The sequence below is a fragment of the Chromobacterium amazonense genome (genome assembly GCF_001855565.1).
Taxonomy (GTDB): domain Bacteria; phylum Pseudomonadota; class Gammaproteobacteria; order Burkholderiales; family Chromobacteriaceae; genus Chromobacterium; species Chromobacterium amazonense.
The window spans coordinates 1-53992 of sequence record NZ_MKCR01000005.1; the positions used below are offsets into that span (position 1 = coordinate 1).

52 protein-coding genes, 12 tRNA genes and 1 riboswitch (1 of these 65 cut by a window edge) are annotated in these 53992 nt (G+C 63.0%); of the genes, 27 read left to right on the forward strand and 37 right to left on the reverse strand.

Going from position 1 to position 53992, the window contains the following annotated elements; genetic code table 11:
* From BI343_RS04140 to BI343_RS04205, 14 genes are all read right to left on the reverse strand, one after another.
* A partial coding sequence (locus tag BI343_RS04140) for a CHASE2 domain-containing protein (protein ID WP_139165640.1) occupies positions 1-773 on the reverse strand: 773 nt, incomplete at its 3' end.
* 9 nt (positions 774-782) lie between these two features.
* Positions 783-2315: a FecR family protein gene (locus BI343_RS04145; protein WP_071108776.1), complete on the reverse strand. Its 1533-nt coding sequence runs from the start codon at positions 2313-2315 to the stop codon at positions 783-785.
* Between the two features lie 150 nt (positions 2316-2465).
* Positions 2466-2542, reverse strand: a tRNA-Asp gene (locus BI343_RS04150).
* 6 nt (positions 2543-2548) lie between these two features.
* A tRNA-Val gene (locus BI343_RS04155) sits at positions 2549-2625 on the reverse strand.
* Positions 2626-2650: 25 nt separating this feature from the next.
* A tRNA-Asp gene (locus BI343_RS04160) sits at positions 2651-2727 on the reverse strand.
* A gap of 6 nt (positions 2728-2733) precedes the next feature.
* Positions 2734-2810 (reverse strand) — tRNA-Val (locus BI343_RS04165).
* A gap of 25 nt (positions 2811-2835) precedes the next feature.
* A tRNA-Asp gene (locus BI343_RS04170) sits at positions 2836-2912 on the reverse strand.
* Between the two features lie 12 nt (positions 2913-2924).
* Positions 2925-3000: transfer RNA gene (locus tag BI343_RS04175), tRNA-Val, on the reverse strand.
* Positions 3001-3026: 26 nt separating this feature from the next.
* Positions 3027-3103, reverse strand: a tRNA-Asp gene (locus BI343_RS04180).
* Positions 3104-3115: 12 nt separating this feature from the next.
* A tRNA-Val gene (locus BI343_RS04185) sits at positions 3116-3191 on the reverse strand.
* A 26-nt stretch (positions 3192-3217) separates the two neighbouring features.
* Positions 3218-3294, reverse strand: a tRNA-Asp gene (locus BI343_RS04190).
* A gap of 11 nt (positions 3295-3305) precedes the next feature.
* Positions 3306-3381 (reverse strand) — tRNA-Val (locus BI343_RS04195).
* A gap of 26 nt (positions 3382-3407) precedes the next feature.
* Positions 3408-3484 (reverse strand) — tRNA-Asp (locus BI343_RS04200).
* Between the two features lie 11 nt (positions 3485-3495).
* Positions 3496-3571 (reverse strand) — tRNA-Val (locus BI343_RS04205).
* A gap of 211 nt (positions 3572-3782) precedes the next feature.
* On the opposite strand from BI343_RS04205, the gene BI343_RS04210 reads away from it, so the two are divergent.
* Together BI343_RS04210 and tilS are read left to right on the forward strand one after the other, a co-directional pair.
* Positions 3783-4748, forward strand: a complete 966-nt coding sequence (locus tag BI343_RS04210) for an acetyl-CoA carboxylase carboxyltransferase subunit alpha (RefSeq protein ID WP_043623221.1) — start codon at positions 3783-3785, stop codon at positions 4746-4748.
* Positions 4720-6057, forward strand: a complete 1338-nt coding sequence (gene tilS / locus BI343_RS04215) for a tRNA lysidine(34) synthetase TilS (RefSeq protein ID WP_071108777.1) — start codon at positions 4720-4722, stop codon at positions 6055-6057. The genes BI343_RS04210 and tilS overlap by 29 nt, the downstream gene beginning before the upstream one ends.
* A 1-nt stretch (position 6058) precedes the next feature.
* On the opposite strand, the gene BI343_RS04220 is transcribed toward tilS, so the two are convergent.
* On the reverse strand, positions 6059-6595 hold the full coding sequence (locus BI343_RS04220) for a cysteine hydrolase family protein (protein WP_071108778.1): 537 nt from the start codon (positions 6593-6595) through the stop codon (positions 6059-6061).
* 112 nt (positions 6596-6707) lie between these two features.
* Between BI343_RS04220 and BI343_RS04225 the strand changes: the two genes are divergently transcribed.
* Positions 6708-7673, forward strand: a complete 966-nt coding sequence (locus BI343_RS04225; RefSeq protein WP_071108779.1) for a GlxA family transcriptional regulator — start codon at positions 6708-6710, stop codon at positions 7671-7673.
* Between the two features lie 62 nt (positions 7674-7735).
* On the forward strand, positions 7736-8362 hold the full coding sequence (locus tag BI343_RS04230; RefSeq protein WP_071108780.1) for a hypothetical protein: 627 nt from the start codon (positions 7736-7738) through the stop codon (positions 8360-8362).
* Between the two features lie 101 nt (positions 8363-8463).
* Here BI343_RS04230 and BI343_RS04235 read toward each other — a convergent pair whose 3' ends face one another.
* The 4 genes from BI343_RS04235 to BI343_RS04250 form a co-directional block, all read right to left on the reverse strand.
* On the reverse strand, positions 8464-10809 hold the full coding sequence (locus BI343_RS04235; RefSeq protein WP_071108781.1) for a TonB-dependent receptor: 2346 nt from the start codon (positions 10807-10809) through the stop codon (positions 8464-8466).
* Positions 10810-11596: 787 nt separating this feature from the next.
* The gene (locus tag BI343_RS04240; protein ID WP_071108782.1) at positions 11597-12304 is read right to left on the reverse strand and encodes a UDP-2,3-diacylglucosamine diphosphatase; all 708 of its coding nucleotides are present in this window, start codon (positions 12302-12304) and stop codon (positions 11597-11599) included.
* A gap of 69 nt (positions 12305-12373) precedes the next feature.
* Complete coding sequence (locus tag BI343_RS04245; RefSeq protein WP_071108783.1) at positions 12374-12865, reverse strand: peptidylprolyl isomerase; 492 nt, start codon at positions 12863-12865, stop codon at positions 12374-12376.
* Between the two features lie 37 nt (positions 12866-12902).
* Complete coding sequence (locus BI343_RS04250; RefSeq protein ID WP_071108784.1) at positions 12903-13460, reverse strand: peptidylprolyl isomerase; 558 nt, start codon at positions 13458-13460, stop codon at positions 12903-12905.
* Between the two features lie 263 nt (positions 13461-13723).
* Between BI343_RS04250 and BI343_RS04255 the strand changes: the two genes are divergently transcribed.
* Positions 13724-15061: an OmpP1/FadL family transporter gene (locus BI343_RS04255; protein WP_071108785.1), complete on the forward strand. Its 1338-nt coding sequence runs from the start codon at positions 13724-13726 to the stop codon at positions 15059-15061.
* 76 nt (positions 15062-15137) lie between these two features.
* Here the strand turns inward: BI343_RS04255 and BI343_RS04260 are convergent, their stop codons facing one another.
* The 3 genes from BI343_RS04260 to BI343_RS04270 all read right to left on the reverse strand — a co-directional run bounded on the left by BI343_RS04260 (position 15138) and on the right by BI343_RS04270 (position 17228).
* On the reverse strand, positions 15138-15692 hold the full coding sequence (locus BI343_RS04260) for a cysteine dioxygenase (RefSeq protein WP_071108786.1): 555 nt from the start codon (positions 15690-15692) through the stop codon (positions 15138-15140).
* A gap of 301 nt (positions 15693-15993) precedes the next feature.
* Entirely contained in the window at positions 15994-16563 is a 570-nt protein-coding gene (locus tag BI343_RS04265) for a cysteine dioxygenase (protein ID WP_071108787.1), read from the reverse strand.
* Between the two features lie 185 nt (positions 16564-16748).
* On the reverse strand, positions 16749-17228 hold the full coding sequence (locus BI343_RS04270) for an Lrp/AsnC family transcriptional regulator (RefSeq protein WP_043628157.1): 480 nt from the start codon (positions 17226-17228) through the stop codon (positions 16749-16751).
* A gap of 127 nt (positions 17229-17355) precedes the next feature.
* Between BI343_RS04270 and phhA the strand changes: the two genes are divergently transcribed.
* A complete protein-coding gene (phhA, locus tag BI343_RS04275; RefSeq protein WP_071108788.1) occupies positions 17356-18249 on the forward strand; it encodes a phenylalanine 4-monooxygenase in 894 nt (297 codons plus the stop codon).
* A gap of 61 nt (positions 18250-18310) precedes the next feature.
* Here the strand turns inward: phhA and pcp are convergent, their stop codons facing one another.
* From pcp to pxpB, 6 genes are all read right to left on the reverse strand, one after another.
* Positions 18311-18943 carry a pyroglutamyl-peptidase I gene (pcp, locus tag BI343_RS04280; protein ID WP_071108789.1) on the reverse strand — a complete coding sequence of 211 codons (633 nt, stop codon included), beginning with the start codon at positions 18941-18943 and terminating at the stop codon, positions 18311-18313.
* Positions 18944-18953: 10 nt separating this feature from the next.
* Complete coding sequence (locus tag BI343_RS04285; protein ID WP_071108790.1) at positions 18954-19910, reverse strand: DUF979 domain-containing protein; 957 nt, start codon at positions 19908-19910, stop codon at positions 18954-18956.
* Entirely contained in the window at positions 19907-20623 is a 717-nt protein-coding gene (locus BI343_RS04290) for a DUF969 domain-containing protein (protein ID WP_071108791.1), read from the reverse strand. Before BI343_RS04290 ends, BI343_RS04285 begins: the two co-directional genes overlap by 4 nt.
* A 63-nt stretch (positions 20624-20686) precedes the next feature.
* A complete protein-coding gene (gene pxpA, locus BI343_RS04295; RefSeq protein WP_071108792.1) occupies positions 20687-21424 on the reverse strand; it encodes a 5-oxoprolinase subunit PxpA in 738 nt (245 codons plus the stop codon).
* The gene (locus BI343_RS04300; protein WP_071108793.1) at positions 21414-22343 is read right to left on the reverse strand and encodes a 5-oxoprolinase subunit C family protein; all 930 of its coding nucleotides are present in this window, start codon (positions 22341-22343) and stop codon (positions 21414-21416) included. Before BI343_RS04300 ends, pxpA begins: the two co-directional genes overlap by 11 nt.
* Positions 22340-23002, reverse strand: coding sequence for a 5-oxoprolinase subunit PxpB (pxpB, locus tag BI343_RS04305; protein ID WP_071108794.1), 663 nt, complete (start codon positions 23000-23002; stop codon positions 22340-22342). The genes BI343_RS04300 and pxpB overlap by 4 nt, the downstream gene beginning before the upstream one ends.
* A 149-nt stretch (positions 23003-23151) precedes the next feature.
* Here pxpB and BI343_RS04310 point away from each other — a divergent pair, with 149 nt between their 5' ends.
* The gene (locus BI343_RS04310; protein ID WP_106077148.1) at positions 23152-23658 is read left to right on the forward strand and encodes a winged helix DNA-binding protein; all 507 of its coding nucleotides are present in this window, start codon (positions 23152-23154) and stop codon (positions 23656-23658) included.
* A gap of 85 nt (positions 23659-23743) precedes the next feature.
* Here the strand turns inward: BI343_RS04310 and BI343_RS04315 are convergent, their stop codons facing one another.
* Positions 23744-24574, reverse strand: coding sequence for a hypothetical protein (locus BI343_RS04315; protein ID WP_071108795.1), 831 nt, complete (start codon positions 24572-24574; stop codon positions 23744-23746).
* A 126-nt stretch (positions 24575-24700) separates the two neighbouring features.
* Here BI343_RS04315 and BI343_RS04320 point away from each other — a divergent pair, with 126 nt between their 5' ends.
* Entirely contained in the window at positions 24701-25462 is a 762-nt protein-coding gene (locus tag BI343_RS04320) for a substrate-binding periplasmic protein (RefSeq protein ID WP_169828977.1), read from the forward strand.
* Between the two features lie 4 nt (positions 25463-25466).
* Here BI343_RS04320 and BI343_RS04325 read toward each other — a convergent pair whose 3' ends face one another.
* Together BI343_RS04325 and BI343_RS04330 are read right to left on the reverse strand one after the other, a co-directional pair.
* On the reverse strand, positions 25467-26645 hold the full coding sequence (locus BI343_RS04325; protein WP_071108797.1) for a DUF1501 domain-containing protein: 1179 nt from the start codon (positions 26643-26645) through the stop codon (positions 25467-25469).
* Between the two features lie 10 nt (positions 26646-26655).
* Entirely contained in the window at positions 26656-28098 is a 1443-nt protein-coding gene (locus BI343_RS04330) for a DUF1800 domain-containing protein (protein WP_244886563.1), read from the reverse strand.
* Positions 28099-28227: 129 nt separating this feature from the next.
* Positions 28228-28322: riboswitch (TPP riboswitch) on the forward strand.
* A gap of 45 nt (positions 28323-28367) precedes the next feature.
* On the opposite strand from BI343_RS04330, the gene BI343_RS04335 reads away from it, so the two are divergent.
* The 4 genes from BI343_RS04335 to BI343_RS04350 are packed head-to-tail and all read left to right on the forward strand — an operon-like array spanning position 28368 to position 32488.
* On the forward strand, positions 28368-29384 hold the full coding sequence (locus BI343_RS04335; RefSeq protein ID WP_071108798.1) for a thiamine ABC transporter substrate-binding protein: 1017 nt from the start codon (positions 28368-28370) through the stop codon (positions 29382-29384).
* Between the two features lie 56 nt (positions 29385-29440).
* Entirely contained in the window at positions 29441-29992 is a 552-nt protein-coding gene (locus BI343_RS04340; protein WP_083340794.1) for a GNAT family N-acetyltransferase, read from the forward strand.
* A complete protein-coding gene (locus tag BI343_RS04345) occupies positions 29953-31554 on the forward strand; it encodes an ABC transporter permease (protein WP_422614099.1) in 1602 nt (533 codons plus the stop codon). The genes BI343_RS04340 and BI343_RS04345 overlap by 40 nt, the downstream gene beginning before the upstream one ends.
* Positions 31529-32488, forward strand: coding sequence for an ABC transporter ATP-binding protein (locus BI343_RS04350; RefSeq protein WP_071108840.1), 960 nt, complete (start codon positions 31529-31531; stop codon positions 32486-32488). Before BI343_RS04345 ends, BI343_RS04350 begins: the two co-directional genes overlap by 26 nt.
* A gap of 36 nt (positions 32489-32524) precedes the next feature.
* Here the strand turns inward: BI343_RS04350 and BI343_RS04355 are convergent, their stop codons facing one another.
* The 3 genes from BI343_RS04355 to BI343_RS04365 all read right to left on the reverse strand — a co-directional run bounded on the left by BI343_RS04355 (position 32525) and on the right by BI343_RS04365 (position 34584).
* Positions 32525-33070 (reverse strand): kinase inhibitor, encoded by a 546-nt coding sequence (locus tag BI343_RS04355; RefSeq protein WP_071108800.1) that lies wholly within the window; start codon positions 33068-33070, stop codon positions 32525-32527.
* Between the two features lie 59 nt (positions 33071-33129).
* Complete coding sequence (locus BI343_RS04360) at positions 33130-33627, reverse strand: GNAT family N-acetyltransferase (RefSeq protein WP_071108801.1); 498 nt, start codon at positions 33625-33627, stop codon at positions 33130-33132.
* 87 nt (positions 33628-33714) lie between these two features.
* Positions 33715-34584: a serine hydrolase gene (locus tag BI343_RS04365; RefSeq protein ID WP_071108802.1), complete on the reverse strand. Its 870-nt coding sequence runs from the start codon at positions 34582-34584 to the stop codon at positions 33715-33717.
* A 278-nt stretch (positions 34585-34862) separates the two neighbouring features.
* Between BI343_RS04365 and uvrB the strand changes: the two genes are divergently transcribed.
* Positions 34863-36875: an excinuclease ABC subunit UvrB gene (gene uvrB, locus BI343_RS04370; protein WP_071108803.1), complete on the forward strand. Its 2013-nt coding sequence runs from the start codon at positions 34863-34865 to the stop codon at positions 36873-36875.
* A gap of 55 nt (positions 36876-36930) precedes the next feature.
* Here the strand turns inward: uvrB and BI343_RS04375 are convergent, their stop codons facing one another.
* On the reverse strand, positions 36931-38493 hold the full coding sequence (locus BI343_RS04375; protein WP_071108804.1) for a hypothetical protein: 1563 nt from the start codon (positions 38491-38493) through the stop codon (positions 36931-36933).
* Positions 38494-38718: 225 nt separating this feature from the next.
* Between BI343_RS04375 and bla the strand changes: the two genes are divergently transcribed.
* Complete coding sequence (bla, locus tag BI343_RS04380; protein ID WP_244886564.1) at positions 38719-39480, forward strand: subclass B2 metallo-beta-lactamase; 762 nt, start codon at positions 38719-38721, stop codon at positions 39478-39480.
* A gap of 33 nt (positions 39481-39513) precedes the next feature.
* Here bla and BI343_RS04385 read toward each other — a convergent pair whose 3' ends face one another.
* Positions 39514-40497: a bile acid:sodium symporter family protein gene (locus BI343_RS04385; protein ID WP_071108805.1), complete on the reverse strand. Its 984-nt coding sequence runs from the start codon at positions 40495-40497 to the stop codon at positions 39514-39516.
* Between the two features lie 96 nt (positions 40498-40593).
* On the opposite strand from BI343_RS04385, the gene BI343_RS04390 reads away from it, so the two are divergent.
* Entirely contained in the window at positions 40594-41520 is a 927-nt protein-coding gene (locus BI343_RS04390) for a LysR family transcriptional regulator (RefSeq protein WP_071108806.1), read from the forward strand.
* A 175-nt stretch (positions 41521-41695) separates the two neighbouring features.
* Here BI343_RS04390 and BI343_RS04395 read toward each other — a convergent pair whose 3' ends face one another.
* Positions 41696-42661 carry an IS5 family transposase gene (locus BI343_RS04395; RefSeq protein WP_083340712.1) on the reverse strand — a complete coding sequence of 322 codons (966 nt, stop codon included), beginning with the start codon at positions 42659-42661 and terminating at the stop codon, positions 41696-41698.
* Positions 42662-42877: 216 nt separating this feature from the next.
* Between BI343_RS04395 and BI343_RS04400 the strand changes: the two genes are divergently transcribed.
* From BI343_RS04400 to fliM, 12 genes are all read left to right on the forward strand, one after another.
* Positions 42878-43363, forward strand: a complete 486-nt coding sequence (locus BI343_RS04400; RefSeq protein ID WP_083340796.1) for a low molecular weight protein-tyrosine-phosphatase — start codon at positions 42878-42880, stop codon at positions 43361-43363.
* A gap of 119 nt (positions 43364-43482) precedes the next feature.
* Positions 43483-44178 carry a chemotaxis protein CheB gene (locus BI343_RS04405; RefSeq protein ID WP_043628535.1) on the forward strand — a complete coding sequence of 232 codons (696 nt, stop codon included), beginning with the start codon at positions 43483-43485 and terminating at the stop codon, positions 44176-44178.
* A gap of 18 nt (positions 44179-44196) precedes the next feature.
* Complete coding sequence (locus BI343_RS04410; RefSeq protein ID WP_071108808.1) at positions 44197-45573, forward strand: sigma-54-dependent transcriptional regulator; 1377 nt, start codon at positions 44197-44199, stop codon at positions 45571-45573.
* Positions 45574-45575: 2 nt separating this feature from the next.
* Positions 45576-45896 (forward strand): flagellar hook-basal body complex protein FliE, encoded by a 321-nt coding sequence (gene fliE, locus BI343_RS04415; protein WP_043628494.1) that lies wholly within the window; start codon positions 45576-45578, stop codon positions 45894-45896.
* 167 nt (positions 45897-46063) lie between these two features.
* The gene (gene fliF / locus BI343_RS04420) at positions 46064-47683 is read left to right on the forward strand and encodes a flagellar basal-body MS-ring/collar protein FliF (protein ID WP_223253517.1); all 1620 of its coding nucleotides are present in this window, start codon (positions 46064-46066) and stop codon (positions 47681-47683) included.
* Positions 47676-48674: a flagellar motor switch protein FliG gene (gene fliG, locus BI343_RS04425; protein WP_071108810.1), complete on the forward strand. Its 999-nt coding sequence runs from the start codon at positions 47676-47678 to the stop codon at positions 48672-48674. Before fliF ends, fliG begins: the two co-directional genes overlap by 8 nt.
* Entirely contained in the window at positions 48655-49527 is an 873-nt protein-coding gene (locus tag BI343_RS04430) for a FliH/SctL family protein (protein ID WP_071108811.1), read from the forward strand. Before fliG ends, BI343_RS04430 begins: the two co-directional genes overlap by 20 nt.
* The gene (gene fliI, locus BI343_RS04435) at positions 49508-50902 is read left to right on the forward strand and encodes a flagellar protein export ATPase FliI (RefSeq protein ID WP_043628500.1); all 1395 of its coding nucleotides are present in this window, start codon (positions 49508-49510) and stop codon (positions 50900-50902) included. The genes BI343_RS04430 and fliI overlap by 20 nt, the downstream gene beginning before the upstream one ends.
* A gap of 9 nt (positions 50903-50911) precedes the next feature.
* A complete protein-coding gene (gene fliJ / locus BI343_RS04440) occupies positions 50912-51364 on the forward strand; it encodes a flagellar export protein FliJ (RefSeq protein ID WP_071108812.1) in 453 nt (150 codons plus the stop codon).
* Between the two features lie 54 nt (positions 51365-51418).
* The gene (locus BI343_RS04445; RefSeq protein ID WP_139165642.1) at positions 51419-52432 is read left to right on the forward strand and encodes a flagellar hook-length control protein FliK; all 1014 of its coding nucleotides are present in this window, start codon (positions 51419-51421) and stop codon (positions 52430-52432) included.
* Positions 52433-52540: 108 nt separating this feature from the next.
* Entirely contained in the window at positions 52541-53062 is a 522-nt protein-coding gene (locus BI343_RS04450; RefSeq protein ID WP_043628505.1) for a flagellar basal body-associated FliL family protein, read from the forward strand.
* Between the two features lie 5 nt (positions 53063-53067).
* Positions 53068-53992 carry the 5' portion of a flagellar motor switch protein FliM gene (fliM, locus tag BI343_RS04455; RefSeq protein WP_043628507.1) on the forward strand. 80 nt of this gene lie beyond the right edge of the window, so the window shows 925 of its 1005 coding nt (coding positions 1-925); the start codon lies at positions 53068-53070; the stop codon falls past the right edge of the window.

The following is a 53992-nucleotide window of genomic DNA, read 5'->3' on the forward strand; positions in this document are numbered from 1 at the left end:
TGCTGATTGCCCAAGCCGTTGGCGGTCACGCCTATCAGCACGATGCTGTCGTCGAACAAGGCGGCCGGCAGCCGGTTGAGCGCGTCGCTGTACGAAATCAGGTGGAAAGGCTGGGCGCCGCTGCTGAATGGCACCATGACCAGATCGCGCCGCAGCCAGGCCTGGCCGGGGCGAGGGGGCTGGGCCGGGGGGATCGCTCCTCGCTGGCCGCTGGCGACGTCGCGAATGGCTGCCGCGAAGCTAGGGTAGCGCGGCGCGCCTAGCCCGGCTCGCAGATAGACGCGGCGGATCGCGCCATCCTCGTCCCGCTCGTAATCGGTATGGCCGAGTCCGGCCATGGCCCCCACGATGACAGGCAGCGGACGGGTTTCCAGCAGTTGGCCGCTGCGCAATTCCGGAAAAACCGGGCCGACCACTTTGCCGTTGCGGCGAATGGCATTGGCCAGATAGCCGTCCGCTTCGGGATGGTCGCGCGAGGGTTCGGCGATGGCGATATCGAAACCGATTGCGCGCGCGCCGCCCAGCTTGTCCAGCAGTTGGGCATGAAAGGCGCGCGGCCAGGGCCAGCGGCCCAGCTCGGACAGGCTCTTTTCGTCTACGGCGATGACGATGAGGTTCTGTTCGGGGCCGTGAAACGGATTGTTTCTTGTCAGAATGTCATACCACCAGAAATCCAGCCGCCCCAATAATTGGCTGGCGATCAGCAGCAGGCCGAGCAGGGCGAGCAGCAGCGGAGCCGCCCTGCTGTAGCGGGATATCTGGAAGGAGCGCATTGTGCGATTTTACGGCAAAAACACGGTGGAATATCGTTCTTTGGCATGATATCCGCCGTCGCCGTCCACCAAGATGGTGACGATGAAATGGCCGCTTGGCAGGCGCAGCAGCGACCAGGCCGGCTCGGAGGCGTTCTGCTGCCATACGATGCGGTCGGGCGCGTCCGGGCGGGCCAATTGCAGCGTATAGCGCACGTTGGCCAGCGGGTAGCGCCGCGATTGCAACTTGCGATCGCCTGGCAGGCCAAGTTTGTACCAGGGGTCGATCCGCACTTCCTGGGTATTGCCGTAGGGGCCGGGCTGCCCCTGTTCATTGAGCGAGGCCATCCGCCAATACCATTTGCCTTTGTCCGGTACATTGAGGGCGAAGGCGCCCTGCTCGATCCTGCCTTGATGCCAGATGTCGGTGAAGGCGGGGTCGCGCGCCACCTGCAGCCAGCCGGGGCGCTCCGGGCTGGCGCTGCTGCCTATCCATAGCGTCAGGGCGCGCTGACTGGTGCGGCTGCCGTCGTTGAAAACTAGAGGCGGCAGTGGGTTGGCTTGCAGCGTGAAGGTGCGGGAGGCGTCGAAACCCTCAATGCCCAGCTCATTGCGCGCGCGCACGGTCAGCAGGTAGCTGCCGTTCTGCGGGAGTTCCGGGTAAAAGCGCGCCGCATCCGTGCTGCGGCTGTACAGCAGCTGCTGGGTTTGCGCATCGGACAGGGTCACTTGATAACCCGCTTCGCCATGCTGTTTATGCCATTCCAGCAGCGGCGGGTTGAACGGGCTGGTGGTGATCATGCCTTCCAGTTGCGGCGGCTGAGGCAGGGCTGCCGATTGCTTGCCGTCGCTGCGTCCGCCAAATCCGGCCGGGATGTCCATGCCATCATCGCCGGCCGCCAGGTTGACCTTGCCGCGCAGGACTTCGGCGGCGGTGTCCTTGTCATTCAGGCTGCGCACGCGGAATTCGGTGCCGCGCACGGTGGTGACCGCGGACGGGGTGTAAATCTGATAGCGATTCGGCATCAGCTGCTTGGGCACGACCGCATTGCTGGCGGAGCCTCGGTCCAGTTGGTTCAGCGACTGGATGGCGCCAGTGGTGGGGTAGAACACCTGTTTGCCCAGCGTCAGCTGGCTGTTGGCGCCGAGTTGCAGCGTCGAACCGTCTGCAAGGCGCAGCTTGAGGGTGGCGTCGGGGCCGGTCGACAGGCGGGTGCCGGCAACGAGATGCAAGCCGGTTGATGCTTTCATTGTTTGCCCATCGGGCCCTTGGATGCTGACGGGGCCGGACAGGGCGTCAATGGTGACGGCGGATTCGTTATGGCGGGTCCAGCTGTATGGCACCCGCAAACGGCTGCCCGGCGTCAGCCGGTAAGGATTGGCGATGCCGTTTTGCTGTTGCAGTTTGGGCACATAGGCCGGGGAAGTCAGGTGTTTGGCTGCAAACGACCATAGCGTATCCCCGGATTGAACGGTGTATTGCCATGTAGGCTCGTCCGCGCCGGCACTGGCCCAGGCTGCGTGGCTGCTCAGGCACAACGCCAGCAGGGCTGTCTTGTTCATGTGAAATCTCTTGATGTAAATTTTTAAAAGTCTAATAGTATTCCCAGCTACTAAGCATTTTGCAACCTCTATATGCCGATGAAGTGAGGCGGGATCGTGCAGGGTGGGGCTGGAAATGCAAAAAGCAGCCCTGAGGCTGCTTTTTGGCGTTGGCGGAGTGGACGGGACTCGAACCCGCGACCCCCGGCGTGACAGGCCGGTATTCTAACCAACTGAACTACCACTCCGTGTTTTGGTGGGCGGTACTGGACTCGAACCAGCGACCCCTGCCGTGTGAAGGCAGTGCTCTACCAACTGAGACTAACCGCCCGAAACTCGGTACTGCTGAATGCTGTTGGCGGAGTGGACGGGACTCGAACCCGCGACCCCCGGCGTGACAGGCCGGTATTCTAACCAACTGAACTACCACTCCGCTGTTTGGTGGGCGGTACTGGACTCGAACCAGCGACCCCTGCCGTGTGAAGGCAGTGCTCTACCAACTGAGACTAACCGCCCGAAACTTGGTACTGCTCAATGCTGTTGGCGGAGTGGACGGGACTCGAACCCGCGACCCCCGGCGTGACAGGCCGGTATTCTAACCAACTGAACTACCACTCCAACCGTAAAGCTTGGTGGGCGTTGACGGAGTCGAACCGCCGACATTCTGCTTGTAAGGCAGACGCTCTACCAACTGAGCTAAACGCCCGATATACGGGTACTGCTTTATAATGTTGGCGGAGTGGACGGGACTCGAACCCGCGACCCCCGGCGTGACAGGCCGGTATTCTAACCAACTGAACTACCACTCCAACCGTAAACCTTGGTGGGCGTTGACGGAGTCGAACCGCCGACATTCTGCTTGTAAGGCAGACGCTCTACCAACTGAGCTAAACGCCCGATATACGGATACTGCTTTATATTGTTGGCGGAGTGGACGGGACTCGAACCCGCGACCCCCGGCGTGACAGGCCGGTATTCTAACCAACTGAACTACCACTCCAACCGTAAAACTGGTGGGCGTTGACGGAGTCGAACCGCCGACATTCTGCTTGTAAGGCAGACGCTCTACCAACTGAGCTAAACGCCCGATATACGGGTACTGCTTTATAATGTTGGCGGAGTGGACGGGACTCGAACCCGCGACCCCCGGCGTGACAGGCCGGTATTCTAACCAACTGAACTACCACTCCAACCGTAAAACTGGTGGGCGTTGACGGAGTCGAACCGCCGACATTCTGCTTGTAAGGCAGACGCTCTACCAACTGAGCTAAACGCCCTGAATTCGTTTCGCTGTGTGCGTTTCAGCGAGGAGGCGAATTAAAGCACAGGGTTTAAGCTTGTGCAAGTAGTCCGCTTGGTTTTTTTTGCCAAAGCCCGTAATTTTGAATATTTGCTCCATTTTTGCATCGTTTTCCTAGTTCTACGGGTGACGGCGAGTTTGCGCCTCATGTATCATGCGGCGATTAGGTTTGACGGATGATGTGAAGAATGAAGCCGACCTTTCTCGATTTTGAGCAGCCGATTGCCGAGCTCGAGAACAAAATAGAAGAGCTGCGGTTCGTGCAGGACGACTCGGTGCTGGATATCTCCGAGGAAATCGCCCGCCTGCAGAAGAAGAGCCTGGAGCTGACCAAGACGCTCTATGCCAAGCTGACCCCGTCGCAGATCGCGATGGTGGCCCGCCATCCGCAGCGACCATATACCCTGGACTATGTGCAGGCCATCTTCACCGACTTTGAAGAGCTGCATGGCGACCGCGCTTTCGCCGACGATGCCGCCATCGTCGGCGGCCTGGCTCGATTCAACGGCCAGTCCGTGATGGTGATCGGCCAGCAAAAGGGCCGCGACACCAAGGAAAAAATCCGCCGCAATTTCGGCATGCCGCATCCGGAAGGCTATCGCAAGGCGCTGCGCCTGATGAAGCTGGCCGAGAAGTTCGGCATTCCGGTGATGACCTTTGTCGATACCGCAGGCGCCTGGCCCGGCATCGGCGCGGAAGAGCGCAGCCAGTCCGAAGCCATTGGCCGCAACCTGTATGAAATGACTCGCCTGCGCGTGCCCATCATCGTTACCGTGATCGGCGAGGGTGGCTCCGGCGGCGCTTTGGCCATCGCCGTGGGCGACCACGTCAATATGCTGCAATACGCCACGTATTCGGTGATCTCTCCGGAAGGCTGCGCGTCCATTTTGTGGAAGACGGCCGAGCGGGCGTCCGACGCCGCCGAGGCGCTGGGCATCACCGCGCCGCGCCTGAAGACTTTGGGCTTGATCGACCGCGTGGTGACCGAGCCGGTGGGCGGCGCGCATCGCGATCACGCGCAGATGATGACCACCCTGAAGCGCGTGCTGCAGGAAGAACTGAAAGAAGTCCAGGGCAAACCGCTGGATGAGCTGCTGAAGCAGCGCTTCGACCGCCTGATGAGCTATGGCCGCTTCAAGGAAGACGCAGCCTAAGCTGGCGGACAGCCTGATCAAACATTGGCCGGACGAATTGTCCGGCCTTTGCGCTTTTGAGCTTGGGCTTTCCGGCGGCTTGGACTCGGTGGCGCTGCTGTCGCTGTTATGCGCGGCGCGCGAACAGCGGCCGGCCTTGGCGCTGTCCGCCGTGCACGTCCACCACGGCCTGAGTCCGAACGCCGATGCCTGGGCCGCGCACTGCCAGGCGCTGTGCCATTCGCTGGGGGTGCCGCTGCGCATCGAGCGCGTGCAGGTCCGCGCCGGCGGCGGCGAGAGCCTGGAGGCCGCGGCGCGCGAGGCGCGCTACGCGGCCTATCGTCGCTCCGCCGCGGATGTCATTGTGCTGGCGCACCATCAGGATGACCAGGCCGAAACCGTATTGCTGCAGCTGCTGCGCGGCGGCGGCGTCAAGGCGCTGGCGGCCATGCCGGCGCTGCGCGAGTTGCCGCCCGGCAAGCGCTTATGGCGGCCCTTGCTGAATTTCACTCGCCGGCAACTGGAAGACCATGTCCGCGACCAAGGCCTGTCCTGGGTGGAAGACGAGAGCAATCTCGACAATCGCTACCGCCGCAATCTGCTGCGCAACCAGATTTTGCCTGCCTTGGCCAAAGCCGTGCCGCATTACCGCAGCCATCTGGCGCGCGCCGCCGCGCTGCAGGCCGATGCGGCGGCCATCCTGGACGAAGTCGCGCGCCAGGATGTGGAACATTGCCGCCATCAGTCGGGTCTGGATCTGGCGAACTGGCAGGCGCTGTCCGAGCCGCGGCAGCGCCAGGCCTTGCTGGCCTGGCTGGACGAGCGGGGTTGGCCTGCGCCTGAGCCGGCCGCCCTGCATGAATTCCAGCGCCAGCTGACGCAGGCCGGGGCCGAGGCGTTGCCGATATTGCGGCTGGCTGGCGGGGTGGCGTTCCGCTTTGGCGGCGCGATCCAGGCCATGGCCGATCTGCAGCCGCCGGCCGCAGGCAGCCCGCTGCCCGACCTGTCCGGCGGCAAGGCGCTGGATTTGCCCGAATGGGGCGGCAGGCTGGAGTGGGCGTGGCGCGCGCAGGGCTTGCCGGACGCCGCGCTGGCGGCTGGCCTGGCGTTGAAGCCGCGTTGCGGCGGCGAAAAATTGCCGTTGGCCGTGGGGCGGCGCGAGGTCAAGGACCTGCTGCGCGAGGCCGGTCTGCCGCCGCCGCTGCGCCAGCGCTGGCCCTTGCTGTACGCTGCGGATGGCCAGCTGCTGGCCTTGCCGGGCATCGCCGTCGCCGGCAACGCCGCGACGGGGCCGGGCTGGTGGCCGCTGTGGCGGCTGTCGCCCGCCTGATTCAGCCGCGAGCGGTTTCGAAAGCCGCCTGTCTGTCTGCCATTTCCACCTTGTCTCCCAGCGCGCTCAGCGCAATCCCATGCACCATCGCGTCTACCGTGGCGCAGCAATCGCGCAGCACTTTTACCCGGTAAGGATCGGCCGCGCGCGACAGCGCGGTGTGAGTGACGCAGTTCTGCGTCATCATGCCGGCGATCAACAGTTCATTCACCTCCAGTTTGCCCAGCAATTCGCCCAAGTTGGTGTTCAGGAAGCTGTCGGCGTGGGATTTGACCACCACCGGCGCATCTGGAGCCGCGGCCAGCACCTGCAGATGAATCCGCACGCCCACGCTGTCTCTGACGAAAAACGGCGAGGCGGGGTCGGCGGCGACGTGCTGGACCAGGATCACCGGAATGTTTTGCGCATGCGCCTGGGCGATGGCGTCCAGCGTATTGGCCAGCGTCTGTTCGGTATTCCACAAGGGGTACTTGCCGCCGGCAAAGTAGTCGTTTTGCAGGTCGATGATCAGCAGGGCGGCGCGGCGCGCGGTTTGCATGGAAGTCTCCTGTTTCGGGTGGGGGTGAGGCCATTATCCCTGACGCATGGCTTGCTGGTGAGTGGCCCGAATGACACAATTCGATCATATCGGGCCATCTTGAGGACACGCGATGAAAACGCGCAGCGTGGCGGTGCTGGCATTCGATGACATCAGTCCCTTTCACTTGTCGGTGCCTTGCATGGTGTTGGGCGAGCTGGCGGGCGGCTTTGAGGTCAAGGTCTGCGCGGTGCGGCCTGGCGTCTTGCGCAGCAGCGCCGGCTTCGCCTTGCTGGTCGAGCATGGTTTGGAGGCGCTGCGCGCGGCCGATGTGGTGATCGTGCCCAGTTGGCCCGATCCGGCGCGGCGGGCCGAGCCGGAATTGCTGCAGGCCTTGCGCGACGCGCATCAAGCCGGCGCGCAGGTGGTGGGCCTGTGCCTGGGCGCCTGCGTGCTGGCCGAGGCCGGTTTGCTGGATGGGCGCCGCGCCGCTACGCATTGGGGCTATGTCCATGACTTTGCCAGCCGCTATCCGGCGGTGCGGCTGGATGCCGACGTCTTGTATGTGGAGGACGGCAGCGTGTTGACTTCGGCCGGCACCGCCGCGGCGATAGATTGCTGTCTGCATATGTTGCGGCAGCGGCAAGGCGTGGAGGAGGCCAATCGCGTGGCGCGGCGCATGGTGGTGGCGCCGCACCGCCAGGGCGGGCAGGCGCAGTTCATCGAGCAGCCCTTGCCGCGCGCCGGTCGCGATGCCCGCTTGGGCGAACTGCTGGACTGGCTGCGGGCGAATCTGCGCGACGCGCACACGCTGGATGGTTTGGCGGCGCGCCTGGCGATGAGCCGCCGCACTTTCTCGCGCCGTTTCCATGCATTGACCGGCGCCACGCTGGGCGAGTGGCTGGCGGGCGAGCGCTTGGCGCTGAGCCAGCGGCTGTTGGAGCGCACCAGCCTGTCGATGGATGAGGTGGCAGAGCAGGCTGGTTTGGGTTCCGCCATCTCATTGCGCAGGCTGTACCGGCAGAAGCTGGGCATGTCGCCGGCGGCCTGGCGGCAAGCGTTCCGGGGAGGGCAGGTCAACGGGCAAGGCGGTGAATAGTGAAAATGCTTATGGAATGATTTTTGCTCCACAAACCCTGTTTTTGTCCTGAGGAGCACGTCATGCAACTGGATAAAGTCTATGCGCAGAGCCATGGAATGGCATCTGGCGCGAAGCCGGCAAGTTTTGCCGGCAACAACGATGGCAATGCGTTTGCCGGCATGCTGAGCCAGGCTGCTCGGCAATTGGCCGGCAGCGCGCCGACGCTGCGTCCGCCGCCGGTTCACGATGGGCCCATGAACGATGAGGACATCAAGTGGATCATGCCCTCGCGCCAGGCGGTGGCCTTGCATGGCGAGTATGTGCGTCAGCTGCTGGATGAAAAGATGAGCCAGGCCGGCTTGCCCTTGTCGCCGCCGTTTCAGGTGGTCAGCACCGAGGGCGGGAAGATCAAGCTGGCAGGCCAGCGGGCGGATCTGGCGCAGATAGAGCAGCTATGCAATGACGACAAGGAACTGGGCAGCGCCATCTGCAACTTGCGGGCGATCGCCTCCTGGGTGCCGGAGATGGACGAGGCGGCAGCCTATGTCAGGGCTTGGCAGCAGGCGCGCAATGATGCCGAGCGTATGGCGGTGTTTCGCTATTACTCGGCGAGAATGACTATTCCGGCCAAGGTGGAGACCTGGCTGGGCGGCAATGCCGTCACCGTGAGCGTCAATGGCGAAGTGATGCCGCAGCAGGTCGCGTGAGCGATGCGCCGGCCGCGAGCCTGCGACGAGCGCGGCAGGGCGGCCTAGCCAGCAAAAAGGCCGGGAGCGATCCCGGCCTTGGCTTTGCTTGCGAATCAGGCTTACAGATCAACCTGCAGGGTGACGGCCGCGCTGCGCGGCGCGCCCAGGTTGTAGCGCACCGTGTCCGCCGCATTGACCTTGGATGAGGTCGGGATGCGGTAGCTGGTGTTGAACATATTGCTGACGTTCAGCTTGAGCGTCGGGTTCTTCAGCACGCCCATATTGCCAAAGCGATAGCCGGCGTCCAGGTCTACCGTGGTGTATTCCGGCACCACCTCGTCGTTGGCCAGCGTGGCGAACTGCTTGCCGGTGTGCTTGACGTCGGTGCGGACATACCAGGCGCCCGGCGCGTATTGCAGCGACAGCGCGGCCATCCAGCGCGGGGTCATCGGGAAGTCGTTGCCTTGCAGCTGCAGCGGCGTCACGGTGCCGTTGTTTTTCCAATCCAGATTGTTCTTGATCTCGCTATGGTTGCTAGTGAAGGAGGCATAAGCGCTCCAGCCTTTCACCGGCACGGTGCCCAGCTCGATCTCGCCGCCCCAGGTATGCACATCGCCCGCATTGATATTGACGGACTTCTGGGTCACGGAATCGTAGGAGTTGGCTTGACGGTTGCGGAAGTCCACATTGAACAGCGAGCCGCTCAGCGTGATGAAGTCGCCTTGCAGGCGGTAGCCGATATCGGTGTTGATCGAAGTTTCCGGCTGCACATCGTTCACCAGCACAACCTGTCCATTCACCAGTTGCACATTGCCGTTGCTGCCGCTGTAGGCGTAGTTCGGCACCGCGCGGTAGTTCTTGGTGACGTTGAAGAACATCTGCTGCTTGGGCGTCAGGAAATAGCGCGCGCCGAAGCTAGGCAGAGTTTCGTTATAGGTTTTGGTGATGTTGTAGTCGTAAGCCGCTGCGCAGGCGGTCTTGCCGGAACAGCCTTCGTTGGCGTGATTGGTGAAATCGCGCTTGATCTGCGGCGTGCGCAAGCCGGCGTTGATGGCTAGGCGATCATCCAGGAAGTTGAAGGTGCCGATGGCGAACAACTGGGTGGCCGTGCTGATGGTTTCCCAATCGCGGTATTGGTACAGGCTGCCGTCCGGGCGAGTGATCAGGCCCGAGTGCATCCACACATCGGCCGGGCTGCCATCGCTATTGGCAATGCTGGCCGCGCCGGTCTGAATGTGCTGCGCCCGTTCGTACCATACGCCGGCCTGCAGCAAATGGTTGCCCCAGCTTTGCTCCATGGTGATGGTAATGCCGGGGCGGCGGGTGCGCGTCATGCTGCTGCCATTGGTGATGATGGTGTCCAGCGTGTCGCCGTCGCCGTTTAGGTCTTTGGATGCCGTATTGGTATGAGTGGTCTTGTCGAGGAAGCCATTTTCCGCCTGGGTCTGTTGGCTGGTGGCGCCGCCATAGCCATACCAGAAATAAGGCTGGAGTTTGATGCGGGTATCCGGGCCGAGTTTCAGCACGGCATCAATCTTGGCGATGACGTTTTCAAACGGGTTCTGCTGCAGTTGATAGTAAGCGGGGGTCGGGCCGGTTTCCTTCTGCGCGGTGCCGTATTGCGGCGGCAGGTGGCCGGGAATGAACCGGGTGGAGTAGTCGGCGTTGTAGCCCATTTGCTGTATTTGCTGCAGCGTCATGGCGCCAAACGCATTGCCTACCTGGCGGTTGTACAGCACGGAGGCATTGATATAGCCGCCGCTGAAATCGTAGCGGATGCCGGTGTCGACGTGGTCGCGCTTCATGCCGCCTGCGCCTTTCCACTTGTCCACTTCGCTGTGCGAATAGCTGGCGAAGGCGCGGGCTTTGCCATCGGCGAACAGGCCGGTGTCGCCGCGCACATAGGTGCGTTGCAGGCTATTGCTGCCCAGGCTCTGGGCGAAGCGCACGCGGCGCTCCTTCTCCGGGTCGCAGGTGACAAAGCTCATATTGCCGCCGCTGGCGCCCATATGCGGCGCGTCGGTATCGCTGGAGCCCTGGGTGACGGATCCTTGGCACAGGTTTTCCAGATCGACGAATTCCTGCGGATAGACCGAATAGCTGCCGGAGTCGTTGACCGGCACGCCGTTGATGGTGACGCCGATCTGGTCCGAGTTGAAGCCGCGGATGGTCAACGCGCCGCCAAACATGCCGGAGTTGTCCTGGCTGGAGGCGTTGACGCCGGGCAGCATATTGATGCCCTGGTAGATGTTGGAGGTGGGGCTTTGCTTCTCCAGCGCGGCCTTGTTGACATCGCTGCGCGTGCGGGTACCTTCCTGTTGTTGCAGCAAGCCCACTCCCAGCTTGTCCCCGGCGCCGGTGATGGTGACGGTTTGCAGCTGGGTCTCCTCGGCGAGCGCCGCCTGGCTGGCCAGCGCGGCGAGCACGGCCAGGGTCAAGGGGCGAATATAGGTCTTCTTATTCATTGAATTTCCTGAAATGTAGAGAAATCAATTTTTCATTGGAATGTATTTTCAGCGCAGCCGAAGTCCTGCCGTGGGGCATGGGTCAATACAGCAAGCACTGCAATGGTTGCTTGAGCGTGGTTTTGGCGCAGGGCTGAGTCCGCCGGTGGCGGCTTGCGATGGGCGAGAAGAATCGTTGCCGGTATTGGCGATTGAACTCGGTTATGGCAAAGCGTCAGCGCGGATTATTTCGCCTTGAAATTATTTTTAAGCGGCAAATCTAGTCTATTGTCATTTCATTTTCAAGAAACAACTATTACAAAAAGAATAAAGAAATATGTCTTTATGTGGAGTGGATCTGCAAAAATAATCAATGAAATAGAGGGTTTCTGACAAAAAAACGGGAATATGTTAATGAAATGTAAGGCTTTATCGGTGGGTTGGTGGAAAAGTATTTTGGAATTTATTTTGCGGAATCATGGTTTGATTGATGAGCCAGGAGGGGCTGCTGGGCGGCTTGAGCAAGCCGTCGGAGGGGGAAGGCTTAGGGGATGTTGACGTTTGGTGAGCGGTCGCGCCGGGATGCGTTTTGCGGCGAATCGAGGCGTTTCGCGCGCCGCATAGTCATTGCCAGCGCGGAACAACGAAGAGTCGGCGCGAAAGGCGCCCGGCCCTGCGGGTTTGGCCGCTTTGGGCCGGAAGCCACGTTGCCCAGCCCTTGCATAGCATGACTATGCTGTGGACTGTGCGCCTTGCTTCCGGCACAAATCGGCTCAAACGCGATCCACTCACCAAACGTCAACAGCCCCTAGAGGGGGAGGGCGCGGATTCCGGCGTCGTCCAGCGCCAGGTAGCCGCTGGTTTCGCCATGCCAGTCCTGGATCACCCAGCGGTTGGACGCACCGTGGCGGTGGTGGGCGGGGCGATGGGTATGGCCGTGGATCAGCGTCGGCCAGGCATGGGCGGCCAGCAGTTCGCGCACAGCGGTCTCGGTGACGTCGGATATGGCGCTCAGCCCGGTCTGCTGCTTGTTCATCTCGCTTTGCTGCCGCGCTTGCCGGGCGATGGCGTGGCGTTCCGCCAGCGGCCTGGCCAGCATGGCCTGCTGCCACTGCGGGTTGCGGCTGACGGCGCGGAATTGCTGGTAAGCGACGTCGTCGGTGCATAGCGCGTCGCCGTGGCACAGCAGAATGCGCTGGCCGTAGGCTTCCATCAGCGTTGGATCGTCCAGCAAGGCGGCGCCGCTGCGTTGCTCGAAGCCGGCGCCCAGCAGGAAGTCGCGGTTGCCGCGCATCACGTACAACGGCGTTTGGGCGGCGAACGCGCGCATCGCGGCCAGCGGCGCTTCCAGATAGGCCGAATCGTCGTCGTCGCCTACCCAGTATTCGAACAGATCGCCCAGGATGTACAGCGCCTCGATCCGGCCGCGCCAGACGGCGAGCGTGTCCAGAAACAGCTGGTTGAGCGCCGGGGTGTCGTCGGCGAGGTGCAGGTCGGAAATGAAATGTATGGCCATGGCTGCTGTGCTATCCGGAACAAGACAAAGCCGGGGCTGGGCCCCGGCTGGATTTTCGATGCGGACGGTTTAGACGATTTCCGCCTTCTGGATCACCACCGGCTCCACCGGCACGTCCTGGTGCATGCCGGTGCGGCCGGTGCGGACGGTCTTGATGCGGTCCACCACGTCCTGGCCGGCCACCACTTGGCCGAACACGGCGTAGCCCCAGCCTTGGGTGCTCTCGGACTTGAAGTCCAGGAAGTCGTTGTCGGACACATTGATGAAGAACTGGGCCGACGCAGAGTGCGGGTCCATGGTGCGGGCCATGGCGACGGTGTAGGTCTTGTTGGACAGGCCGTTGTTGGCCTCGTTTTGGATAGGGTCGCGCGTCGGCTTCTGGTTCATGTCGGCGTCGAAGCCGCCGCCCTGAATCATGAAGCCGTTGATCACGCGGTGAAAGATGGTGCCGTCGTAGTGGCCGGCCTTGACGTATTCCTCGAAGTTGGCCGCGGTCTTCGGCGCCATTTCGTGGTTCAGTTCCAGGGTGATTTCGCCGAGGTTGGTCGTCAGTTTGATCATTGTGCTTTCCTTTGCATTGCAGCCGCGCAAGGCGGGCTTACGGTTTGATGGTGACTTTCTGGATGACGATGGGTTCGAACGGAACGTCATCCATGCCGTTCATGCTGCCGGTGCGGGTCTTGGCGATGCGATTGACCACATCCATGCCCTTGGTGACTTTGCCGAACACGGCGTAGCCGGCGCCTTGCGGCGTCGGCGACTTGTAATTGAGGAAGTCGTTGTTGGCGACATTGATGAAGAACTGCGCGGTAGCGGAGTTCGGGTCTGCCGTGCGCGCCATGGCGATGGTGCCGGCATCGTTCTTCAGGCCGTTGCTCGCCTCATTGGCGATGGGCGCCTTGGTGGGTTTCTGGCTCAGCTTGGTGTCGAAGCCGCCGCCCTGGATCATGAAGCCGTCGATCACGCGGTGGAACACCGTGCCGTTGTAGTGGCCTGCCTTGGCGTAGGCGACGAAGTTGGCCACGGTCTTGGGCGCCTTGGCCGAATCCAGCGTGATTTCAATATTGCCCTTGTTGGTGGCCATTTCGACGACCGGGGCGGCGAAGGCCAGGACGGGCAGGGCGAATGCGGCCAGGCCGCAGATCAGTTTCTTCATGGTCGGAAGACGTGTCGGCAAGAAAGTCGGGCTGTGATTCTAGCACAGCGCGCGCGGCGGGTTGAGGCTGGAGGCGCGAGGCGGGGGGCGGCGCATCGGCTTAACCTTCGTTAAGGAAGATGTGTTTTTTCCTTGCCGCGATAGGGATTCGAGTTTAGACTCCACGCCCAAAAAAGATGCAAGCGCTATCTATTTATCATGCTTGCGCCGCCTTGTCCGGCTCAGCCGGCCAATAAGAAGAACGTTTCAGGAACATGATCTCTATGCAATCTTCCTCGCGCACCGTCCGACTCTTGTCTATTGCCATTGCTTCCTTGTTTGCCGCCAGCCCGGCGGCCCATGCAGCCGGTTTCCAGCTGACCGAGCAGAGCGTCACCGGCATGGGCCGCGCCTACGCCGGCGCCGGCGTGGCCGGCGATGACCTGTCCGCCGTGTTCTACAACCCGGCTGGCATGACCCAGTTGTCCGGCACCCGCGTGCAAGGCGGCCTGACCTATGCGGAAATCGACGCGCCGTTCAGCGGCAGCAATACCAGCGCCAGCCATCTGCCGGGCACGCCTCCTTCCACCGTGACGACTTCTGCCAACGACAACGGCCGAGGCGCGGGCGAAGTGATTCCGAACGGTTACCTGACCCATCAGGTCAACGACCAGCTGTTCCTGGGCCTGGGCGTGACCACGCCGTTTGGCCTGGGCGCAAGCTATAGCGACAACTGGGGCGGCCGCGACAACGGCATCTCCAGCAGCATCATGACGGTGGACATCAATCCGTCGCTGGCTTACAAGCTGAACGACAAGTGGAGCTTCGGCGGCGGCGTGTCCGCGCAATACGCGAAGGCGGACCTGAAGCAGGGCGCCTACCTGCCCGGCGCCAGCGGCGAACTCAAAGCCGACAGCTGGGGCTTCGGCTACAACCTGGGCGTGATGTATTCCTACAGCGCCGATACCCGCGTCGGCCTGTCCTATCGCTCCAAGATCCATCACGACGCCAAGGGCGATTACACCAATGCCGGTTTCCCCGCGCCGCTGGGCGGCCTGCTCAATGGCACGTATTCCGGCTCGGCCGAGGTGACCACGCCGGAATGGCTGATGCTGAGCGGCTACAGCAAGCTGAACAGCAAGTTCGCCGTGGGCGCCACCGCGCGCTGGACGCGCTGGAGCCGCTTCGATCAACTGGTGGTCAAGGGCAGCCCCGTGGTGCCTAAGCTGCCGGGCCTGACGCCCGCGCCGATCGACACCACCACCACCATCGACAACCACTGGAAGAACAGCTGGCTGTTCTCGGTGGGCGGCGACTACTTCTACAGCGACGCGCTGACCCTGCGCGCGGGCCTGGGCTACGAAACCACGCCGGTACCGAACCCGCAGCACCGCAACGTGCTGATCCCGGACGCCGACCGCATGTGGCTGACCCTGGGCGCCGGCTACCGGATCAGCAAGCAGGCCAGCGTGGACGTGAGCTACGCCTATCTGCGCGCGGTGGGCGACACCAAGATCGACAATACTTCGCATAGCCCGTTCGGCACCTCCAGCCGTCTGCAGGGCGATTACTCTTCGATCAGCGGCCACCTGCTGGGCGTACAGATGCAGTACCGCTTCTGATTCGGAATCCAGTAATCAGACAAAAGGGCGCGGCGCAAGCTGTGCCCTTTTTCGTTGGCAAGCTTGGAATCAATCGTCAATGCGCCATGCTCGGCTGGATTCGTTGCGGAGCGTAATGCGGCGTTTCCCGCTCCAGGTTATAGCAGTCCATGCGCCGCATTGGCGGCGAATAAAGGTGCAGGGTGACCAAGTCTTCTTGCTGTTGATTCGATATTTTATGGATGTCTCTTGCTTGGTTAAGCAAGATGGAGCCGGTTTTGAAATCTCTGGTTTCCGTGGAAATCAATTGGCCTTGCGCGGTAGCGGCGTAGCGTTCTTCGGTGGCGGTTCCCTGAATCACCATGATGCCGCAATGACTGCCGTGATGGTTATGAATGGAGCTGGACTGCTGGCGATGCCAGCAGAACAGTAGCAATTCGAAATGCTCATTGCCGTATATCGGGTTGCGGTGGTAATGGCTGCCGCTGAATTTCCAGTAAGGGAGCAGCTCTTCCTGATTGAGCGGTGCATTCTGTAAAAATGCCTGAATTTGTTCCAATCCCAGCTTCTGATTCAGCCGGGCCATGCGGGACAGCCAATAAATCAATCCGCTCGGGTGGCGGGCGTGTTCGAATAGACGCAAGGTTTCCATTCTTCTCTCCTGGAAGGCCGAGCGCTCGGCGCCCGCTATGCTGTCGAGATCGCCGGGTATTTTTTATTGGGCGCCGGCAAGATGAATATCGACAGTTTGCGTGGGTACTTTATGTTTGCTTGCGAGTCGCTCCGGGAATGCCGTCGCAGTGTTTTCGATTGTGGTTTTGGGTGCTGGGTCGAATCCAGAAAACGTCGCATGCAGCGCCGTTTTTATCAGGCCATATTTTAATTGGCCGACATGTTGGCGGCAGGCTGTGAAGGACTGGCCAGCCGGGCGGAGGAAACGCTGGCCAGATTATTTAAATGTGATATTTCACGCAATCCGCGCCATGAAAGACGCGTTGTTGCTGCGGCTCCAAACCGAACAATTCCATTTTCTTCAGCGGCGGCGAGTACAAATGCAGCGTGACCAAGTCTGTGCCGTCCGGATGCAGGTTAGCGACTTGATGAATGTCCAGGTCTCCGTTGATCACAAGGCTACCCGCCGCCATCTCACGTGTTTCGCGCGGGCAGACTTGACCGGATGGATTCTGCACGAACACGGTTTCGGTCGCCACGCCCTCCAGCACCTTGACGCCGCACAGGCTGCCCTTGTGATTGTGGATCTGGCTGCGTTGGCCTGGCCGCCAGCAAAGCAGCAGCAGCTCGAAGTGCTCGTCGATATGGATGCGATTGCGGCGGTACTGGGCGTCGTCGAAGTGGCGGAAGGGGGAGAGGTCCGCAGTGGATAGGCTGAGAGAACGATAGAAGCGGCGCATCTGTTCCAGGTTCAGCGGAGCGTCTGCGATGGCAAGTTGGCTGATGGATGCGGCGAGACTGGCTGCCAGGGCGTCCAGGGAGGAACGCGGAGCGAAGGCGCGGTTTGGCATCTGCTTCTCCTTGCATGACTGAGCGTGGCGCTGCCCGGTGGGCTGTGCCTTTTTATTGGCGATTTTCCGCAATATTAAATCGATCCATTATGCCGATTTATATATAAGGATATTCATGGCGCTGAATCGCGCCATCACGCTGCCAGATATAGACGCTGCAAACCATGGTCGGTTCGGCAAAAGGATCAGGATGGCGGGTAGAGCGGCAGCTTCATCGTTTGCTTGATGGCATTCAGCACGATGGTGGACTTGACGCTGCGCACCAGCGAAAGCTGCATCAGCTTGTTCATCACGAAAGCAGACAGCGATGGCAAGTCCGGCACCACGATGCGCAGCAGGTAGTCGGCCTCGCCGGCGGCGGCGTAGCATTCCAGCACTTCCGGCAGCGCGTGGATGGACTGGGCGAAATCCAGCAGCGCGGCCTCGTTGTGGCGCTCCAGGCTGACATTGGCGAAAGCCATCACCGATAGACCGACATGCTCCGGATTCAGCGCCACCTGATAACCCTGAATGATTCCGTCCTGCTCCATTCGCTGGATGCGGCGGCCGATCTGCGACGCCGACAAGGGGATGGCCTGAGCCAGCTTCTGGTGCGTGGCGCGGGCATCCAGCTGCAGCTGCTGCAAGATCAGCATATCGAAGCGATCTATTTCAATTTTGCGCATTTTGAGCAAATTATGACGTTTAATGCGGTAAGTATGCAAAAAATCAGTTTTCAAGGCAAATTTTGCGGACTTGCCGCATGGCAGCGGGGCTAAACTAGAGTAAACCATCCAATCCGGAGCCCCAGACATGAACGACCGCGCCGACTTTGTGGTGCCCGATATCACCACCCGCAAGAATGTCGGACTGAGCCACGACGCCAACGACTACACCCTGCCGCAGCCGCTGGAGCGTTACACCGCGGAAGACCACGCCACCTGGGCCACGCTGTATCAGCGGCAGAGCAAGCTGTTGCCGGGCCGCGCCTGCGAGGAGTTTCTGCAGGGCTTGCGCGACCTGGAGGTGGACCACGACCGGGTGCCGGATTTTGCGAAGCTGAATGAGAAGCTGATGGCCGCCACCGGCTGGAAGATCGTGGCGGTGCCGGGCCTGATTCCCGATGACGTGTTCTTCGAGCACTTGGCCAACCGCCGCTTCCCGGTCACCTGGTGGCTGCGCGAGCCGCACCAGCTGGACTATCTGCAGGAGCCGGACGTGTTCCACGATCTGTTCGGCCATGTGCCGCTGCTGATCAATCCGGTGTTCGCCGACTATCTGGAGGCTTACGGCAAGGGCGGCATCAAGGCCAAGGAACTGGGCGCCCTGCCCATGCTGGCGCGGCTGTACTGGTACACGGTGGAGTTCGGCCTGATCAATACGCCGGCCGGCATGCGCATTTACGGCGCCGGCATCGTGTCCAGCAAGTCCGAATCGATTTACTGCCTGGACAGCGCCAGCCCCAATCGTGTCGGCTTCGATCTGATGCGCATCATGAACACGCGCTACCGCATCGACACATTCCAGAAGACTTATTTCGTCATCGACAGCTTCAAGCAGCTGTTCGACGCCACCGCGCCGGATTTTTCGCCCTTGTACCAGCAACTGGCGGATGCCAAGCCGTGGGGCGCCGGCGACATCGCGCCGAGCGATGTGGTGATCAACGAGGGCGATCGCCAGGGCTGGGCGGATACCGACGACGTTTGAGCGCGAACGCGCAATACCAAGCCCGCCTGGCTTGCGCAAGGTGGGCTTGGCATTTGGCGGCTCAGTGCGTCGCGCCGCCGGCGATTTTCGCGTCTTCCTGCTGCGTCAGCGCGATCTCCACTGCCAGCCGCAGCGCCTGTACACAGTCTTCCAGCTTCATGCTGGGCTGGCCGGGATGGCGCGCAGCCTGCTCCGGCAAAAAGGGGATATGGATGAAGCCGGCGCGCGGACCCGCGCGGTGCAGCAGGCCGTACATTACATGATTGCAGACGAAGGTGCCGGCGGTTTGCGAGACCGAGGCGGGGATGCCGTTTTCGCGCAGCCCGGCGACGATGGCTTTGATCGGCAGCGTGGAGAAGTACGCCGCCGGCCCGTCGGCCGCGATGGCTTGGTCTATCGGCTGCTGGCCGGCGTTGTCGGCGATGCGCGCGTCGTCGACATTGATCGCCACCCGCTCCACCGTGATGTCGGGGCGGCCGCCGGCCTGGCCGACGGAGATGGCCAGCACGGGCGACAGGGCGTCCAGATGGCGGCGCAGTTCCTCCAGCGCTGCGCCGAATACGCAGGGCAACTGGCGGGCCGCGATGCGGGCGCCGGCAATCTCTTGGCCATTGAGGCGGCGCACCGCCTCCCACGACGGGTTGACATTTTCGCCGCCAAACGGCTCGAAGCCTGTCAGCAATACCGTTTTCATATCCGTCTCCTTAGCGGAACATCAGCCAGTTCAGCAGCACGGCGTTGACGGCCAGCAGCGCCAGCGCGGTGGGTACCTGGGCTTTGATCACCGCATGCTTGTCTTCCAGTTCCAGCAGCGCCGCCGGCACGATGTTGAAATTGGCCGCCATCGGCGTCATCAGCGTGCCGCAGTAGCCCGAGAACATGCCGATGGCGGCCATGACTGCCGCGTCGCCGTGATGGCCGCTGACCAGAAACGGAATGCCTATGCCGGCGGTCATCACCGGGAAGGCGGCGAAGGCGTTGCCCATGATCATGGTGAACAGCGCCATGCCCAACACATAGGCCAGCACCGCCACCCAGCGCAGATCCAACGGCAAATAGCTGGTGGCGACATGGGACACCGCCTTGCCCACGCCGGCATCGGCGAACAGCAGGCCGAGCAGGGCCAGCAGCTGCGGCAGCAGCACCGCCCACCCCATGCAGTCCAGCAGGCGGCGCGTCTCGCGCACGCCTTGCGCCGGGGTCTCGCGCGCCAGCCAGCAGGCGGCAGCGAGCGCCGCCAGGCAGGCGATGCCCAGCGCCAGCAGGGTGGTGTTTTTGGGATCAAACAAGGGCATGCCGGCGATTTTGACGTCCTTGGCCGCCACGCTCAGCAGCACGGTCAGCAGCGGCACCAGCAGCGAAGGCAGGAAGGCCTTGCCGCCCAGTCGCTTTACGCTTTGCCGCAGCCGGTCTGCGGCCAGCGGCGCATGTTGGCCGCCCGCCAGGCGGCCGCAGCCGGCGATGGCCACCATGGCCAGCACCATGGCGCCGGACAGCTCGGCCGGCAGCAGATCACCGGCCAAAAACAGGGCACCGAACAGTCCCCAGAACGCCGCGCTGCTGTAGCGGCGCGGATGTTGTCGATCGGTCAGCGTGAAGCCTGCGACGGCCAGCAGTATCGCGCCGACCATCCAGTACAGGTATTCGATGTGCAGAATCATGCGTTTTCTCCCTTCAGCTTGGCGGCGGGCAGGCCGTGGCGCAGCAGATTGCGTTCCAGCCTCATGAGGCGCGCGCTATGGATCAGGAAGGCGAACAGCGCGGTGGGAATGCCCCACAGCGCGATGTGCAGCGGCTCGGTGGGAATGCCGTTCTCCTGCAGGAAAGTGTGCATCAGGATCACCGCGCCGAAGGCGACGAAAATGTCCTCGCCGAAGAACAGGCCCACGTTATCGGTGGCGGCGCTCATAGCGCGCAGCTTTTCCCTTTGCGCCGGCGTCGGCTCGCCGTGGCGCTGCTCCCAGGCACCCTCGGTCATCGGCGCCAGGATGGGGCGCACCATTTGCGGGTGGCCGCCCAGGCCGGTCAGGCCCAGCGCGGCCGAGATTTCGCGCACCAGCAGGTACACCACCAACAGGCGGCCGACCGTGGCGTTGCGGATTTTGCGCACCAGCTCGCGCGCCTGTTCGCGCAGGCCATGCCGTTCCATCAGCCCCACCACCGGCAGCACCAAGAGCACGATCATGGTCAGATTGCGCGTTTTCATGAAGCCGTGGCCAAACTCGGCCAGCAGCGGCAGCGGCTGGATGCCGGCGGCCAGCCCGGTGACGATGCCGGCGGCGCATACCACCAGCAGCGGGTTGAAGCGCAGCACGAAGCCGATGACGACCACTGCTATGCCTAGCAGCGGCCACAAATTGACAGCCTGATCCATGGTTTCTCCTTTGTTTTAAGGGGGTGCCGCGCGGTCTTGCCGCCGCGCTGGCGTGAAATGCGTTTAGCTGGCGCTAATGCTTATGCCGGCCTGTTCCAGATGCCGGCGCAGCAGCCGCGCGAACGGCACGGCATGGCTGCCGTCGCCGTGCAGGCAGATGGTGTCTATGCGCAGGGATACGGCTTCGCCGCTGACGGCCACGATGCGTTGCCGCCGCACCATGTCCTCCACTTGCTTGAGCATCGCCGCGTCGCTGTCCAGCAGCGCGCCAGGCTGGCCGCGGGGCACCAGGCTGCCGTCTGCGCGGTAGCCGCGGTCGGCGAAGCCTTCCTGCCATACGGCCAGGCCTTCGGCGCGGCAGGCTTCGACGAACAGGCTGCCAGCCAAGCCCATGACGCGCAGCTCCGGGTTGAAGTCGCGGATGGCGCGCGACAGCGTTTGCGCCAGCTCCGGCTCGCGCGCGGCCTGGTTGTACAGCGCGCCGTGCGGTTTGATGTGGGCGAGTTCGCCGCCTTCGGCTTTGACGATGGCGTCCAGCGCGCCCAACTGGTACAGCAGGCCGGCGCGCAGGGTGGCCATGGGCAGCCGCATCTCGCTGCGGCCGAAGTTGTCGCGGTCCGGAAAGCTGGGATGGGCGCCGATGGCCACGCCTTTTTCCAGCGCCATCCTGACGGTGGCCTGCATGGTATCGGCATCGCCGGCGTGCCAGCCGCAGGCGATATTGGCGGAGCTGACGCAGTCGAGAAGCGCGGCGTCGTTGCCGCAGCCTTCGCCCAGATCGGCGTTCAGGTCAATTTTCATTGAGCAGTCTCTCGATCTTGTCCAGGTAGCGTTGCAATTGCTGGTCGGCCAAGCGGGCCTCTTCCAGGCTCGCTTCGACGAAATGCAGCTGGCTGCCCAGCCGGGCCTGGCCAAGCTGCCACAGGTCGGCCGACGCCACCATGCCCAGGCGCGGATAGCCGCCCGTGGCCTGCGCGTCCGCCATCAAAACAATCGGTTGGCCGTCCGGCGGCAGCTGAATCAAGCCGGGCAGCACGCCGTGCGACGGCATCTCCAAGGGCGCGTTCAATTGCAATGCCGGACCGGACAGGCGGTAACCCATGCGGTTGCTGCTGGGCGTGATCTGCCAGGGCGCATGCCACAGCCGCTCGCGGGCGGATTTGGACAGCAAGCCGAATTCCGGTCCGTGGCAGATACGTATCTGATTGCTGGGGCGAGGCAGCCACACGCCCTTGCGCGGCCGAATGGGCAGCGGCGCGCCCAAGGGCAGCCGGTCGCCGTCGCGCAGGGCGCGGCCGTCCAGGCCGCCGAAGCCGGCCATCAGATCGGTGCTGGCCGATCCCATGGCCGGCGGCAGCGCGATGCCGCCATCCAGCGCCAGGTAGGCGCGCATGCCGAGGCGCGGGGCGCGCAATTGCAATACCTGTCCCGCTCGGAAGGGAGTGCGCCAGCCGGGCCATACCGGCTCGCCATCCAGCGTCGCCTGGCAGTCGGCGCCTGTCAGCGCCAGCATGCCGTCGCGCAGCAGGCGGAAGCTGGCCGGCGGCAGCGTGATTTCCAGCGCGGGGACGCCGGCCGGGTTGCCCACCAGGCGGTTGGCCACGATCAGAGCCAGGGTGTCCATCGCCCCGGCGCGGCACACACCTAGGTGGCGCGCGCCGAAGCGGCCCAGATCCTGCACCGTGGTTTGCGGCCCGGCCTTGATCGCTTCCAGCGTCATGCGGCCTCCGCAGGGATGAAGCGGACGATGTCGCCCGGTTGCAGCGCGCTGGGCGGTTGCCGCGCGGGGTCGAACAGCACCATGTCGCTATGGCCTATGATTTGCCAGCCGCCCGGGGCGTCCGCCGGATAAATGCCGGTCTGGCTGCCGCCTATCGCCACCGATCCGGCCGGCACCTGCTGCCGAGGCGTGGCGCGGCGCGGCGTTGCCAAGGCCGGATCCAGTCCGCCCAGGTAGGCGAATCCCGGCTGGAAGCCGAGAAAGAACACCGTGTATTCGACTGCGCTATGGCGCGCGACCACTTGCCGCGAGCTGAGGCCGCAGTGGCGGGCCACCTCTTGCAGGTCCGGCCCGGCAGCGCCGCCGTAATGCACCGGGATTTCCACCACGCGGCCGGCCTGGACTGCCGGGTCGGCCTGCTGCCACAACTTGCGCAGGCGAGCTGGCCAACTGGCGGTCTTGGCGCCGGGACGCAGCTCCACGGTCAGGTTGTTCATGCCGGGCACGGCTTCGCGGATTTCGTCCCAGTCGCGCAGTTGCTCGGCCAGACGCCAAATGCGGCGCTGGCTGTCCAGAGTGGCAGGCGGCGGCAGTTCCAAGGTCAGTGCCTGGTTGCCTAGCCAGTGTATGACGGGCGATGATGGAGTGGCGTCGGACATGGCTTTGGATTGTGTATGATTTTGGAATAAGATGTAGGGTACACCCTAGCTGCATATAATGCAGCTATGTTGATATCTTCTCGTCAATTTACTGTTGTAAATGATGAATAAAGTGCGCTCGTCGCGATGAGGGAGAGATGGAAATGACAATGGCTTTGCCGAAGATCGTATCCTCGCAGCACTTGGTTTCCGAGCGCAGCCCGGAGCTATCGGAGTTCGAATTCAGCCTGACGGTGGTCAATAACGCTTTCCATCGCTGGATGGTGCGCTGCATGGCCGCGGCGGGCGAAAAGGATATGACGCCGACCGAGGTGCTGCTGGTGCATCACGTCAATCATCGCGGCCGGCAGAAAAAGCTGGCCGATATCTGCTTTGTGCTGAACATGGAAGACACGCACGTGGTGGCGTATGCGCTGAAGAAGCTGGTGAAGATGGGGTATGTGTCCAGCGAGAAGAGCGGCAAGGAGGTACTGTTCTCCACCACCGAGCGCGGCAAGGAGCTATGCGAGCGCTATCGGCAGGTGAGAGAGCAATGTCTGATGCCGACCTTGAGCGACGGCGGCTTGGCCAATCCGGCGATAGGCGAGATTGCCCAGCTGATGCGCCTGTTGGCCGGCGTGTACGATCAGGCCGCCCGCGCCGGCGCTTCGTTCTAAGGCGGGATGGCGAATCCGCCGTCGGAGCGGGGCGGCGGACAAAGCGCGCTCCCCTTTGAGCTGGGCATCGTCCGGGTGACTGGCCCTATAGCACGGCCCAGATGCCGATGATGGCGGCCAGGATCAGCACGCCGGTCAGAATTTGCGATGTATTCTTTTCCTTCTGCAGCGCGCGTTTCATCTGGTCCTGCGCGCTTTCCGCCACGTCCAGCTTCTGTTGCAGCTCCGCCCTGGCTTCATCCTGGCTGGCCAGCATTTTCAGCATTTCCTCGCCGCCGAATTCATGCACCGTGTCTTTGTTCCACACCCCCAGCAGCTTGCTGACTTTGTCCTTGAAGTACAAGGCGCTGCGTTGCGCCGGGTCTTGCCATTCAAACTGGAAGCCCTGTCCCGCGTAGAACGAGTGTTTTCGGGTTTGTTCCTCTTCGGTGGCCGGTTGGCTGAGGGTGACCAGGCCGGGGGCGATGGCGTAGTCGGGGCAGGTGCTCTTGGCCCAGGCGACCGCATTGCCGAACAAATACGTGTCTAGGCCCGTGCCTTCCAGTCCGGGGCTGCATTGCACGCCGTTCTTGGGACCGAAGGTGACGGTCTTGCTGGGACGATCCACCCGTACCCACGCCATGTTGTACAAGGCGTGGAAACGGCTGTCGTCGCCCTCCATCGGGTGCCAGTGGCTGCCATCGGATCGGGCGTAGCCGCGGAACTGCAGGCGGTAGTAGTCGGATTGGCTGGTGACGGCGCGGCCGCGTTGCAGAATGCCGTAAATGGGATGGGGACCGACCTGGAGGGTCAGAATGGTTTCTCCCAGCGGGATGGCATGGTTGGCCAGGCTGGCTTCGTTCTCCGGCGGCAATAGCGGAATCTCTTCCGTTTCCGGCTCGGCCTGGCTATTGCTCTTGGTGTTGTTGCTGGTCATCGGCTAGGCATTCCATGCTGCTTGCTGGGTGATGTGGACGATTCTATCGTACATTCTAGGAGAGCAGCAGCGGGCTTGCCGCCTGCTTGCGGAGGAGAGGGCGTGGGCTGGATCCGAGTGGTTTTGTTGAGCGCATTTGTCCTGCCTGCCTTGGCGGGCGGTGTTTGCGATAGGCCGTTGAGCGTGGGCTGGGATGAATGGCCGCCATTTCATTACCTGGGGCGCGACGAGCAGGTGGCCGGGTATTCGGTGGCCTTGCTGAATCAGGCCGCCGCCAGGCTCGGTTGTAGCATGAACTACCAGCGTTTGCCGTGGCCGCGCACTTTGCAGCAGCTGCGTCTGGGCCAGCTGGATGCGGCGATGCAGGCCTTGAAGACGCCGGAGCGGGAGGCCTATGCGTGCTTTGTCCAAGGCTATAGCCCGACCTTGGTGCAACTGTGGGCGCGGCGTGACCGCATGGCGCGCTGGCCGGTGCGTAAGCTGGAGGATCTGGGCCGTCTAGGCCATCTCCGGCTAGGCGTGACCCGCGGCGACAGTTACGGCGATACGCTGGACCATTGGCTGCAGGCGCCGCCCCCATCGGTAAGCGTGGATGTCGGCGAGACCCTGGATGGCAGTTTCCGCAAGCTGCAGCTGGGGCGCATTGATCTGCTGCTGGCCACCAGCATCACTGCGCAGCGCGAAGTGGCCAGACTGCCGCAAAGCCCGCAGATGGTTGCCTTGCCGCCCAAGTGGCTGGCGGGCCAGGCCTACTATGTTTTCAGCCGGCGCAGCGTGTCGGCCCGGCAGTGCCGGGCTTTTGCCGATGCCTTGCAGGCTATGCGGCAGGACGGCACGGTGGCGCGTCTTTATCGCAGCCAGTTCGCGGTGCCGTACCCGGAGCGTTGAAAGTTCAAGCGCGCAACAGCGGCAGGGTGGAGAAACGGCCGCCCAGCACATTGCGGCTGTCCTTGCCCCACCAGCTTTCCATCGCCGTGGCGTAGACCTGGCGAAAATCTATCGCATGCGGCAAATTGCCCTCGCTGACGCCGGCCAGCTGCGGCGTGGCGCCGTATAGCCCGCCGTTGACGCGGCCGCCCAGCGCGAAGTGCATATTGGCCGTGCCGTGATCAGTGCCGCGGTTGCCGTTCTCGCGCGGGCGGCGGCCGAACTCGGCATAGGTCAGCGCCAGCGTGTCGTCCCAGCGGCCCAGCCGCGTCATCTCGCTTCTTAGCTGCGCCAGGCCGTCGGCCAGTTCGGCCAGCAGCCGAGCCTGGGTGGGCTGCTGGTTGCCGTGGGTGTCGAAGCCGGTCAGCGTGATGCGGGCCACGGCGATGTCGACTCCGCGGGCCAGTGTGTCGGTCAGGGTGCGCACCGCATTGCCGAAGCCGCCATTGGGCTTGGGGCTCGCTGTCGGCGCTTCGCTGGGCGCGGTGCGCGGTAAGGGCGCCAGGCTGGCGGCGGCCTGGCGGATGTCGCCTTCCACTTTCAGGATGTGCTCCAGCGCCGAGCCGGTGCGGCTCGGCGCTTGGTCAGCCACCAGCTTGGCCTGGCGCGCGAAGTCCTGCGGATTAGACAGCACCACGGCGCGCGAACCGCCATCGAGCGGTCCCAGCACCTGGCTGGACAGCACCACGCCGTCGGCGGCGAAGTTCTTCGGCGTCGGCTGCTCGCGGAACAGCCGCGTCAGCCAGCCTTCGGTCAGGAATTGCTGGCTGGCCGACGCCGTGTCCCAGATTTCGATCGAGCGGAAGTGCGACAGATTCGGGTCGGGATAGCCCACGCTCTGCAGCAGCGCCAGCTGTTTGTCTTGCCACAGCGGCATCAGCGGCGCTAGGGAAGGGTGCAGGCCGATTTCGCCATTGAGCTGCAGCACCTGCTCGCGGGCGATGGCGATGCCGGGGCGCAGCCGGTAGTAGTCGGCGCTGGCGTAGGGCACCACGGTGTTGAGGCCGTCGTTGCCGCCTTTGAGCTCTACCAGCACCAAGAGCCGTTTGTAGCCTGCCGGCGCCAGCGCCCAGGACAGATTGGGCAGCACCGTCATCATCAGTCCGGCGCCGGCGGCCTTCAGGAATTCGCGTCGTTTGAACATGGCAGGCTCCTCATTCCACCTGGTAGGACGGGTCCATCAGCAACTGGGCGATGGCCTTGGCGCCGCTTTCTCCCTGCGGCAAGGGATTGGCCGGCGGCACCGCCAGCAGCATCCGCGCCGCGTCGGACGCGCTCTTCACGTCATAGATGGCAGCCCATTCGTCCGGCTGCAGCTTCATCGACGCCACGCCCTTGGCGACGAAGCGGTTGATCCTCGCTTCGCGGCCCGCCATCTCGTTCATGCTGCCGTCCGCTTGGGCGAAGGCGTCGCGGGCCGGGGCGGCGTCGTGGGTGATACGGTCCAGAAACTGCTTGCGGGTCAGCAGGGTGGCGCTGTTGATCCAGGCTTCGCCGCCGGGCCAGCCTTTGACATTGGGCGGCGCGAACACGTCCTGGCCCAGTTGGCGGTTCAGCCCGGCGATCACCCGCCAGTCCGGCGGCGTCAGGTCGAACGTCACCAGCGTGCCGACCGTCAGCTCCACCGGCGATTTCACCAGTTGGCCCTGGCTGCGCCAGAACTGCGGCGTCAGCAGCAGCGCGCGCAGCAAGGGCTTCAACTGATAATGATTGCGGCGGAAGTCGGCGGCCAGCTTGTTGACTGTGGCGGCATCCGGCGTGGGCGAGACGAAGTTGCGCCACAGCTTGTTGGTGATGAAGACCGAGGTTTGCGGCTGCTGCAGCAATAGATCGACCACGTCGTCGCCGTCGAAATTGCCGCGCTGGCCGAAGATGAGCTTGTCGCCGGTGTCGCGCAGCCGCGGACGGACGATGAACTGATCGTCGCGGTCCAGGCCCCAGCCGGTGAAGGCGCGCGCCGCTTCGCGGATATCCTGCTCCGTATAGTGGCCCTCGCCAAGCGTGAACAGCTCCATCACTTCGCGCGCGAAGTTCTCGTTCGGCTGCTCCTTGCGGTTATTGGCGGTGTCCAGATAACGCATCATCGCCGGATCACGCGCCACCGCGTGCAGGAGCTGGCCGAAGTCGCCCAGCGCGTAGTGGCGCAGCAGCAGGTTCTGCTGGTACATCATTTGCGGCGAGCGCACCTTGTCCAGCGCCGACACGAAATGATTGTGCCAGAACAGAGTCATTTTCTCGGTCAATGGCGACGGCGTGTTGCGCATTTCGGTCAGCCACCAGCTGCGCAGCTCCACCGCATGCTGGTTGCGCTCCTGCTGCAGCGCTTTTTTCTGATCCTCGGTCAGGCCGGGCTGGCCGGGGCGTTCGAACGGCTCATTGGCCCATCCCGGCGGCGGCGTGACGGCCTGGGTGCGGACGCCGGCCAAAATCTTGTCCACCGCCGCCTCGCGGCTCAGCGGCGCGAAAACGGCGATTTGCGCCGGATTGGCGCCGAAGCCGGTGCGCAGCAGCAGGTGGCGCGCGCCGTCTATGCCGATGTCGGCCAGGGCGCACAAGGGCAGGCCGCACAGGGCGGCGGCCAGCAGGATGCGTTTCATGGTTGTCTTCCCCCTTTGCGGGTGGATTCTTGAGCGAGCGATGTCAGCATAGTGGCTACTCTTCGCTGCGGTATTAAGAGAATGGGGCAGAGTGTTAAGTTGTTTGCCGTATTCTCCGTTATACTGTGGCTCTATCACCGGGGGTGCCCGCCATGCGGGCTGAGAGACACCCTGAGAACCTGATCTGGGTCATGCCAGCGGAGGGAGCGTGATGCGCGGGAAGTCTCCCGCATGCCCGCTTGCTCCGTCGTTTCTGTACGGAGAATTTCATGAAGTGGTTTCCCAAGCTTGTTGTCCTTGCCCTGAGCCTGTCCGGACTTTCCGTCCAAGCCGCCGAGTTGCGCGTGCTGGCGCATAGCTCGTTTACCGTGGACAAGCCGCTGCTGGCTGCCTTTGAAAAGCAGACCGGCGCCAAGGTGTCCATCATCAAGGCCGGCGATGCCGGCGAGATGGTCAACAAGCTGATTCTGACCAAGTCGGCGCCGATTGCCGATGTGGTGTTCGGCATCGACAACAGCCTGATCGGCAAGGCCGAGCAAGCCGGCGCGCTGGCGCCGCTGCCGGCCGATCTGGCTCGCGGCGGCAAGGTTAGCCTGCCGGGCGCAGCCGCCATCGACTACGGCTATGTCACCTTGAACTACGACAAGGCCTGGTTCGCCAAGAACAAGCTGCCCTTGCCTAAGTCCCTGAACGACCTGACGCTGCCGGCCTACAAAAACCTGCTGGTGGTGGAAAATCCGGCCACGTCCAGTCCGGGCCTGGCTTTTCTGGCCGCCACCATCCACTCGCTGGGCGAAGACAAGGCGTTCGCGCTGTGGGGCAAGCTGCGCGACAACGGCCTGAAGGTCAGCAAGGGCTGGACCGAAGCGTATTACACCGACTTCTCCAAGAACGGCGGCGGCCGGCCCATCGTGGTCAGCTACGCCACCAGCCCGGCGGCCGAAGTGTTCTACAGCAAGGAAAAGCTGACGGATGCCCCGACGGGCAACCTGCTGTTGCCGGGTACGGTGTTCCGCCAAGTGGAAGGCGCGGCGATGGTCAAGGGCGGGAAGGAGCCAAAGCTGGCGCAACAGTTCATCGCCTTCCTGCGCTCGGACGCGGTGCAAAAGGCCATCCCGACGCAAATGTGGATGTACCCGGCGATGGACAATATCGCGCTGGACCCAGTGTTCAAGCATGCCGAGCAGCCCACCGCGCATGACACCCCCGACAGCGCCACGCTGGCCGCCAAGCAGCGCGGCTGGGTCAGCCGCTGGACGCGGGTGGTGTTGAAGTCTGGTAATTGATGCCTGAAGCGGCCGGTTTCTGCCATGATTCGATCATGACAATCTGGAGAAACAGGATGATCGCTGACATCATCAGTCCCCGCCTGATCTTGCGCCACCTGGATGCAGACTTTTTGCAGACTTGCCTGTACGGCGACCCAAGCGCCGCGGCCGTGCAGCTGGGTTGCTCGCTCCCCGCCGACTGGCTGGCGGAGCGGCCGCTGATGGCGATGCGGCTGCAGGACATGGCGGAAGACCCGGCTTACGCGCCGTGGTCGGTGCGCGCGATGCTGCGTCGCGACGATCTGGCCATGGTCGGCCACATCAATTTCCACACCATGCCCGGCCATCCGTACCTGAACGGCTATGGCGACGTGGAGCTGGGCTACGCGGTGTACCCGGCCTTCCGCCGCCAGGGTTATGCCCGCGAGGCGCTGCTGGCGATGGCCGGTTGGGCGGTGGAGCAGGGCGGCGTGGCGCGGCTGGTGTTGTCGATCGAGCCGGGCAATCTCCCGTCGCACGCCTTGGCGGTGCAACTGGGCTTCGCCAAGGTGGGCCAGGTGCGCGACGAAGATGGTTGCGAGGATGTATTGACGGCGGATTGGCCGTTGTCTGGAGTGCTTGTTTGAAGCGTTTCGATGTACCCAGGCTGGCGCTCGCCGGCCTGCCCCTGTTGTTTCTATTCCTGCTGGCGATTTTGCCGCTGCTTCGGTTGCTGGCCGAGGGCGGCCTGCAGTTCAGCCCCGGCCTGCTGAGCGATCCGTATCTGCGCTGGCGCCTGTTGTGGTCGCTGAGCCAGGCGGCCGCCAGCGCCTTGTTGTGCCTGCTGCTGGGCGCGCCGCTGGCCTGGCTGTTGGCGCGCTATCGTTTTGCCGGCCGCGGCCTGCTGCTGCGCTTGTTGATGCTGCCCTTCGTGATGCCGACGCTGGTGGCGGCGATGGGCGTGCTGGCGCTGTTCGGTCCACAGGGACTGTTCGGCGTCAATCTGCAGGACACGCCGTGGCTGCTGTTGTACGGCAATCTGTTCTTCAATCTGCCGCTGGTGGTGCGCGCCGGCTGCGATGGCTTCTCCCAGGTGCCGGCCAGCCGGCTGGCCGCCGCGCGCACGCTGGGCGCCACGCCGTGGCGTGCGTTCTGGCGGGTGGAATGGCCGGCGGCCTTGCCCTGGCTGTTGTCCAGCCTGTGCCTGGTCTTCCTGTATTGCTTCTCCGGCTTCGGGCTGGCGCTGATCCTGGGCGGCCAGCGTTACGCCACTCTGGAAGTGGAAATCTACACCCTGGTGGCCTACGAGCTGAACCTGGCCGACGCCGGCGCGCTGGCTTTGCTGGTGTTGGCGGTGTGCGGCGGCATCGCCGCGCTGTACGCCTGGCTGGCGCGGAGGCTGGCGACGGCGGCCAAGGTCGAGCCGCTGCCGTTGAAGCCGGTATCCAAACTGAGGGAAAAGCTGGCGCTGTCTGCCGCGCTGGCGGCTTTGCTATTGTTTGCCGGCCTGCCGCTCCTGGCCGTGCTGTGGCGCGGACTGGCCGCCGCGTCCGGCTGGCTGGCGCTATGGGACGACGATGCCCGGCTGGCGCTGTGGAACAGCGCCCGCTTCACCGGCCTGACCGTGCTGGCCGCGGGCGCGCTGGGGCTGGCACATGCCTGGGCCTGCGGCCGCAGCCTGCCGCTGCGAGCGCTGATTTTCCTGCCGTTTGTCATCTCGCCGGTGTGCGTGGCCTTTGGCCTGTTGCTGCTGTATCCGCAATGGACCGCCGCGCTGGCTTTGCTGCTGGCGGCTTATGCCTTGCTGGCCTATCCCTTTGTGGCCAAGGCGCTGCTGACCGCGCTGGACGGACAGCCGCCGCATTGGCGCGCAGCCGCGCGCAGCCTGGGCGCCAGCCCATGGCGCGTGTTCCGCCGCGTGCAATGGCCGCTGCTGCAGCCGGCGCTGCGGCGCGGCCTGGCTTTTGCCGCCGCCACCGCGGTGGGCGAGTTCGCCGTCACCTTGTTTTTGTCGCGGCCGGAGTGGCTGACGCTGACCACCCTGATCTACCAGCGGCTGGGGCGGCCGGGACAGGCCAACGCCGACGCGGCGATGCAGCTGGCCTGCCTGTTGATGCTGCTGGCGGTCATCGCTTTCTGGATCATCGAAACCGCCGGCGGCGCCGGCCATTGGGAGAACAGCCGTGCTGACGCTGCGAAACCTGAATAAACGATTTGGCGCGCGCGTAGTGGCAGACGAGGTGTCGCTGACGGTAGCCGCCGGTGAAACCCTGGCCTTGCTGGGCCCGTCCGGCTGCGGCAAAAGCACCTTGCTGAAGATGATCGCCGGGCTGGAGCGGCCGGATAGTGGCGAGCTGCGCTTTGACGGAGTGGATCTGGCCGCCTTGCCGCCGGAGCGGCGCGGTTTCGCCCTGATGTTCCAGGACTTCGCCCTGTTTCCGCACCTGGATGCGCTGGGCAATGTGATGTTCGGCCTGATCGAGCAGGGCGTGGCGAAGCGCGAGGCCGCCCGTCAGGCGCAGGCCATGCTGGCGCGGGTGGGCTTGGCTGATCATGCCAAGCGCAAGGTGTGGACCCTGTCCGGCGGCGAGCAGCAGCGGGTGGCGCTGGCGCGGGCGCTGGCGACGCAGCCGCGGCTATTGTTGCTGGACGAACCGTTCTCCAGCCTGGACGCGGATCTGCGGCGGCAGCTGCAGCGCGAATTCCGCAGCCTGCTGCGCGAGGCCGGCGTGCCGGTGATCATTGTCACGCATGATCGCGACGAAGCCTTTGCGTTGGCGGATCGGGTGGCGGTGTTGAAAGATGGCCGGCTGCTGCAATGCGATACGCCGCAGCGCTTGCTGACCGCGCCAAATCACGCTTGGTTGGCTCGTTTCATCGGCTACGAAAATGTGCTGGCCGATGCCGTGGTCCCGCCCCAGGCCATTCTATTAGGGACCGATCAGCCGCCGGCGCGCGTCGTCGAGCTGACCTGGCTGCCGGACGGCGCGCGCGTCAAGGTGGCTGCCCAGGCGGGGGAGCTGCTGCTGAGCCTGTCCGGGCGCGAGGCCGCGAGCTGGCAGGATTCGCTATTCGTCGGAGGCGAGATAGGCGTGGGCATAGACGAGGCGCGTCTGTTGCGATTGGAGCATGCGGCGGCCTGATGGCGGCGGGGGCGCAAATGCCCCCGCGCGGTTGGATCAGCGGCCGTAAGTGGCGGTGAGGCTGGCCTTGCCCAGCGCGTTGGCGTTCAGCATGAAGCCTACCAGCGCGCCGCTGGCGTTGGCGTCCACCGGCAGCTTGTCCACCTTGAGCGCCCAGACGGTGAATTGGTAGCGGTGGGGCTTGTCGCCAACCGGCGGGCAGGCGCCGCCGAAGCGCGATTCGCCATAGTCGGTGCGGCCTTGCACCGCGCCTTCCGGCAATGCGCCGCCCGCGCTGCCGGCGCCCTCTGCCAGCGCATGGGTGTTGGCCGGCAGATTCACCACGGTCCAGTGCCACCATCCGCTGCCGGTGGGCGCGTCCGGGTCATAGGCCGTGATGGCGAAGCTCTTGGTCCCGGCCGGCGCGCCGCTCCACGACAGCTGCGGCGAGACGTTGCCGCCTTCGCAGCCGAATCCTTTATAGACCTGGCGCAGGCTCAGCGGCTTGCCGTCGGCTATGCTGGCGCTGCTCAGTTTGAAACCATCGGCCTGGGCGGCCAGCGGCAGCGCGAGCAGGCTGGCGATCAGCAAGGTATGGCGCATATCGATTCTCCTGAGGTGGGGGCGGACAAGTCGGATCATAGGCGTGGGCACGCCCTTGATCAGGCAGTTATCGTTTCTTCGCCGTGAGCGAAGCGTCGCAAATCGTCTCCGGCCAGCCGGTAGCGTATCCATTCGGCCTGCGGCTTGGCGCCTATGGACTGGTAGAAGTCTATCGCCGGCTGGTTCCAGTCCAGCACGCTCCATTCGAAGCGTCCGCAATCGTGTTCGCAAGCCAATTGCGCCAGGTATTTCAATAGCGCTTTGCCTGCGCCTGCGCCTCGCATTTCCGGCGTGATGTACAGGTCTTCCAGATACAGTCCGTTCTTGCCCAGCCAAGTGGAATAGCTGAAGAAGTACACGGCGAAGCCTGCTAGTACGCCGTCAACATGACACATCAGCGCTTGGGCCTTGGCTTTAGGACCGAACAGCGAGGCCTCGATGTCGGCGACGCTGGCCACCATTTCGCGCTCGGCGCGCTCGTAGATGGCCAGTTCGGTGATGAAACGATGGATGTCGGCCGAATCCTGCGGCCGGGCGGTGGTGATGCGGATGTTCAAGGCGGGCTCCCTAGTCAGTTGAGCAGTATGGCATGAAAAAAGCCGCGCACTCCATGCGGAATGCGCGGCCCTGGTATGGCTTTGTGCTTAACCAGCCAGCCAGCTGCCCGGGTGGGCCTCCAGCCAGGTTTTGATGTTCTTGGCGTCGTGCACCCGCGCGGAGCTGGCGCCGGCATCGAGCAGCACGATGATCAGCGGCTGAGAACCGACGGTGGCCTGCAGCACCATGCAGCGGCCGGCTTCCTGGATGTAGCCGGTCTTTTGCACCGCGATGTCCCAGTCGCCTTCGCGCACCAGGGCATTGCTGTTCTTGTACTGCAGCACGCGGTTGCGCGCCGAAACGATCTGGTGTTGCTCGGTGGTGGTGAATTCGCGGATCAGCGGGTAGTCGTCGGCGGCTTTGACCATCTTGGCCAGGTCGGCGGCGGTGGAGGTGTTGCGCACGTCGAGGCCGGTCGGGTCGTGGAAGATGGTTTCGGTCATGCCCAGGCTGCGCGCCTTGAGGTTCATCCGCTCCACGAAGGCGGCGGTGCCGCCGGGGAAGGTGGTGCGCGCCAGCGTGGCGGCGGCGCGGTTTTCCGACGACATCAGCGCTAACAGCAGCATTTCCTTGCGGCTGAGCGTGGTGCCGACGGCCAGGCGCGAGGTGGTGTGCTTGACGCGGTCTATCTCCGCATTGGATACCGTCACCTGCTCGTCCAGCGGCGCCCCGGAATCGAGCAGCACCATCGCCGTCATCAGCTTGCTGATCGACGCGATCGGCATCCTTTGATGAGTGTTCTTTTCGTAAAGGGTTTCACCTGTGCTGCCGTTGATGACCAGCACCGAACGGGAATTGAGCCGGGGGGCGCTGTAGCCGGACATCTCGCTGGCTACCATCACGCCGTGCGGCGGAGCCGCCATTACCGGCATGGCCAGAGCCGCCGATACCAGCAGACTTGCGATTTTCTTGATCATGCGTCACTCCGCTTATGTGAGCTTATTTTGGAGGAAACAGGACGATATCCCGAGGGCATTGGTTGCCAAATGTCGCCAAGATGACGGCATCTTGCAAGCGGGCTGCCCGCAGGGTCCTGTCTGCATTTTAAACAATGTTGTCGTGCTGTGTAGGGCAAAAAAGCAATTCCGCAGTGTGTTCCGGCCAGGGCGTTGCCGGTCTTCTTCGGCAGGAGGTGTGAACCGCTCCGGACAAGCGTAAAATCATCGGCTTCGCCACCCGATCCGCCCCTCTTGCCATGCTGCTAACCTTTCCCGACAGTCCATTTCAACTGAACCAGCCGTTTGCGCCGGCCGGCGACCAGCCCGCCGCCATCGCTCAACTGGTGGAGGGCTTGTCCGACGGCCTGTCCTACCAGACCCTGCTGGGGGTGACCGGTTCCGGCAAGACGTACACCATGGCCAACGTCATCGCCCAAACCGGGCGGCCGGCCATCATCATGGCGCACAACAAGACGCTGGCGGCGCAGTTGTACAGCGAGATGCGCGAGTTCTTCCCGCACAACGCGGTGGAGTATTTCGTCTCCTATTACGACTACTACCAGCCGGAAGCCTACGTGCCCAGCCGGGACCTGTTCATCGAGAAAGACTCCAGCATCAACGAGCACATCGAGCAGATGCGCTTGTCGGCCACCAAGTCGATACTGGAACGTCCCGACTGCATCATCGTGGCGACGGTGTCGGCGATCTACGGTATCGGCGATCCGTCCGACTACCATCAGATGATCCTGCACCTGAAGGAAGGCGAGACCACGCCGCAGCGCGACATCATCAGCCGGCTGACCACCATGCAGTACAGCCGCAACGATCTGGATTTCGGCCGCGGCACCTTCCGCGTGCGCGGCGACGTGATCGACATCTATCCGGCGGAAAGCAGCGACACCGCCCTGCGCGTCAGCCTGTTCGACGACGAGGTGGAAACGCTGACGCTGTTCGATCCCTTGACCGGCGTCACCAAGCAGCGCGTCGGCCGCTTCACGGTGTTTCCGTCCAGCCACTACGTGACGCCGCGCGACACCGTGCTGCGCGCCTGTGAGCAGATCAAGGAGGAGCTGCGCCACCGCATCGAGTGGTATCAGAGAGAGGGCAAGCTGGTGGAGGCGCAGCGCATCGAACAGCGCACCCGTTTCGACCTAGAAATGCTGTACGAGATGGGCTTTTGCAAGGGCATCGAAAACTATTCGCGCCACTTCTCCGGCCGCGGCCCCGGCGATCCGCCGCCGACGCTGATCGACTATCTGCCCAAGAACGCGCTGATGTTCATCGACGAAAGCCACGTCACCGTGCCGCAGGTGGGGGCGATGTACAAGGGCGACGCCGCGCGCAAGGCCAATCTGGTGGAATACGGCTTCCGCCTGCCCTCGGCCGCGGACAACCGGCCGCTGAAGTTCCATGAGTTCGAGAAACTGATGCCGCAGACCATCTTCGTCTCCGCCACGCCGGCGGTGTACGAGAAGGAGCATGCCGGCCAGGTGGTGGAGCAAGTGGTGCGGCCGACTGGCCTGGTGGATCCGGAGATCGAGATCCGTCCGGTGGCGACCCAGGTCGACGATCTGCTGTCCGAGATCCGGGAGCGGATGGCGCGCGGCGAGCGAGTGCTGGTCACTACGCTGACCAAGCGCATGGCCGAGCAATTGGCCGATTACTACACCGAGCATGGCATCAAGGTGCGCTATCTGCACAGCGACATCGACACCGTGGAACGGGTGGAAATCATCCGCGATTTGCGGCTCGGCATGTTCGACGTGCTGATCGGCATCAACTTGCTGCGCGAAGGACTGGACATCCCGGAAGTGAGCCTGGTGGCCATTCTGGACGCCGACAAGGAAGGCTTCCTGCGCAGCGAGCGCAGCCTGATCCAGACCATAGGCCGCGCGGCGCGGAACCTGCACGGCAAGGCGCTGCTGTACGCCGACCGCATCACCGACTCCATGAAGAAAGCGATGGACGAGACTGAGCGCCGCCGCGCCAAGCAGCTGGCGTTCAACGCCGAGCATGGCATCACGCCCAAGGGTGTGGAGAAGAAGGTCAAGGACATCATCGACGGCGTCTACAGCGTGGAGGCCGAACGCAAGAAGTTGGTGGACGAGGCCAAGGTGGCGATGATGGACGAGAAGACGCTGGCCAAGGAGATCAAGCGGCTGGAGAAAGAGATGCTGGAGGCGGCGCGCAATCTGGAGTTCGAAAAGGCCGCGCGCATCCGCGACGAATTGAAGGCACTGAAGGAAAAAGCCTGGCTCAGCGATCTATAAATGTTTGGCCGCTGAAAACGGCTACCCCGCGTCCAGTATGGCGCGGGGTATTGTTTTAACTCGTCTCCAGCAACTCCTGCGGCAGGGTGTCCAGCTCCGCGCGGAAGAAACTGCGCTCATTGCGGCGCAGCTCTGGCAGCAAGGCCAGCAGCCGAGCCGCGTTGCCGCAGGCGGCGCGGCTCAGCCCCTGTTCCTGCGCCTGGAACCACAGCGTTTCCAGCAAAAGATTCGCCAGTTGCAGCGGCGCCAGCGGCAGCCGGCCCTGATCGTGTTCCTCCAGCGTCAATTCCGCCAAGGCCGACCAGCTGGCATAGCCCTTGGCCGGAGAGAATGGACAAGGACTGAGCTTCAGCGCCTTGCCTAGCTGGGAAGGCGGAAAAGGGCGGTTGGACTGGAATGCCGCCAGCGAGGGGCGGATGGCGCCAGCGCAATTGCCGCGGGCCACGCGCAGCAGAAAAATGGTGTTCCAGGCCGAGCCATTGCCGCCGCCAAAACGGTCGCAAATCCATTCCGACAAGCCTAGCCAGCGTATCGCCTGGCGTTGCATCGCCTCCGCTGGCAGCGCGCGCTCGCCGTCGATCAGCCGCTGCCGCCAGAACAGCCACAGGCACCAGCCGATATTGGCCGCCACATGCTGGGCGGAGTCTATCGAGTCGGCTTCGTAGGCGGCCTCCAACGCGCCGGCCAAGGCTTGCAGCGCGGCCTGCGCCCGCTGGGGCTGATTGTCGCTCAGCGCCGCCTGCTTGTGCAGCAGCGCGCTCAGGTTCAGGCACTCGAAACGGACCCGTGGGTTGTAGCGGAACACCAGCTGCAGTTCGGGAGACGCATGCAGCTGTGCCAGGCTGGCCTCGGCTGCGGCGGTTTCGCCGCGCGCATAGCCGTCCCAGGCCTCGGCGATGCGCGCCATCGCGGCGAAGGTGGGTTGGGCATTGGCGAAACGGCTTCCCGCCAGCGCGCTGCCCAGCCGTTTCAGCGCCACCCGGCTATCGTCCATTTGCGCGCTGCGGCGCCAAGCCAGGCTTTCCTTCATCAGGGCCAGCGCCTGCTGGAAATCGTTGTGCGCGCACGTACTGGCGGCATGAAAAGCGGCGGCGGTCTGGCGACCCGACTGCCGGCCCAGGCCATCGCGTTCATCCCGGATCGCCTGCGTCAGCCGGCTCCAGTAATCAAGATCCTGCATCAGCTCGGCCAGCGGGTCGTCCGCGCCTGCCGTCGAGGCGGCGTGCAATCCCAGAAACTGCTCCAGCGCCTCGCGTCCGGCCGCTTGCCCTTGCAGCGTGAAACGCAGCCGTTGCCGCGTGCCGGCCGGCAGCCAGAACGGGCCGCGGCTGCGTCCGGCAGGATTCAGCAGCGCCACCGCTACGCGCTCCGGCGCTCCCCAGCCCACTTCCACTCCCCAGCGGGCGAAATCGGCGAAGGCGCGCGATACCAGCATGCGCAATCCACGCGTGGTCGGAAAACGCTGCCGCAAGACGGCGGCCGGCAGCGGGCCGTCTTCATGGACGGTGGCGTAATACAGCCTGACCAACAGCCATAGCGACTGGAAACGGGCCGGTGCGCCTGCGGCTTGATAGGGCGGGCTAAGCTCGAAAGATAGATGGGCGTCGGAGGGGGTCATCGCGGTTTTGGTTACGGAAGTTACGGTTGGCGGCGTTTACCAAGCAGGGCGCCGCCCCTAGAATTTCTGTCACGGACATTTGCCAGTTTTTCTTTTTAAAACAATTTATTGCCGGCATGGCAGCGTCGGCATCCGGTATTTGAACGTCAAGCAGGCGGCAAGTTCTCGCGCTGACAGGCATCGGGGTGGTTTGCGGCTTAATTATCAATACTGATGGATGATGGAATGCACAAAATATTCAAGATGGGCGGCCGCCTGGCTGCATGGGCTGTGGCTTTGGTCTGGGCCGCGACGGCTGGCGCCGCGGAAGGCAAGATGGCGTTGAAGCAAGTGCGCGGCGGCGTTTATGTGGCGGAAGACAGCCACTACGCGCGAGAGAATTCGGTGGTGTACATCGGCAGCGCGCACGTGACCGTGGTGGGGGCGACCTGGACGCCGGATACCGCGCGCGAACTGGCCGGGCAAATCCGCCGCGTGACCGATAAGCCGATCACGGAGGTGATCAATACCAACTACCATACCGATCGCGCCGGCGGCAACGCCTACTGGAAGAGCATAGGCGCGCGCATCGTGTCCACTCGGCTGACGGCGGATGAGATGCGCGCCGGCTGGGATGAGGTGGTCGCCTTTACTCGCCAGGGTTTTCCCGATTATCCGTCCCTGCCGCTGGTGTTGCCGGATCAGGTGTTTGCGGGCGACTTCTCTTTGCAAAACGACCGGGTGCGCGCATTCTATCTGGGGCCGGCCCATACCAAGGACGGCATCTTCGTCTATTTTCCGCAAGAAAAAGTGCTTTATGGCAACTGCATCCTCAAGCCGGAGTTGGGCAATATGCGCTATGCCGACTTGGCGGAATATCCCAAAACCTTGGAGAAGCTCAAGGCCCTGCATCTGGACGTCGACACCGTCATCGCCGGACACCAGGATGCCGAGCACGGTCCGGAGTTGATCGACCGCTATCTAGCGCTGCTGCACGCGGCGCAATGAAAAATCCCCGCGCAGGCGGGGATGACGCGATGGCTAGGCGCGGGTTTCGGCCCGCGCTGAACGCATCTGTCGGCTGCGGTAACGCTGGGCCAGCATCGCGCACACCATTAGCTGGATCTGGTGGAACAGCATCAGCGGCAGCACGATGGCGCCGATGGCATGGCCGGCGAACAGCACCTTGGCCATCGGCACGCCGCTGGCCAAACTTTTCTTGGAACCGCAGAACAGGATGGTGATCCGGTCTTCTCGGTTGAAGCCCAGCTTGCGTCCGGCCAGGGCGGTGATCGCCAGCAGCAGCCCCAGCAGCAGTCCATTGACCGCCAGCAGTCCCGCCAGCGCCGCCGGCGGCGTCTGCCGCCACAGGCCGCTGATCACCGCGGCGCTGAAAGCGGTGTACACCACCATCAGAATCGATCCCTGATCCACATACTTCAGCACGGCCTTGTGCTGGTCCACCCAGCCGCCTATCCAGCGGCGCGCGATCTGGCCGGCCACGAAGGGCAGCAGCAGCTGGTAGACGATGCCCAGCGCCGATCCCATGTTTTGACCGGCGCCGCCGTGATCGACGATCAACCATCCCACCAATAGCGGGGTGAGGAAGATGCCCAGCAAATTGGACGCGGTGGCGCTGCAGATGGCCGCCGGCACATTGCCCTGCGCCATCGAGGTGAAGGCGATGGACGATTGCACGGTGGACGGCAGCATGCACAGATACAACACGCCCAGATACAGCTCCGGCGTCACCAGCGGGGTCAGCACCGGCTTGAGCAGCATGCCCAGCAAGGGAAACAGGACGAAGGTGCAGGCCAGCACCGTCAAGTGCAGCCGCCAGTGTCCGGCGCCGGCCAGCACCGCTTCCCGCGACAGCTTGGCGCCGTGCAGAAAGAACAGCAGGCCGATGGCTAGGTTGGTGATGAGGTTGAAAATCTGCGCGGCCTCGCCGGAGCAGGGCAGCAAACTGGCCAGTGTGACAGTGGCGATCAGCGCCAGCGTGAAAGAATCCAGCAATTTGGACATGTCGGTCCCGCAAGGTGTAACAGCAATGTCACTATTGAAACGCAGCTCAATTTAGAATACAAATGCATTTATATAATCAATTGATAATTAAACTTTATGAATTTCACCCTGCGGCAGTTGCGAGTGTTCCGGAAGGTTGCGGAACAGGGCGGTTTCAGCCGCGCCGGCGATGAGCTCGGTTTGACACAGCCTGCGGTCAGCCGCGCCGTCAGGGAGCTGGAAGAGGCGCTGGCCGTGCGCCTGCTGGACCGCACCACGCGCGAAGTGGTGCTGACCGAGGCCGGACGCCGCTTGCTGCCCAAGCTGGCGCGCGCGCTGGACGCGCTGGACGAAGTGCTGGATGCGGCGCGCAAGGAGGGCGGGCAGGCCATGGGCACGGTCCATGTCGCCAGCAGTCCCACGCTGTCCGCCAACCTGATGCCGGCCATCATCGCCGCCAGCCGCCAGCGCTATCCGCAGTTGAGCCTGCATCTGCAAGACCAGGTGCAGCGCCTCAATGTGGAGGCGGTAAAGAACGGCGCGGTGGATTTTGGCTTGGTAGTAGAGCCGGAGCCATTGGACGGGCTGGAGCAGGAAGTGATTCTGCAGGACGATTTCTGGCTGGTGTGCCGTCCCGATCATCCCTTGGCCGCTCAAGCCGCCGCCACCTGGCGCCAGCTCGATGGAGAAACGCTGGTGCTGCTGGATGGCAGTTCCGGCAGCCGGCCTTTGATCGATCAAGTGCTGCGGCGGCATGGGCTACATTGCCCGGTGGCGCAGCAGTTGGGGCACTCGAACTCGGTGTTCCGCATGGTGGCGGCCGGCATCGGCGTCAGCGTGTCGCCAGGTCTGGCCATGCCGTTTCCGACCGGTTGCGATCTGCTGGCGCGGCCGTTGTTGCCGCGAGAGAGTCGCCGCATCGCGCTGATACGCCGCCGCAACCGCACGCTGTCGCCGGCGGCGGAAAGCCTGTGGCGGCTGGTGCTGGAAATGCGCAGTGAATTGCAGCTATTGGCGACAAGAGCGCTTGAGGGAGCCAATTAAGCGTGGCCGGCGCGATGGATTGTGCTCGGCGGACCGACGATTAATTAGGGAAGGTCTGAACAACCTGCCACGCAAACAGAAATGCAATTTCTCGCGGGGCTTCGGTTGCATTTCACCCACCAATTCCAGATCGCCCGCCATGAGGATGACCGGGTGCTTCCGGTCATCCGGCCTTTTAACTCGCCGCCAGCAAGGCCTTTCGCGCCAGCCAGATGTTGGCCAGCCCAAACAGCGTCATCAGTTGCGCGGTGTTCTTCTTCAAACCGCGGTAGCGTGTTTTCAGGTAGCCAAACTGCTGCTTGATGACCCGAAACGGATGCTCCACTTTGGCCCGAATCTTGGCTTTGACCATTTCGCCCAGCTGGATCTGCCGGTCGTCGGCTGAATCGGTCAGCGCTTTGCGCTGGCCGGGCCTCATCGCAATCCACCAACGCACCGCTCGCGATTGGTGTTCGGCTCGCTTGTGCACGCCAGCAAAGCCGGCGTCGCCAAACACATCGATTTCCTCGCCGTGCAACAACTGATCGACCATCGTGACATCCGCCACATTGGCGGGGGTGCCGGCCACGTGATGCACCAAGCCGGACTGGGCGTCGACGCCGATATGGGCCTTCATGCCGAAGTACCACTGATTGCCCTTCTTGGTTTGATGCATGTCCGGATCGCGCTCGCCCTGAGCGTTTTTGGTGGAGCTGGGCGCGTGGATCAGGGTGGCATCGACGATGGTGCCTTGCTTCAACATCAGCCCTTTGTCGCAGAGATGCTGGTGGATGGCGGTAAACAGAGCGTGGGTCAGCTGGTGCTTTTCCAGCAGATGGCGGAAGTTCAGCAGGGTGGTTTCGTCCGGGACGGCGTCCAGGGAGAGGCCGGCGAACTGGCGCATGGAGGCGATCTCGTACAGGCTTTCTTCCATGGCGGGATCGGACAGGCTGTACCAGTGCTGCAGGCAGTAGACGCGCAGCATGGCGGACAACGGGTAGGGGCGGCGACCGTTGCCAGGCTTGGGATACACTGGATCGATGACGGCTTCGAGCTGCGCCCAAGGCATGACCTGATCCATCTCTGTCAGAAAGATTTCGCGGCGGGTGCGCTTCTTCTTAGCGGCGAGTTCGAGATCGGTGAAGGTCATCTGCTGTCGCATGCTGGCGTCCTGGATCTGACTGAGGGGGAGTCAGTTTACGGGAAGATTGGAGACTTGTTCAGACCTTCCCTAGACTGGCCGTTGCCCGCAATTAAAAATCTTCAGCAAATCGCTGCGTTTAAAATGGCTTATTTGCCGTGATATCCTGTTTAAAAGCTGTTCATCGCGCAGTATTGCGCCATAGCCCAGTAAAGCGCACAAAGGCTCGTTAAATCAATGCAAAATCAGCGTGTAGAGTATTCGATTCTTTTTGTCTGCCATGGCAATATCTGCCGCTCGCCTACGGCGGAGGGCGTCATGCGGGTCAAGCTGGCGCAGGCTGGCCTGTTGGGCAGGGTGCGCATAGACTCCGCCGGCACCCATGGCTATCACGTGGGTGAGTCGCCGGATGAGCGCAGCGCGCGGGCGGCGGCGCGACGCGGGTACGACTTGTCCGCGCTGCGCGCCCGCCAAGTGAGCGACGCCGACTTCGCCGGCTTTGATCTGATCCTGGCGGCCGACAAGCGCAATCTGGCGGACTTGCGTCGCCAGTGTCCGGCCCATCTGCAGGATCGCTTGCATTTGATATTGGAGCCGCTGGGCGGAGAGCGCGAAGTGCCGGATCCGTATTATGGCGGCAGCCAGGGATTCGAAGCCGTGTTGGATCTGCTGGAGGCCGCCTGCGATGGCTGGCTGCGTCAAATGGCCGCGCGCGCCGATTGAATGGGACGAAGGGCTGACTGCGGCCGTGAACTGCTGCTAAGCTGACGGAAATACCTTTTCTCTTTAATAAGCCCGTGGCGGCGTTTCGCCGCAGGCGGACCATGTCGCAAGGTAAAATCATGGCCCTGACTTCGCGCGAGCGAGCGAACAAGACGCCGTTGGAGATCGTTCCCAGCCATAGCGCGGACGTGATCCTGCCGCGTCAGCCCACCAAGACGCCGTTGGCGAGCCAGACCATCGTCGTCATTGGTTCCTCCACCGGGGGAACTGAAGCCTTGCGCACCCTGCTGACTGCCTTGCCTGCCAATATGCCGCCTATTCTGGTGGCCCAGCATATGCCGGAAATGTTCACCCTGTCATTTGCGCAGCGTCTGGATTCATTGTGCCGCTTGCGGGTGAAAGAGGCGGAAGACAATGAGCGCCTGCAGGCGGGAACGGTTTACATCGCCCCGGGACATTCCCATCTGCTGATCAAGAACGCGCCGACGATAGGCTATAGCACTTCGCTGAACAATGGCCCGGCCGTCAATCGGCACCGGCCCTCGGTGGATGTGCTGTTTCGCTCCGCCGCCAATCTGGTGGGCAAGCACGCTATCGGCATCATCCTGACCGGCATGGGGCGCGATGGGGCCAACGGCATGTTGGAGATGAAACAGGCCGGCGCCTGGAACATCGCGCAGGACGAAGCCAGCTGCGTCGTGTTTGGCATGCCGAAGGAGGCCATCGCGCTGGGCGCCGCGCATGAGGTGATGGCGCTGTCCGGCATTGCCCAGCGACTCACGGTGCTGGTGCATCAGCGCCAGCCGACGATATAGATAAACATATTGGATTCCATGAAGTATTTGCCGATTTTAGTGGTCGAAGACGATGCCGACCTGCGCGAAGCCATCATCGACACCTTGATGCTGTCCGGATACCCGACCCTGGAGGCGGCCGATGGCGGCCAGGCCTTGCAGCGGCTGAAGCAGGAACCGGTAGGCTTGATCATTTCCGATGCCCAGATGGCGCCGATGGACGGCTATGCCCTGTTTGAAGAGGTCAAGAAGCATTACCCCGGCGTGCCCTTCATTCTGATGACGGCCTATGGGGTGATTGAGCGGGCCATCGAACTACTGCGAGCTGGCGCCAGCCACTATCTGTTGAAGCCATTCGAGCCGCAGAGCCTGCTCGCGGAAGTGGAGAAGCATCTGCTGGCCATGCCTGGCGACGAAGGGGGCGACGTGGTGGCGGAGTCCGCCGCGATGCGCCAGCTTTTCGCCTTGGCGGGGCGGGTGGCGCAAAGCGACGCCAGCGTGATGATCAGCGGACCCAGCGGCACCGGCAAGGAAGTATTGGCGCGTTATATCCATCGCTATTCTCGGCGCGCATCCGGCCCATTTGTCGCGGTCAACTGCGCGGCGATCCCGGATAATCTGCTGGAGTCCACGCTGTTTGGCCATGAGCGCGGCGCCTTTACCGGCGCGGCGCAGGCTTTGCCCGGCAAGTTCGAGCAGGCGCAGGGAGGCACCATACTGCTGGACGAAGTCACCGAAATGCCGCTGTCGCTGCAAGCCAAGCTGTTGCGGGTGCTGCAGGAGCGGGAGGTGGAGCGTATCGGCAGCACCCGCACCATCAAGCTGGACATCCGGGTGTTGGCCACCTCCAACCGGGATTTGCAGGCCGAAGTGGAAGCGGGGCGGTTTCGCGAGGACCTGTATTTTCGCCTGAATGTTTTTCCCTTGCGCATACCGGCGCTGGCCGAGCGTCCGGACGATATCCTGCCTTTGGCACGATTCCTGCTTAAAAGACATGCAGAGGCCGCAGGACGGACATCTCTGGTGTTTTCCAGGGATGCGGAACGTCATTTGACGGCCTATAGTTGGGAGGGTAACATCCGCGAACTGGATAATGTCGTGCAGCGGGCGGTAATACTTGCCGCCGGGGCGGAAATTATTGCCGCCGATTTGTTGCTGGGCGATATTACGGGCGTGGGGCAGCTTACCCGGACGGCGTCCGATTTGGACGGTTCGGTGTCGGATGAAACCGACATGAAAACCCTTGAAAAACGCCATATTCTGGAAACATTGGGAGCTGTCGGCGGCGTGAAAAAGCTGGCGGCGGAAAAACTGGGCATCAGCGAGCGTACTTTGCGCTATAAATTGCAGCGTTACCGTGATGAGGATTCCGCTGCGGCTGGCCAGAATGTTCCGGAGGGAAATGGCACGGAGTAGCCATGTCAAACAATATCGACCAGTTGCTGGGCGAACTGAGAAGCGCCGCGGCGTTAGCGGGGGGCAAGCAGCCGCCGGTCGCGCAGCAGACGCCGCAAGTCGACTTTTCCGACGTGCTTAAGTCGACGATAGACCAAGTGAATTCGGCGCAGCAGACTTCGGAGGAAATGCAAAAGCAGTTTCAGCTGGGCGACAACAAGGAAGTCAATCTGCAAGATGTGATGATGTCGTTGCAGAAAGCCAGCCTGTCGTTCCAGACCATGGTTCAGGCGCGCAATAAACTTGTCAGCGCCTATCAGGAAATCATGAATACCCAAGTCTAACGCTGTCGGATCCACAGATTGGGCGGCGGTGGACCTCAACCTAATACCACCGTATGGCTGATCTGGCAGAAGAAAACGCAACTCCTGTTTGGCGCGCTCGTTTGAATGAAGCGGGAGACCGCTTCAAGGCCTTGCCAAGCAACAAAAAAATCCTGTTTCTGACGGCGTTGGCGGCCATTTTCGCCGTCGTCGTCGGCGCTGTCGTTCTCAATCGCACCCCCTCTTACAAGGTTTTGTTTTCCAATCTGGCTGATCGCGATGGCGGCCAGATTACGGCTGCGCTGCAGCAAATGAACATTCCTTATCAGTTGGGCGATGGCGGCGCGGTTTCTGTTCCTGCGGACAAGGTCTACGACGCCCGGCTGAGACTGGCGGCGCAGGGGCTGCCCAAGGCCAGCGGCGTCGGCTTCGAGTTGATGGACAACCAGAAATTCGGCATCAGCCAGTTCGCCGAGCAGGTCAACTATCAGCGCTCGATCGAAGGCGAACTGGCGCGCACCATCGAGGCGATTTCCTCGGTGCATAGCGCCCGCGTGCATATCGCCACGCCTAAACAGAGCGTATTCGTGCGGGAGCAGCAGGCGCCCACCGCCTCCGTGATGCTGGAGTTGTATCCGGGACGCATGTTGGATGCTGGCCAGGTCGCCGGCATTCTGCACCTGGTGTCCAGCTCGGTGCCGAATTTGACCTTGAAGAACGTCACCATTGTCGATCAAGACGGCAATCTGTTGTCCAAGCAGCCGGGAGTGGACGAAAACTCCGGGCTTGATCAGCGCCAGCTGGGATTCGTGCGCCAGATCGAGGAAGGCTACGTCAAACGCATCGAAGACATTCTGGAGCCGATATTCGGCAAGGGCAACGCGCGCGCCCAGGTGACGGCTAATGTCGATTTTTCCGAGATCGAGCAGACGTCAGAGACCTACCGTCCCAACTCCAGCCCCAATCCATCGGCCACGCGCAGCCAGCAGATCAGCGAAAAGCTGGTCAATGGCTCCGCTCTGCCCAGCGGCGTGCCGGGCGCTTTGTCCAATCAGCCTCCGTCTGCGGCGTCGGCGCCCATCACGCTGCCGCCGGGCGCCGCGCCGGGCACGGCCAATCTATCCGGCCAGAGCGTCAGCGCCAGCGGCACTTTGCAGCGCGACATCACCACCAATTACGAAGTGGATAAGACCATCCAGCACACCAAGGTGCCGACTGGCGTGGTCAAGCGGCTGTCCGCCGCGGTGGTGGTCAATTACCGGCGCATGCCGGACAAGAACGGCGAAATGAAACCGACGCCGTTGACGGCGCAGGAAGTTCAGCAGATCAATAATCTGGTCAAAGAGGCGATGGGTTACAACGCCAGCCGCGGCGATACATTGAATGTCGCCAACGCCGCCTTCGCCGATAATGCCCAGCCGGTGACCGTGCAGGAGCGGGTGGTAGACTATGTCGCCAGCAACGGTACCAGCCTGATCAAGTATGGCTTGCTGGGGATAGCGCTGTTGTATCTGCTGTTTGGCGTGGTGCGCCCCATCATGCGGGATCTGGTCAAGCCGCCGCCGGCGCCGGGCGAGGCTGAGGGCGCTGCCGGCGCCAAAGGCGGCCGCTTGCTGGGCGTGGCCGGAGAAGAGGGCGAAGAAGGCGAGACGGCGGCTGGCATGGCTGGCAGCGGTTCGCTTGAAGATCCGCGCGAAGCGCAGCGTCGTCAGTACAGCAGCAATCTGGAGGCGGTGCGCGAGCTCGTGAAGTCCGATCCGCGCATGGCGGCACAGATCATCAAAGAATGGATCAGCTCCGATGAGTGATAACGGTATTCGCAAAAGCGCCATCTTGCTGTTCAGCCTGGGGCAGGCCGAGGCGGTCGAGGTATTCAAATACCTGGGGCCGAAAGAGGTGCAGAAGATTTCCCTGGCCATGGCGGCGATCAACAACCTCAGCTATGAGCAGATCGACGAAGTGGTGGAGCAGTTCCGGCAGGAGTGCCAGGCTCGCGCCAGCATCGGCGCTTCGGACGAATACCTGCGCAACGTGCTGGTGGAGGCGCTGGGGCCGGACAAGGCGGCCAACCTGCTGGACAAGATCATGCAGGGCAACGATCACAGCGGCATCGAAAGCCTGAAGTGGATGGACCCGTCCTCCGCCGCCGATTTGATCCGCCACGAACACCCGCAGATCATCGCCACGATTCTGGTGCATCTGGAGCCGGACTTGTCCAGTTCCATCCTGTCATTCTTCCCGGAACGCATGCGCAACGAGGTGCTGATCCGCACCGCCACCCTCGAGGGGGTTCAGCCGCAGGCGCTGCGCGAGCTGAACGACGTGCTTACCCAGCTGTTGTCCGGTTCGGACCGCATCAAGAAGAGCGCGTCCGGCGGCGTGGGGCTCACAGCCGAAATCCTCAACTTCATGGGCGGCAATGTCGAGGCCTCCGCCCTTGGCTATATCCGCGAATACGATCCTGAGCTGGCGCAACGGATTCAGGACAAGATGTTCGTCTTCGAAAACCTGCTCGATGTCGACGATCGCTCGATTCAGACCATTTTGCGCGAGGTGCAGTCCGATTCGTTGGTGATCGCCTTGAAGGGCACCAGCAACGAGCTGAAGGAAAAGATCTTCCGCAATATGTCTCAGCGGGCGGCGGAAATGTTGCGCGACGACCTGGAGTCCAAGGGACCGGTCAAGCTGTCCGAGGTCGAGGCGGAGCAGAAGGAAATCCTCAAGGTGGTGCGCAAGCTCGCCGACGACGGCCAGATCGTGCTAGGCAGCAAGGGCGGTGATGAAGGCCTCGTCGAATAATCCCATCATCCCCGGCGAGGAGCTGGAAAGCTGGAGCAGCTGGAGTCCGGCCTCGCTGGATGGGTTTACCCAGGCGCTGTCTCCGGCCCAGTTGGTGGCGATGGCGCAGATGCGCAAGCCCGGGCCCAGCCTGGCGGAGCGGATCGCGGCCAGCGAGGCCGAGTCTGCGGCGCCGGTGCCGCTGGCGGAGGCCGAGGCGATGGCCGAGCAGGCGGAGATGGCCGAGGACACGGCGCCGGAAGACGAGCCGGCCTTGAGCTATCCCACCGCGGCCGAGTTGGAAGCCATCCATCAGGAAGCCTGGCAGACCGGACATGATGCCGGTCTGGAGGCCGGCCGCGCCGAGGGCTTCGAGCAGGGCATGCAAGCCGGGCGCGAGCAGGGCGCTGCCGAGGCGCGGGCCGAGCTGCAGCCCAGGCTGGATGAGGCCTGGCAGTCCCTGCAGTCGATGGCGGGCAGTTTTTCCGCGGAGCTGGCGCGCGTCGAGCAAGAGCTGGCCCAGGATGTGTTGAAATTGGCCTGGCAGCTGGCGCAGAAGCTGCTGCAGCAGCAATTGCTGCAGGACAAGCAGGCTTTGCTGCCCTTATTGCAATCGGCCCTGGCCGACTTGCCGTCCACGCTTGCCACGGCCCGCTTGCGTGTCAATCCGGCCGATGTGGAGGTGGCGCGCGAATTCTTGCGGCAGGAAACGCCGGAGACGGCTTGGCAGTGGGTTGAAGATCCGGCGATCACGCGCGGCGGCTGCGTCATCGATACCGCGTCGGCGCGCTTGGACATGAGCGTCGAAACCCGCCTGGCTGCCTTGAGCCGGGCCTTAGGGCTGGAGGCGGGAGATGAGCAGCGGTCTGCTTGAGCGGCAACGTGCCTGGCTGGACGCCTGCGGCGAGGCTGCCGCCTCGGCCTCGTTGTGGCAGCCTTGCGGCAGGCTGGTGCGCGTCACCGGCATGGTGATGGAGGCGGTGGGCATCAAGCTGCCGGTGGGCAGCGCCTGCCGGGTGATGCTGGCCGACGACCAGGCGGTCGAGGCCGAGGTGGTTGGCTTTGCCGGCGACAAAGTGTTTCTGATGCCCTTGACCAATGTCCACGGCTTGCTGCCGGGCACGCCGGTGTTGCCATTGGCTTCGCATGCGCCGCCGATGTACGGGCATGCTCGCGGGGCCGCGCGCGCCGATCTCTCCGTCGGCCGCCAGGTGCCGGTCGGCCTCAGCCTGCTGGGCCGCGTGCTGGATTCTCTGGGGCGGCCGCTGGACGGCTTGGGCCCCATTCATCCCGATGCCTGGCACCCCCTTTACAGTCAACCGATCAACCCGCTGGACCGCACCCCGGTGCATGATGTGCTGGATGTCGGCGTGCGCGCCATCAACGGCTTGCTGACCGTCGGGCGGGGCCAGCGTCTGGGCTTGTTCGCCGGCTCGGGCGTCGGCAAATCGGTCCTGCTGGGCATGATGGCCCGCTTTACCAAGGCCGACGTGGTGGTGGTGGGCCTGATCGGCGAACGGGGCCGCGAGGTGAAGGACTTCATCGACAACATCCTGGGCGACGAAGGACGGGCGCGCTCGGTGGTGGTGGCGGCGCCGGCCGACATGCCGCCCTTGATGAGGCTGCACGGCGCGGCCTATGCCACGGCGCTGGCGGAATATTTCCGCGCCCAGGGTTTGGATGTGCTGTTGCTGATGGATTCGGTCACCCGTTACGCGATGGCGCAGCGCGAGATCGCTCTGGCCATTGGCGAGCCGCCGGTGACCAAGGGCTATCCGCCGTCGGTGTTCGCCCGCCTGCCGCAATTGATCGAGCGCGCCGGCAATGGCGAGGAAGGCGGCGGTTCGATCACCGGCTTCTATACCGTGCTGTCCGAGGGCGACGATCAGCAGGATCCGATCGCCGACTCCGCGCGCGCCATCCTCGATGGCCACTTCGTGCTGTCGCGCGATTTGGCCGAGGCAGGGCATTACCCCGCCATCGACATCGAACAATCGATCAGCCGGGTGATGGTCGACATCGTGCCGCAACAGCAAATGGACATGGCGCGCCACTTCAAGCAATTGTATTCGCGCTATCGGCGCAATCGCGACCTGATCAGCGTGGGCGCCTATGTCGCCGGCTCCGATCCGGTGCTGGATGACGCGATGCGCCGCCATTTGCCCATGGTGGGTTTCCTGACTCAGCCTATGCATGAATCGCATGACTACGCCTCCTGCCGCGAGCAATTGGCGAGCGTGCTGGCCTGAGGTTGATCCATGGCGGAAAGCAAGTATCTGCTGCTGGTGAGGCTGGCCGACGAAAAACAGCAGTCGGCGGCGGAGCGGATGAGCCTGGCGCAAAACCGCCTCAATCAGGCTCACATGCGGCTGACGCAGTTGGACGATTTCCGAAATGAATATCGCCAGCGATTGGTGGCCGGCGGCAGCAAGGGCATGTCGGTGATCCAGTATCAGGATTTCCATCGCTTCCTGTCCCGGCTGGATGAAGCCATGATCCAGCAGCGGCAGGATGTGGATCACTGCACCCAGCGCTTCATGCTGGAGCGGCAAGCTTGGCAGCTTGAATACAAAAAATTCAAGGCCTACGAAAAGCTGCTGCAGCGCGAGCGGGAGCGCGAGGCGCAACTGGAGGCCAAGCGCGAACAAAGGCGAACCGACGAGTTTGCTACTCGGCAATTCTGGGATAAGACGCACGGCGAGGATGCCTGATCTGGCACGCTCCTTGCTTTGAACCGGTGGCCAATACTCAGTCGAGGCTTGATCATGACCATCATCGTCACTACGCCAGTTGCCAATGCCAGCGGCGCGTCCGGCCCCGGCGGCTCTTCCGCCGCCGCAGGAGGGAGCGCCGAAGGGGCTTCCGGAGATCTGTTCGCCAGCCTGCTTGGCCTGCAGATGAGCGTGATCGGCAGCCTGTTGCCGGGGCTGGGGGACGGCGGCACCGGAGCGGGCAAGCCTGACGATGACAAGCCCAATGCCTCGCCCGGCGACGCCTCTGCCCAAGCCGCGCTGGCCATGCCTTTGCTGGCGGCGCTGCAGTTGCAACAGGCGCCAGCGACGCCTGCGCAGCAGCCGACTCAGGCGACGACGCAAGACAAAGCGCCGGTGCAGGACTTGTTGGCGCAACCGCCCGCCGCTAATTTGCCTATGCAGGATCTGCAGACTCAGCAAGCGACTCCCAAGGTAGATCCCACATTGCTGCTGCCCGTCGGCAAGCAGGGTTTCAACTGGCAGAGCAGCCAGCAAAAATTGCCGGACCCGGATCAGACGGCCGCGCAATTCTTGCCGCTGCAGCAATTGCAGCAGCCGCAGCAGAGCAATCAAGCGCAGGCGGCGGCCAGCGCCAATATGCCGCAGCTGACCTTGCCGCAAACGCTGAACGATCCCAATTGGGGCAAAGCGCTGGGGGAGCAAGTGCTGAGCATGGTCAGCCTGAAAATGGACAAGGCGCAAATTCAGTTGAACCCGCCGCAGATGGGGCCGATTGAGATCACCTTGAAGATGAACGGCACGGATCAGGCGCAAGTGTTGTTCACCGCGGCGGTGCCCGCTACCCGCGAAGCTTTGGAAAACAATATGCACCGCCTCAGTTCCATGCTGTCTTCAAGCGGCATCCAACTGACCGATTCGCAGGTTTCCAGCGGCAATTCCGGCCAGCAGCAACAGGCATTCCAGCAGAAGCGCGGCCGCCAGGATGCGGGCCTCCCAGAGGTGGATGGCGTGGACGCCCTGGCCTCGATCAAGGCCGCGCGCGGCATACTCAGTATATTTGCCTGATCGTATTTGATTACGACACTGTTCATCCGCCCGAGAAAACTGGAAAATATGGGGGGGAAATCGTTTAAGATTTCACTAGGCACTCCATAAAAGAACAGGTCATAACATATGTCGGACGAAAAAAAGGCGGATAAGGCGGAAAAAAAGGCTGGAGGCGGCGGCAACAAGCTGATGCTGATCGTCATTGTGCTGCTGATTCTGCTATTGGTCGCGGTGGGCGGGCTGGCCGCGTATATGTTCACCAGCATGGGCAAGCCGCAAGCCGGGGCGCAGACTGAGCAGGTCAAGGAAAAACCGAAGAAAAAACACGAAGGTCCGCCGATTTTCGAAAAGCTGGACACTTTCGTGGTGAATCTGGCCGGCAATGACGGCAGCTTGCTGCAGGTTGACATGCAGGCGGAGCTGGGCGACGAAGAGGCCAAAAAGAAATTCACCGATTATGCGCCCAAGATCCGCAGCGCGGTCATTTTGCTCTTGTCGTCCAAAACCGCTGCTGAGGTCAGCACCGCCGACGGCAAGGTCAAGCTCAAGGCGCAGGTCAAGCAGATCATCAACGAGGCGATGGACGCGGGCGAGGATCCCGTTGTCGACAGCGTCCTCTTCACTTCCTTCATCATTCAGAAGCAGTAAGCGCCATGGGCGACGATATCCTGTCCCAGGAAGAGGTAGACGCGCTATTACGAGGCGTCTCCGGCGAGGATGACGATGACGAGGGCGGCCAGGATGCCGCAGGCGTCCGCGGCTACGACATCGGCCGACAGGAGCGCATTGTCCGCGGCCGCATGCCCACGCTTGAAATCATCAACGAGCGTTTTGCCCGCAATCTGCGCATCGGCCTGTTCAACTTCATCCGCCGCAACGCGGAAATCTCGGTGGGACCGGTGCGGGTGCAGAAGTACAGCGAATTCATCCGCAACCTGGTGGTGCCGACCAACCTGAATCTGGTGCATGTCAAGCCGCTGCGCGGCACGGGCCTGTTGATCTTCGACCCGGACCTGGTGTTCCTGATCGTGGACAACCTGTTCGGCAGCGACGGCCGCTACCACGTGCGGGTGGAGGGACGGGATTTCACGCCGACGGAGCAGCGCATCATCCACCGTCTGTTGGAGGTGGTGTTTGCGGAGTGCCAGAAGGCCTGGGAGCCGGTGCATCCGATCGAATTCGTCTATCTGCGCTCGGAAATGAACACCCAGTTCGCCAATATCGCCACGCCCACCGAAGTGGTGGTGGCGATGACCTTCCATATCGAGCTGGGCGCGGGCGGCGGCGATTTTCACATCTGTCTGCCGTACTCCATGGTGGAGCCGATACGCGATCTGCTTTCCAGCACGATGCAGGCCGACCGCACCGAAGTGGATAACCGCTGGGTCAACCTGATGACGCATCAGGTGCAGGCGGCCGAGGTGGAGCTGGTGGCCACGCTGGCCCAATCCAAGGTGACCCTGGGGCAGATTCTGAACCTGAAGGCGGGAGACGTGGTGATGGTGGAGATTCCGGAGCGGGTGGAGGCCGATGTATCAGGCATTCCGGTGTTCGAAGCCAGTTATGGCACGGTGCAGG

What these genes read in the sequence shown, in the direction of transcription:
- BI343_RS04145 (WP_071108776.1), bottom strand. Translation starts at nt 2,315, where the DNA reads ATGAACAAGACAGCCCTGCTGGCGTTGTGCCTGAGCAGCCACGCAGCC.
- BI343_RS04210 (WP_043623221.1), top strand. Translation starts at nt 3,783, where the DNA reads ATGAAGCCGACCTTTCTCGATTTTGAGCAGCCGATTGCCGAGCTCGAG.
- tilS (WP_071108777.1), top strand. Translation starts at nt 4,720, where the DNA reads ATGGCCGCTTCAAGGAAGACGCAGCCTAAGCTGGCGGACAGCCTGATC.
- BI343_RS04220 (WP_071108778.1), bottom strand. Translation starts at nt 6,595, where the DNA reads ATGCAAACCGCGCGCCGCGCCGCCCTGCTGATCATCGACCTGCAAAAC.
- BI343_RS04225 (WP_071108779.1), top strand. Translation starts at nt 6,708, where the DNA reads ATGAAAACGCGCAGCGTGGCGGTGCTGGCATTCGATGACATCAGTCCC.
- BI343_RS04230 (WP_071108780.1), top strand. Translation starts at nt 7,736, where the DNA reads ATGCAACTGGATAAAGTCTATGCGCAGAGCCATGGAATGGCATCTGGC.
- BI343_RS04235 (WP_071108781.1), bottom strand. Translation starts at nt 10,809, where the DNA reads ATGAATAAGAAGACCTATATTCGCCCCTTGACCCTGGCCGTGCTCGCC.
- BI343_RS04240 (WP_071108782.1), bottom strand. Translation starts at nt 12,304, where the DNA reads ATGGCCATACATTTCATTTCCGACCTGCACCTCGCCGACGACACCCCG.
- BI343_RS04245 (WP_071108783.1), bottom strand. Translation starts at nt 12,865, where the DNA reads ATGATCAAACTGACGACCAACCTCGGCGAAATCACCCTGGAACTGAAC.
- BI343_RS04250 (WP_071108784.1), bottom strand. Translation starts at nt 13,460, where the DNA reads ATGAAGAAACTGATCTGCGGCCTGGCCGCATTCGCCCTGCCCGTCCTG.
- BI343_RS04255 (WP_071108785.1), top strand. Translation starts at nt 13,724, where the DNA reads ATGCAATCTTCCTCGCGCACCGTCCGACTCTTGTCTATTGCCATTGCT.
- BI343_RS04260 (WP_071108786.1), bottom strand. Translation starts at nt 15,692, where the DNA reads ATGGAAACCTTGCGTCTATTCGAACACGCCCGCCACCCGAGCGGATTG.
- BI343_RS04265 (WP_071108787.1), bottom strand. Translation starts at nt 16,563, where the DNA reads ATGCCAAACCGCGCCTTCGCTCCGCGTTCCTCCCTGGACGCCCTGGCA.
- BI343_RS04270 (WP_043628157.1), bottom strand. Translation starts at nt 17,228, where the DNA reads ATGCGCAAAATTGAAATAGATCGCTTCGATATGCTGATCTTGCAGCAG.
- phhA (WP_071108788.1), top strand. Translation starts at nt 17,356, where the DNA reads ATGAACGACCGCGCCGACTTTGTGGTGCCCGATATCACCACCCGCAAG.
- pcp (WP_071108789.1), bottom strand. Translation starts at nt 18,943, where the DNA reads ATGAAAACGGTATTGCTGACAGGCTTCGAGCCGTTTGGCGGCGAAAAT.
- BI343_RS04285 (WP_071108790.1), bottom strand. Translation starts at nt 19,910, where the DNA reads ATGATTCTGCACATCGAATACCTGTACTGGATGGTCGGCGCGATACTG.
- BI343_RS04290 (WP_071108791.1), bottom strand. Translation starts at nt 20,623, where the DNA reads ATGGATCAGGCTGTCAATTTGTGGCCGCTGCTAGGCATAGCAGTGGTC.
- pxpA (WP_071108792.1), bottom strand. Translation starts at nt 21,424, where the DNA reads ATGAAAATTGACCTGAACGCCGATCTGGGCGAAGGCTGCGGCAACGAC.
- BI343_RS04300 (WP_071108793.1), bottom strand. Translation starts at nt 22,343, where the DNA reads ATGACGCTGGAAGCGATCAAGGCCGGGCCGCAAACCACGGTGCAGGAT.
- pxpB (WP_071108794.1), bottom strand. Translation starts at nt 23,002, where the DNA reads ATGTCCGACGCCACTCCATCATCGCCCGTCATACACTGGCTAGGCAAC.
- BI343_RS04310 (WP_106077148.1), top strand. Translation starts at nt 23,152, where the DNA reads ATGGCTTTGCCGAAGATCGTATCCTCGCAGCACTTGGTTTCCGAGCGC.
- BI343_RS04315 (WP_071108795.1), bottom strand. Translation starts at nt 24,574, where the DNA reads ATGACCAGCAACAACACCAAGAGCAATAGCCAGGCCGAGCCGGAAACG.
- BI343_RS04325 (WP_071108797.1), bottom strand. Translation starts at nt 26,645, where the DNA reads ATGTTCAAACGACGCGAATTCCTGAAGGCCGCCGGCGCCGGACTGATG.
- BI343_RS04330 (WP_244886563.1), bottom strand. Translation starts at nt 28,098, where the DNA reads ATGAAACGCATCCTGCTGGCCGCCGCCCTGTGCGGCCTGCCCTTGTGC.
- BI343_RS04335 (WP_071108798.1), top strand. Translation starts at nt 28,368, where the DNA reads ATGAAGTGGTTTCCCAAGCTTGTTGTCCTTGCCCTGAGCCTGTCCGGA.
- BI343_RS04340 (WP_083340794.1), top strand. Translation starts at nt 29,441, where the DNA reads ATGATCGCTGACATCATCAGTCCCCGCCTGATCTTGCGCCACCTGGAT.
- BI343_RS04355 (WP_071108800.1), bottom strand. Translation starts at nt 33,070, where the DNA reads ATGCGCCATACCTTGCTGATCGCCAGCCTGCTCGCGCTGCCGCTGGCC.
- BI343_RS04365 (WP_071108802.1), bottom strand. Translation starts at nt 34,584, where the DNA reads ATGATCAAGAAAATCGCAAGTCTGCTGGTATCGGCGGCTCTGGCCATG.
- uvrB (WP_071108803.1), top strand. Translation starts at nt 34,863, where the DNA reads ATGCTGCTAACCTTTCCCGACAGTCCATTTCAACTGAACCAGCCGTTT.
- BI343_RS04375 (WP_071108804.1), bottom strand. Translation starts at nt 38,493, where the DNA reads ATGACCCCCTCCGACGCCCATCTATCTTTCGAGCTTAGCCCGCCCTAT.
- bla (WP_244886564.1), top strand. Translation starts at nt 38,719, where the DNA reads ATGCACAAAATATTCAAGATGGGCGGCCGCCTGGCTGCATGGGCTGTG.
- BI343_RS04385 (WP_071108805.1), bottom strand. Translation starts at nt 40,497, where the DNA reads ATGTCCAAATTGCTGGATTCTTTCACGCTGGCGCTGATCGCCACTGTC.
- BI343_RS04390 (WP_071108806.1), top strand. Translation starts at nt 40,594, where the DNA reads ATGAATTTCACCCTGCGGCAGTTGCGAGTGTTCCGGAAGGTTGCGGAA.
- BI343_RS04395 (WP_083340712.1), bottom strand. Translation starts at nt 42,661, where the DNA reads ATGCGACAGCAGATGACCTTCACCGATCTCGAACTCGCCGCTAAGAAG.
- BI343_RS04400 (WP_083340796.1), top strand. Translation starts at nt 42,878, where the DNA reads ATGCAAAATCAGCGTGTAGAGTATTCGATTCTTTTTGTCTGCCATGGC.
- BI343_RS04405 (WP_043628535.1), top strand. Translation starts at nt 43,483, where the DNA reads ATGGCCCTGACTTCGCGCGAGCGAGCGAACAAGACGCCGTTGGAGATC.
- BI343_RS04410 (WP_071108808.1), top strand. Translation starts at nt 44,197, where the DNA reads ATGAAGTATTTGCCGATTTTAGTGGTCGAAGACGATGCCGACCTGCGC.
- fliE (WP_043628494.1), top strand. Translation starts at nt 45,576, where the DNA reads ATGTCAAACAATATCGACCAGTTGCTGGGCGAACTGAGAAGCGCCGCG.
- fliG (WP_071108810.1), top strand. Translation starts at nt 47,676, where the DNA reads ATGAGTGATAACGGTATTCGCAAAAGCGCCATCTTGCTGTTCAGCCTG.
- BI343_RS04430 (WP_071108811.1), top strand. Translation starts at nt 48,655, where the DNA reads ATGAAGGCCTCGTCGAATAATCCCATCATCCCCGGCGAGGAGCTGGAA.
- fliI (WP_043628500.1), top strand. Translation starts at nt 49,508, where the DNA reads ATGAGCAGCGGTCTGCTTGAGCGGCAACGTGCCTGGCTGGACGCCTGC.
- fliJ (WP_071108812.1), top strand. Translation starts at nt 50,912, where the DNA reads ATGGCGGAAAGCAAGTATCTGCTGCTGGTGAGGCTGGCCGACGAAAAA.
- BI343_RS04445 (WP_139165642.1), top strand. Translation starts at nt 51,419, where the DNA reads ATGACCATCATCGTCACTACGCCAGTTGCCAATGCCAGCGGCGCGTCC.
- BI343_RS04450 (WP_043628505.1), top strand. Translation starts at nt 52,541, where the DNA reads ATGTCGGACGAAAAAAAGGCGGATAAGGCGGAAAAAAAGGCTGGAGGC.